Genomic DNA, 57,671 nt, shown 5'->3' on the forward strand with positions numbered 1-57,671 from the left:
ATAAAGTCGGAACTTATCTGGATATCCGGACGCGCTTCACGCAGCTTACGAATGGTGGATTTGTACTCCAGCACCGTATGCGGACGCCCCATCAGGTTCAGTACGCGATCAGAGCCGCACTGAATCGGCAAATGCAGGAAGCTCACCAGCTCCGGCGTATCGCGGTAAACGTCGATAATATCGTCGGTGAATTCCATTGGATGGCTGGTGGTAAAGCGAATACGGTCGATACCGTCAATCGCAGCCACCAGGCGCAGCAGTTCAGCAAAGCTGCCGGTGGTGCCGTCGTAGTTCTCACCACGCCAGGCGTTCACGTTCTGACCCAGCAGGTTCACTTCGCGTACGCCCTGTGCGGCAAGCTGCGCGATTTCAAACAGAATATCGTCTGCCGGGCGGCTCACTTCCTCACCACGGGTATAAGGCACCACGCAATAAGTGCAGTATTTGTTGCAGCCTTCCATGATTGAGACGAACGCGGTCGGGCCATCCGCACGCGGCTCGGGCAGACGGTCAAATTTTTCGATCTCCGGGAAGCTGACATCAACGACCGGACTACGATCGCCGCGCACCTTGTTGATCATTTCCGGCAGGCGGTGCAGGGTCTGGGGGCCAAAGACAATATCCACATAGGGGGCTCTCTGACGAATCAGCTTACCTTCCTGCGACGCGACGCAGCCACCCACACCGATGATCAGGTCTGGATTTTTTCGTTTGAGAAGTTTCCAGCGACCTAAAACGTGAAAGACTTTTTCCTGCGCTTTTTCACGAATTGAGCAGGTATTCAGCAGCAGCACATCGGCTTCTTTCGCATTTTCAGTCAGCTGGTATCCGTGGGTGGTATCCAGCAGATCGGCCATCTTGGATGAATCGTATTCGTTCATCTGACAGCCCCAGGTTTTTATATGGAGTTTTTTAGTCATCGACTTGCTCAGCTCAGGATTGCAAGCCGTGTATTGTAATGCTTTGGTGGGGTTGTGGCCAGTATGAAGGTTATGCGTCTCAGGACTGCAAAAATCCGGTAAACTTAAGGGATTCTCCAATAAGGAAAAGTGACCATGACACTCCAACACACCGAAATTGCCGTTGTCGGCGGCGGTATGGTCGGCGGCGCGCTGGCGCTGGGGCTGGCGCAGCAGGGATTTGAGGTAACGGTTATTGAGCAGGCGGCACCTGCTGAGTTTGACCCGACGGCAAAGCCGGATGTCCGCATTTCCGCCATCAGCGCGGCCTCTGTTGATTTGCTTCGCGGGCTGGGCGTCTGGGAGGCGGTGCTCGATATGCGGGCTCACCCTTACAGTCGCCTTGAAACCTGGGAATGGGAAAATGCCCACGTCGCGTTTGATGCCGCCGAGCTGAAGCTGCCGCGTCTGGGCTATATGGTGGAAAACAACGTCCTCCAGCGGGCGCTCTGGCAGGCGCTGGAGGCGCATCCGAAGGTGACGCTGTGTGTTCCTGCGTCGCTGAAGGCGCTGCATCCTCACAATAGCGGCTACACGCTGACGCTCGACAGCGGCGATGAACTGGCTGTGAAGCTGGTCATTGGGGCTGACGGTGCTCACTCGCAGGTCAGACAGATGGCGGGCATCGGTGTTCATGCCTGGCAGTATGAGCAGTCCTGTATGCTGATCACCGTTCAGTGTGAAAATGCGCCGGGAGAGAGTACCTGGCAGCACTTTACCCCAAATGGTCCGCATGCCTTTTTACCGCTGTTCGATAACTGGGCGTCGCTGGTGTGGTACGACAAACCGGCGCGCATTCGCCAGCTACAGGGGCTTTCAATGGAGCAGTTGCAGCGTGAAATTCTGCAACACTTCCCGGCCCGTCTGGGACATATCACGCCGGTTGCCGCAGGGGCGTTTCCTCTTACACGTCGCCATGCGCTGCAGTATGCCCGTGAAGGGTTGGCGCTGGTGGGCGATGCGGCGCACACCATTCATCCTCTGGCGGGGCAGGGCGTGAACCTCGGGTATCGTGACGTTGACGCTTTACTGGATGTGCTGGGCAATGCACGTGCGCATGCGGAGGCCTGGTCAAGCCATCACGTACTCAAGCGCTACCAGACGCGACGTATGGCGGATAACTTCATCATGCAGTCTGGGATGGATCTGTTCTATGCCGGTTTCAGCAATGATCTGGCCCCGGTGCGTATTCTGCGAAACATTGGATTGATGGCGGCGGAACGCGCCGGCGGGTTGAAGCGTCAGGCGCTCAAATACGCTCTCGGACTCTAATCCTTTTACCCTCTCCCCGTGGGAGAGGGCCAGGGTGAGGGCATCAGGCCGCACAATTCTGTACAAAAACAAAAAAGCCCGCAGAGCGGGCTTGTTTGTTTTAAGTGGCTGGGGTGCAGGGATTCGAACCCCGGAATGCTGGTATCAGAAACCAGAGCCTTACCGCTTGGCGACACCCCAATTGCGTTAAACGTACTGCTTAACGACTTTTAAATTGGCTGGGGTACGAGGATTCGAACCTCGGAATGCCGGAATCAGAATCCGGTGCCTTACCGCTTGGCGATACCCCAACAATTTTTTATTACCGAAACAGATCGATAATCTTAATATGGTGGCTACGACGGGATTCGAACCTGTGACCCCATCATTATGAGTGATGTGCTCTAACCAACTGAGCTACGTAGCCAGTACTGCGTTCTTCGATGGCTGGGGTACCTGGATTCGAACCAGGGAATGCCGGTATCAAAAACCGGTGCCTTACCGCTTGGCGATACCCCAATACCGCGGAGAACCGCATGATCGAAGAAATATGGCTGGGGTACCTGGATTCGAACCAGGGAATGCCGGTATCAAAAACCGGTGCCTTACCGCTTGGCGATACCCCATCCGTGCAACGCTTACCTGGGAATGGTGCGGGAGGCGAGACTTGAACTCGCACACCTTGCGGCGCCAGAACCTAAATCTGGTGCGTCTACCAATTTCGCCACTCCCGCAAAAAAGATGGTGGCTACGACGGGATTCGAACCTGTGACCCCATCATTATGAGTGATGTGCTCTAACCAACTGAGCTACGTAGCCATCTTTTTTTCGCGTTACCTTATCGGCGTTGCGGGGCGCATTATGCGTATAGACCCTTGCAGCGTCAACACCTTTTTCAACGAAAATGGCCGGAATGTGACTGTTTGGTTAGGTTGCGAACAGCGTGACCGAATATTCGGCAATTATTGGTTATTAATCGATTTTAGACGGTGAAATGTAAGGCAAATAAAAACAGGCCCCGCAGGGCCTGATGTTCAAATACGTGTTTATTTATAGGCAGACTGGTGAACGCCTACTGCACGTCCTGATGGATCGTTCATCGCTTTGAAAGATTCATCCCATTCAATGGCTTTCGCTGAAGAGCAGGCCACTGATGGACCGCCTGGCACACACTCAGCAGCACTCGGTACCGGGAACAGCTCTTCGAAGATCTCACGGTACAGATACGCTTCTTTAGAGCCTGGCGTGTTGTACGGGAAGCGGAAGCTTGCTGTTTCCAGTTGTTGGTCTGAAACCTGTTTCGCCGCCACCTCTTTCAGGGTGTCGATCCAGCTGTAGCCAACGCCATCCGAGAACTGCTCTTTCTGACGCCATGCCACGCTCGCCGGCAGGTAGGATTCAAAACATTCACGCAGGATATGTTTTTCCATTTTACCGTTGCCGCACATTTTGTCCTGCGGGTTAATGCGCATGGCCACGTCGAGGAATTTTTTATCCAGGAACGGAACGCGCGCTTCAACACCCCATGCGGACATCGCTTTGTTAGCACGTGCGCAGTCAAACATGTGCAGCGCCTGCAGTTTACGTACGGTCTCTTCATGCAGCTCTTTCGCGTTCGGCGCCTTATGGAAGTACAGGTAGCCGCCAAACACTTCATCAGAGCCTTCGCCTGACAACACCATCTTGATGCCCATTGCTTTAATCTTACGGGACATCAGGTACATAGGGGTGGAAGCGCGAATAGTCGTCACATCATAGGTTTCAATGTGATAGATCACGTCGCGGATCGCATCCAGACCTTCCTGCACGGTGAAATGAATTTCATGGTGCACGGTGCCGAGGTGGTTCGCCACGTCCTGCGCGGCTTTCAGATCCGGTGCACCTTCCAGCCCGACGGCAAAGGAGTGCAGCTGCGGCCACCAGGCTTCTGAACGCTCCTGATCTTCAACACGACGCGCCGCAAATTTCTTAGTGATGGCTGAAATAACGGAGGAGTCCAGCCCGCCGGAGAGCAGCACACCGTAAGGCACGTCTGACATCAGGTGGCTTTTAACGGAATCTTCCAGCGCCTGACGCAGCTCGGCTTTGTCAGTCACGTTGTCTTTTACCGCATCATAGTCAAACCAGTCGCGCTGGTAGTACTGACGGATTTCACCATCTTTGCTCCACAGGTAACTACCTGCCGGGAACTCTTTAATGGTGCGGCATACCGGCACCAGCGCTTTCATTTCAGACGCAACATAGAAGTTGCCGTGTTCATCATGGCCCATATACAGTGGAATGATACCAATGTGGTCGCGGCCGATCAGATAAGCGTCTTTTTCGCTGTCGTACAGGGCGAATGCAAACATACCCTGCAGGTCGTCCAGGAACTCAGGGCCTTTCTCCTGATACAGCGCCAGAATGACTTCACAGTCAGAGCCGGTCTGGAAGGCGTAGCGATCGCCATACTCGGCACGCAGCGCCTGATGGTTATAGATTTCACCGTTTACAGCCAGCGCGTGTGTTTTTTTCTCGTTATACAGCGGCTGTGCACCGGCGTTGACGTCCACAATCGACAGACGTTCATGAGCCAGAATTGCTTTGTCACTGGCGTAAATACCGGACCAGTCCGGGCCGCGATGGCGCATCAGGCGGGACAGCTCGAGTGCTTTTTTACGCAGTTCGCCCGCGTCAGTTTTAATATCCAGTACGCCAAAAATTGAACACATAACCTTCTCCGTTAACCCTGTTGCTTTGTAATGTTGCTTGCTTATGAAAATGCCGCAAAGGAGAAGAGCGCGCAAGGGTTTTACCGGGTTAAACGAAAATAGTGCAATGGTGATTGCGGAATGTTGAAAAAAGAGTATGCCATGAACAGTTTTATTGATGATTATGCAATGAACTGGCGTTTTTGTTAGATGTGATTTTATTGGGCGGGGCTATAAATGAAAAACCACGCCCTGAGGCGTGGTTCTGAATCAGATAATGTCAATTTCGTCGACGGAGGGGTAGATCCAGCTCGGCCGGAACGGCATCGAATCAATGTCATCAAGTTGAGAGACACCGGAGAGCACCAGAATGGTCTCCAGACCCGCCTGGAAACCGGCCAGAATATCGGTGCGCAGGTTATCACCGACAATCACCGTCTCTTCAGAGTGGGCCTGCATCGTGTTCAGCGCGGCACGAATGATCCACGGGCTCGGTTTACCGACCACAAACGGCTTACGACCGGAGATTTTTACGATACCGGCGCACAGTGCGCCGCAGGCCGGATAGAAACCACGGCCGTGCGTATCCGGGTTGGTGGCGATAAAGCGCGCGCCGCTGGCGACAAAGTAGGCGGCCTTATGCATCATCTCCCAGTTAAACGAGCGCGTTTCGCCGACGATCACAAAGTCCGGGTTCACATCGGTAATGGTAAAGCCTGCTTTATACAGCTCGTGGATCAGCGCACCTTCACCGACCACGTAGGCTTTTTTCCCTTCCTGACGCTTCAAAAAATCTGCCGTCGCCATTGCGGAGGTATAAAACACGCTGTCCGGTACGTTGATGCCCGCCGTAGCAAAACGGTTCGCCAGATCCTGACCGGTTTGGGAAGGGTAGTTCGTGAGAAGAACCAGCGGCATTCCTTTGTCGATGATGCGGTGTAGAAACTCCGCAGCACCTGGCACGGCGACGTTGTCGTGCATCAGCACGCCGTCAATATCACAAATTACATTCTTAATGGTCATGAACAATCCGACATCAAAAAAAGAAGGCGTTACTATAAGTCCCGATTAGCTTTCCAGCAAATGCTGCAACAGGATCCCGTTGAGCATGGCGCGTTTGACCAGCGCAAACGCGCCAATCGCAGAGCGGTGATCCAGCGTCGAACGCACGACCGGTAAATTCTGACGAAACGCTTTCAACGCCTGGGTGTTAATGCAGCCTTCAATCGCGGGCAGTAACACTTTTTCCGCCTCGACGATTTCACCTGCAATCACCACTTTTTGTGGATTAAAAAGGTTGATGGCAATGGCAATGGTTTTGCCGAGGTGGCGCCCGACCTGTTCGATCACTTCGCAGGCCAGCGCATCGCCTTTATTGGCGGCTTTGCAGATGGCGCCGATTTTACAATCATCCAGCGTCACGCGGCTCTGGTAGCCTTGTTCCAGCAGATGACGGACGCGATGCTCAATGGCCGCGTTGGCGGCAACCGTTTCAAGACAGCCAAAATTACCGCAGTGGCAGCGCTCGCCAAGCGGTTCCACCTGGATATGACCAATCTCGCCCACATTGCCGTTACGGCCAATAAAGATACGTCCGTTGGAGATAATGCCCGCCCCGGTACCGCGGTGCACACGCACCAGAATAGAGTCTTCACAGTCCTGACTCGCACCAAAGTAGTGCTCGGCCAGCGCCAGCGAGCGGATGTCGTGACCCACAAAGCAGGTCACCTTAAAGCGCTTTTCCAGCGCCTCCACCAGCGCCCAGTTCTCGACCGGGATATGTGGCATATAACGAATGACACCGCTTTCCGGATCAACCAGCCCGGGCAGGATCACCGAAATGGCGATGAGCTCGCGGATCTTGCGCTGACAGCTTTCGATAAAGTGCGCGATGGTATTGAGCAGCGCGTGCTCCAGTGTCTCCTGGGTGCGCTCCGGAAGAGGGTAGTGCTCTTCGGCAATGGCTTTACTGCTCAGATCGTAAAGCGTCAGGGTGGTGTCATGGCGACCAAGACGAACGCCAATGGCCTGAAAATTGCGGGTTTCGGTGATGATGGAAATTGCGCGGCGGCCCCCGGTGGAGGCCTGCTGATCGACTTCTTTGATCAGGCCGCGCTCAATAAGCTGACGTGTAATTTTTGTCACGCTGGCGGGAGCAAGCTGGCTTTGTTCGGCTATCTGAATACGTGAGATTGGCCCGTGTTGGTCAATCAGGCGATAAACCGCCGCGCTGTTAAGCTGTTTAACGAGATCGACATTACCGATTTGAGCTTGTCCGCCTGGTGTCATACTTTTACTTACTCAGTGACGACCTCGTTACCATTAACGATGGTCTTAATAATTTTATAATCGTGTGTGAATGCCGTCAGGTTTGCAACCATGCCTGGTGCAATTCTGCCGAGCTGTTTATCCACGCCGATGGCACGCGCAGGATAAAGGGTTGCCATGCGCAGCACTTCTTCAAGCGCAATGCCGCAATGCTCGACCAGGTTACGCACGCCTTCAATCATGGTCAGGGAGGAGCCGCTCAACGTACCGTTTTCATCCACACACAGTCCGTTGCGGTAGTATATTGTTTTACCGGCAAAAATGAACTGCTCAATATTTGCACCTGCCGGTGCGGTGGCATCCGTCACCAGGCAAAGCTTGTCACCTTTCAGCCGCTTGGCGTTGCGAATGTTGGTGTAATCGACGTGTAAACCGTCCGCGATGATGCCGCAGTAAACGTCTGGCTCATCCAGAATCGCCCCGACCAGCCCCGGTTCACGACCCGTGATATACGGCATGGCGTTATACAGGTGTGTCGCAAAGGTAATACCCGCACGGAAACCGGCTTTTGCCTCTTTCAGCGTGGCGTTTGAATGGCCCGCTGACACGACAATCCCGGCGGCGGCCAGTTTGCTGATCACGTCAGTACCGGTCATTTCAGGTGCCAGCGTCACTTTGGTGATCACATCCGCATTGGCACACATATAGTCAACCAGTTCGGCATCAGGCTTACGCACATAATCCGGATTATGCGTGCCTTTCTTAACCATATTCAGCCATGGCCCTTCAAGGTGCAGACCCAGAGCCTGATTTGGGTGTTTCGCCAGGTATTCACGCATAACGCGGATACCCTGTTTCATCAGCTCATCGCTGCTGGTGATGAGGGTTGGCAGATAGCTGGTGCAGCCCGATTTCTCGTTCGCTTTCTGCATGATTTCCAGCGTTTCGACGGTGACGGCGTCTGCGGTGTCGTTAAACTGCACACCGCCGCAGCCGTTCAGCTGTACGTCGATAAAACCGGGGGAGATTACTGCTCCATTGAGTGAGCGCTGTTCAATCTCCGGCGGCAGCTCTGCCAGCGGACAAACACGTTCAATCAGGCCATTGGCGATAACAATCGCATGGTCATCCAGAATTTCATGGCCGGTATAAATCCGACCGTGGGTTAAAGCGTACATAACGACCCCCGGTTAAAAAAAGCGGCCGCCTCTTCATGAAGAGGCGGTTATTCAATTACAGACCTTTGATGTTCTCAGCTTCTAACTCGTTGAAGTATTTCAGCGTCTTCACCTTCAGTTCCATCGTGGACGGTTCGTCACAGACGATGACGGATTTTGGATGCAGCTGCAGGCAGCTGATGGTCCACATGTGGTTTACGTTGCCTTCAACGGCAGCCTGGAGCGCCTGCGCCTTCACGCTGCCCAGGACCAGAATCATCACTTCTTCGGCATCCAGCAGCGTGCCGACACCGACGGTCAGGGCATATTTAGGAACCTGGTTCACATCGCCATCAAAGAAGCGGGAGTTTGCCACGCGCGTGTCATGGGTCAGCGTTTTAATACGGGTACGGGACGCCAGTGACGACGCGGGTTCGTTAAACGCGATATGACCATCGTTACCCACACCGCCCATAAACAGGTGGATTTTACCGTAAGAACGGATTTTTTCTTCATACTGACGGCATTCTGCGTCAATATCAGGCGCGTTTCCATTCAGCAGGTTAATGTTTTCAGCTGGAATATCAACGTGATCAAAGAAATTACGGTGCATGAAGCTATGGTAGCTTTCCGGGTGATCCTTCGGTAAGCCGACATATTCATCCATGTTGAAGGTGACAACGTGTTTGAAGCTAACCTGGCCTGCTTTGTGCATCTCTACCAGTGCTTTATATGCGGTCAGCGGTGTGCCGCCGGTAGGGAGGCCAAGTACGAAAGGACGATCGGCGGTTGGTTTGAAGGCGTTGATACGGTTAACGATATGGCGAGCGGCCCATTTACCGACTTGTTCAGCAGTTGCCAGGGGAATCAGTCTCATTGTTCACCTCAAGAGTTTAAGTAGAAGAGTGGGCGGATGGGTATCGGGACCTGATACTTAAGCGTAACCTGGAACCTTTCAGGCCGGATCAATCCGTCTTGATTTTTCGAATGATAAAATAAGTTTTCGATGTTAGCCAGTGAAAGGGAGGGTGATAAACGATATTTGGTGACAAAAATCACAAAAAGTACGCTTTTAATTTGCGATACGAATTAATTTTTCACACACTCACAATGCCAGTGAATCATCAACTGTATTTCTAGTTCGTGACACAATAAAAAACATAGTTAATGCACGAGCCTTAATAAGGGTCTCGTAGGGGGAATAGGATGAATATTTTAGGTTTTTTCCAGCGCCTCGGTAGGGCTTTGCAGCTCCCTATCGCCGTGCTACCGGTTGCAGCACTGCTGTTGCGATTCGGGCAACCCGATCTTCTTAACGTGCCGTTTATCGCGCAAGCGGGTGGTGCGATATTTGACAACCTGGCGCTGATTTTCGCCATCGGCGTGGCGTCCAGCTGGTCTAAAGACAGCGCGGGTGCCGCGGCGCTGGCAGGGGCAGTCGGTTATTTCATCCTGACCAAAGCGATGGTAACCATCAACCCTGAAATCAACATGGGTGTTCTGGCGGGTATTATTACCGGTCTGGTCGGCGGTGCAGTGTACAACCGTTGGGCGGGTATCAAACTGCCAGATTTCCTGAGCTTCTTTGGCGGAAAACGCTTTGTCCCGATTGCGACAGGCTTTTTCTGTCTGATTCTGGCCGCTATCTTTGGTTATGTCTGGCCGCCGGTACAGCATGCCATTCATGCAGGCGGTGAGTGGATCGTGTCTGCGGGCGCAATGGGGGCAGGTATCTTCGGTTTCATCAACCGTCTGCTGATCCCAACCGGCCTGCATCAGGTTCTGAACACCATCGCATGGTTCCAGATTGGTGAGTTCACCAACGCGGCAGGTACCGTATTCCACGGTGATATCAACCGCTTCTACGCGGGTGACGGCACTGCGGGCATGTTTATGTCCGGTTTCTTCCCAATCATGATGTTTGGTCTGCCGGGCGCTGCACTGGCAATGTATCTGGCCGCGCCAAAAGCGCGTCGCCCAATGGTTGGCGGCATGCTGCTCTCTGTTGCGGTAACGGCGTTCCTGACCGGTGTTACTGAGCCACTGGAATTCCTGTTCATGTTCCTGGCTCCGCTGCTGTACCTCATGCACGCGGTGCTTACCGGTATCAGCCTGTTTGTGGCCACTCTGCTGGGTATTCACGCGGGCTTCTCCTTCTCAGCCGGTGCGATCGACTACGTGTTGATGTACAACCTGCCGGCAGCCAGCAAAAACGTCTGGATGCTGGTTGTGATGGGCCTGGTGTTCTTCGTCGTCTACTTCCTCCTGTTCAGCGCGGTTATTCGTATGTTTAACCTCAAAACGCCGGGCCGCGAAGATACAAAAGATGACGTCGTAACCAGTGAAGCAAACAGCAATACCGAAGAAGGGTTGACCCAGCTGGCAACCAGCTATATCGCCGCGGTAGGCGGTACCGACAACCTGAAAGCCATTGATGCCTGTATTACCCGTCTGCGTCTGACCGTTGGCGACTCTGCGCGCGTAAGCGATGCCATGTGCAAACGCCTGGGCGCGTCTGGTGTGGTGAAACTGAACAAACAAACCATCCAGGTTATTGTGGGTGCGAAAGCCGAATCTATCGGCGATGAAATGAAAAAAGTGGTTGCCCGTGGACCGGTTGCTGCTGCCTCAACGGATAGCGCGCCTGTGGCTGATGCTCCGGTTGCTAAACCGCAGGCTGTACCAAACGCCGCTACTATCGCCGCGCTGGTTTCACCGGTTACGGGTGAGGTGGTCGCGCTTGAGCAGGTACCTGACGAAGCGTTTGCCAGCAAAGCGGTCGGTGACGGTGTTGCGGTGAAACCAACGGAGAAAACCGTTGTGTCTCCTGCGGCGGGCACCATCGTGAAAATCTTTAACACCAACCACGCGTTCTGCCTCGAAACCGAAAAAGGCGCGGAGATCGTGGTTCATATGGGTATTGATACCGTTGCGCTGAACGGCCAGGGCTTTACTCGCCTGGTAGAAGAGGGCGCAGAAGTGGTTGCAGGTCAGCCGATTCTGGAAATGGATCTGGACTTCCTGAACGCCAATGCCCGTTCGATGATAAGCCCGGTGGTATGCAGCAACATCGACGATTTCAGCGGCCTGGTGCTTCAGGCAAAAGGTCAGGTGGTTGCGGGGCAAACGCCACTGTATGAGATTAAAGGCAAGTAATCGCTCCTGAGTAGAGTCATGCCTTAAGCGGCGGGGGAGATCCTCCGCCGCTTTTTTTTGCAGCAAATGCCCCCATTATTTTCTTCCGGGACGTTTTAAGGGTTGTCACTACGTCCGGCTTATAAGATCATATGCCGTTATACGTTGTTTACGCTTTGAGGAATCCACGATGAGTGAGGCAGAAGCCCGCCCGAGTAACTTTATTCGTCAGATCATCGATGAAGATCTGGCCAGTGGTAAGCACACCACGGTGCATACGCGTTTCCCGCCGGAGCCTAATGGCTACCTGCACATTGGTCACGCCAAATCGATCTGCCTGAACTTTGGTATCGCACAGGATTACCAGGGGCAGTGCAACCTGCGTTTCGATGACACCAACCCAGTAAAAGAAGACATCGAATACGTTGAGTCCATTAAGAACGACGTGCAATGGCTGGGCTTCAACTGGTCTGGCGATATCTGCTACTCCTCTGACTATTTCGATCAGCTGTATGCCTATGCCGTTGAGCTGATCAATAAAGGTCTGGCCTATGTTGACGAGCTCTCTGCAGATGAAATCCGTGAATACCGCGGCACGCTGACGGCACCGGGTAAAAACAGCCCGTTCCGCGATCGCAGCGTGGAAGAGAACCTGGCGCTGTTTGAAAAAATGCGTGCTGGTGGTTTCGAGGAAGGTAAAGCGTGCCTGCGTGCCAAAATCGATATGGCATCACCGTTTATCGTGATGCGCGACCCGGTGCTTTACCGCATTAAATTCGCTGAACATCACCAGACCGGTAACAAGTGGTGCATCTACCCGATGTACGACTTCACCCACTGCATCAGCGATGCGCTGGAAGGCATCACCCACTCGCTGTGTACGCTGGAATTCCAGGACAACCGTCGTCTGTACGACTGGGTGCTGGATAACATCACGATTCCGGTGCATCCGCGTCAGTACGAGTTCTCTCGTCTGAATCTGGAATACACCGTGATGTCCAAGCGTAAGCTGAACCTGCTGGTGACCGATAAGCACGTTGAAGGCTGGGACGACCCACGTATGCCGACCATCTCTGGTCTGCGCCGTCGTGGCTACACCGCGGCGTCAATCCGTGAGTTCTGCAAACGCATTGGTGTGACCAAGCAGGATAACACCATTGAGATGGCGTCTCTGGAATCCTGCATTCGTGAAGATCTGAACGAAAACGCGCCGCGCGCGATGGCCGTTATCGACCCGGTAAAACTGGTTATCGAAAACTATCCGCAGGGTGCGAGCGAAATGGTCTCGATGCCTAACCATCCGAACAAACCGGAGATGGGCAGCCGTGACGTACCGTTCAGCGGTAAAATCTGGATCGATCGTGCTGACTTCCGCGAAGAAGCGAACAAACAGTACAAGCGACTGGTGCTCGGTAAAGAGGTGCGTCTGCGTAACGCCTATGTGATCAAGGCTGAGCGCGTAGAAAAAGATGCGGAAGGCAACATCACCACGATCTTCTGCACATACGATGCCGAGACCCTGAGCAAAGATCCAGCGGACGGTCGTAAGGTGAAAGGCGTGATCCACTGGGTCAGTGCATCACACGCGTTGCCGGTAGAGATTCGTCTGTACGATCGTCTGTTCAGCGTGCCTAACCCAGGCGCAGCAGAAGACTTCCTGGCGACCATTAACCCGGAATCGCTGGTCATCAAACAGGGTTACGCTGAGCCATCCCTGAAAGCGGCTGAGGCGGGTAAAGCGTTCCAGTTTGAACGTGAAGGTTACTTCTGCCTGGACAGCCGTCACAGCACCGCTGAAAAACCGGTATTTAACCGTACGGTCGGTCTGCGTGATACCTGGACGAAAATCGGCGAATAATAACGCTGCGCTGGTCAATGAGAAACAAACGCCGCGTAATGCGGCGTTTTTTTATAGAGTGATCATGCCTTTAAAGCGGTAGCCAAATAGCGTTTATTAAAATAACAGGTCAATGTGGTGCTACTTATTTTTTTTTAAAAAAAGTTTATCCCCTTTCAAAATTCTGATGCACCGTAAAAAGAATATCATTTAACGCGTTACTTATTGAAAATCGGCCTTTTCCCCCGCCAGTACTGGCATCCCGTTAAATGTTACAAAGCACTACCAATTATGTGCTCTTCGTCATAATCCTGAGTTTTAGCCACCGAAAAGCATTGATAATTCGCGTCGCGAAAAATAACCTAAAGACGGTAGTTATTCGAGGGTATTTCCGACTACCCCTGACCATCAGGTCTTTTATATTTTTCGCCGTTTTAGGCGTTTTAATTCGTCAAAGAGGAATAATCTATGCGTACGTTCAGTGGCAAACGTAGTGCGCTGGCGCTGGCTATTGCCGGTGTGACAGCAATGTCAGGCCTGGTGGTGACGCCAGACGCTAAAGCAGCAGGCTTCATCGATGATTCAACCCTCACGGGCGGTATTTATTACTGGCAGCGTGAACGTGATCGTAAAGATGTCACGGAAGATAAATATAAAACGAACCTTTCTCACTCTACCTGGAACGCCAATCTGGATTTCCAGTCTGGTTACGCTGCCGATATGTTCGGCCTGGATATTGCCGCCTTCACGGCAATTGAAATGGCGGAAAATGGTGACAGCGGCCACCCGAACGAAATTGCCTTCTCCTCCAGTAATAAAGCGTATAAAGAAGACTGGTCTGGAGATAAAAGCGGTATCAGCCTGTATAAAGCTGCCGCGAAATTTAAATACGGCCCGGTATGGGCGCGCGGTGGTTATATTCAGCCAACCGGTCAAACCCTGTTAGCACCGCACTGGAGCTTTATGCCAGGTACCTATCAGGGGGCAGAAGCGGGCGCCAATTTTGATTACGGTGACGCAGGTGCGTTGAGCTTCTCGTATATGTGGACCAACGAGTATAAAGCGCCATGGCATATCGAAATGGACAAGTTCTACCAGAACGATAAAAAGACCAAAGTGGATTATCTTCACTCGCTGGGCGCGAAGTACGACTTTAAAAATGATTTAGTGCTTGAAGCGGCATTTGGTCAGGCGGAAGGTTATATCGATCAGTATTTTGCTAAGGCCAGTTATAAATTTGACATCGCGGGTAGCCCGCTGAGTACCAGCTACCAGTTCTACGGTACGCGAGATAAAGTCAGTGATGGTGGCGTGAATGATATTTATGACGGCACGGCGTGGTTGCAGGCGCTGACCTTCGGCTACAAAGTCGGTCAGGTAGATTTGCGTCTTGAAGGAACGTGGGTAAAAGCGGAAGGGCAGCAGGGCTACTTCCTGCAGCGTATGACCCCAACCTATGCATCTTCAAACGGTCGTCTGGATATCTGGTGGGATAACCGTTCCGACTTCAACGCCGATGGCGAAAAAGCAGTCTTCTTCGGCGCAATGTATGATCTGAAAAACTGGAACCTGCCAGGCTGGGCGGTGGGGGCATCTTACGCCTACGCATGGGATGCGAAGCCTGCTGATATGGCAACGCCAGACGCATACTACGATCCAAACTATCGTCTCAAAGAATCCGCTTACAGCCTGGATGCGATCTACACCCTGCAGGATGGTCGCGCCAAAGGTACTATGTTCAAACTGCACTTTACACAATACGACAACCACTCCGATATCCCGAGCTACGCCGGCGGTTACGGCAACATCTTCCAGGATGAACGCGACGTGAAATTCATGGTTATCGCACCGTTCACCATCTTCTGATGACTCGTCCGGCGGGGAAATTCCCGCCGGACCGGAGACTACATATGAAAAAGATTGTAATCGTCGCGTTGCTGGCATCGGGACTGGTGGCTTGTGCGCAGAATCAGGCCCCGAAAGAGGACTCCCGTCTGAAAGAAGCCTACAGCGCGTGTATCAATACGGCGGAAGGTTCGCCGGAGAAGATCGAAGCCTGTCAGAGCGTGCTGAATGTGCTGAAAAAAGAGAAAGCGCATGAACAGTTCGCAACCCAGGAGAATATTCGTGTAATGGATTATCAGGCCTGTATCCAGGCGCGTAAAACCGGTAACGATCAGGAAGTCGCGAAGCGTTGCGATCAGATCTGGAAAGAGATTCGCAGCAACAACAGCCATTAACCCGCTGTTATCATGCCCGGTAGCGCTGCGCTGCCGGGCTTTTTTTTGCCAGACCGCAGGCAAAAAAAAAGCCAACCTTGCGGCTGGCTCAGAGTATGAAACGTGTTTATTTCGCGTCGTGCGCGTGATCGTCTTCGCGGCAATCACCTTCAGCGCAGTGACCATACAGGTACAGGCTGTGGTTCGTCAGGCGGATACCGTGACGTGCGGCGATTTCACGCTGGCGAGATTCAATGGAATCATCGCTGAATTCAATGACCTTGCCGCAATCCAGGCAGATCAGGTGATCGTGGTGATGCTGTTGAGTCAGTTCGAATACAGATTTACCGCCTTCGAAATTATGACGGGTGACAATGCCCGCGTCATCAAACTGGTTCAGCACACGATAGACGGTTGCCAGCCCAATCTCTTCGCCCATGTCGATAAGACGCTTATAAAGGTCTTCCGCACTGACATGGTGATTGTCTGGACCCTGAAGCACTTCAAGGATTTTTAACCGAGGAAGCGTAACTTTCAGGCCAGCCTTCTTTAATGCGGTATTGTTGTCAGTCATGCGGAATCTGTCCTGTTGCTAAACGATTCACTTCTGTAGGAAGTGACAGAAATTGCACCCGGGATAATGCGTCTCATTATAGAACTGCCATGGCTAAATGAAAACTGCAAGTCTCAGGTAAAGTATGCTTATAAAAACGTGGTATCACCAACAAACTTGCATTGTGAAAGCCACGTTTTATCAGGGGGTCATTGTACAGGTCTGGGCGAAAAAGTTAAAAGATTGTAGCAATTAATTTAATCGGTTTGACCTGGTTTATGGGCGCAACCACCGTTGCGCCGCAAGAATCATCAGGCGTTGAGAATATCGTCCAGGTGCAGCTCTTCACGGATCTGCTTAACCCATTTTTCAACGCGCTCGGCGGTCAGTTCTGGCTGACGATCTTCGTCAATCGCCAGACCCACGAAGTGATCGTCGTCTGCCAGACCTTTAGACGCTTCGAAGTGGTAACCAGCGGTAGGCCAGTGACCTACAATAACGGCACCGTTTGGCTCAATAATGTCGCGGATGGTGCCCAGCGCATCACAGAAGTACTCTGCATAGTCTTCCTGGTCGCCGCAGCCAAACAGGGCAACCAGCTTGCCGTTGAAATCCACCTCTTCCAGCGTTGGGAAGAAATCATCCCAGTCACACTGGGCTTCACCGTAATACCAGGTCGGAATACCCAGCAGCAGGATGTCATAGCCTTCGAGATCTTCTTTGCTGCTCTTGGCGATGTCGTGCACATCGGCAACGTCTTTACCGAGCTGTTTCTGAATGTTTTTTGCGATATTTTCGGTATTGCCGGTATCACTGCCGAAGAAAATGCCGATAATTGCCATGAGTAAAATAACCTCTTGATACTTAATGGTATGGTGGCGCAATTTGTCCACGGATAAAGGCAATAATAGCAGAACAGGCAACCCTGCGGAAACAGCTATCGCGCAGGACTGCACTCTGTGCTACATGAAAAGGGTAATAAAGGGATTTTTCGGACTTATGCCTTACTGCGCATGGTCTCGAGTTGGGTGAGTAACATCTCTTCGATCAGCTCGCTGCGGCTGATATTACGCGCGTCAGCCAGTTCGTTTAGCGCATCGACAGCGTCGGCGTTGAGCTTCAGTTCGACACGCTTAAGCCCACGATTTTTATCGCGTTTAAGCTGGTTGCGTTTATTAATACGCAGCTGTTCGTCGCGCGAAAGCGGATTCGTTTTTGGTCGTCCCGGTCGACGCTCATTCGCGAACAGATCTAGTGTCGTACGGTCCGTTTGTTCTTTGGCCATGATTCTGAGACTTCGGGGGAAACACGCCGCCCTGCTAATGCCTGGGCGATAAGCGCGCCATCATACATCACCAAAAACGGCACGCCAACGACTGGAAGCCCGCAGCCTTCCAGTCGCTCTCTTTTTAATCAATTTGCCGTATCAGTCAGATAGCGGCGAATGGCGCGTAAGACGGCGTCTGGTTTTTCCGCATGAACCCAATGTCCGGCGCCAGCTATGACATGAGCGCGTGCCTGCGGGAATTGCGCCAGCAGGGTATCGCGACAGTCGTCGGTAACGTAGGGCGAATTGCCGCCACGAATGAAGAGGGTAGGGTGCGGCCATGCCGGTACGGTTTCCCAACCAACGATGTTATCGTACTGCTCCCACAGCACCGGCACGTTGAACCGCCACTGGCCGTCAACGAACGATTTCAGCAGAAACTGGATAACCCCTTCTTCATCCAGATGCTCACGCATAACGACGGCTGCCTGTTGGCGCGTCGAGACGCCAGCGTTGGTTACCGCGTTGATGGCGGCGAAAATCTCATCATGGCGACGGACGTTGTAATCCACCGGGGCGACATCTATGACCACCAGGCCACTTATTCTTTCTGGTGCCAGAGCCGTCAGGGCCATGACCGCTTTGCCGCCCATTGAATGCCCGATCAACGTCACTTTCTCGAGATTGTTGGCATCCAGCGTATCCAGCAGATCCTGCGCCATGGCCGCATAGGTCATCTCTTCTGAACGCCCGGAAAGGCCATGATTTCGCATATCCACCTGCAAAATATCGTGATCGGTAACCAGATCGCGCGCCAGCACGCCCAGGTTATCCAGGCTGCCAAACAGCCCGTGAACCAGTACGATGGGAGGATTCGTGTTCGGCGATTGTGCAGATTGCGCTCGGGTATTCAATTTCATGGCAAAGTTCTTTTTTTAGGTGTGACAGGTTAGGGTATTATGTTGACCATTCTGCCGCCCGGCTGCAAGGTTCCAGTTTAATCTGACTTTTGCCGCCAACCTGGTTTGACGCTATCCGCTGTTGGGATTTGACTTTATAATCTCAACGACTTGTATTCAGATAAGATATCGCACTGGATTAAGATGAAAACAATCGAAGTTGATGACGAACTCTATCAGTTTATTGCCAGCCAAACGCGGCATATCGGGGAGAGCGCGTCCGACATTTTACGGCGTATGCTTAAAATTTCCGCCGCCTCACCGTCTGCTACCCCAGCCACTAAAGATGTCGTGTCTCAGCCGAGTGTTGTTGCACAAGCAAAACCTGCCGCCGTGCAGGTGAAAGACAAAGTACGTGCGATGCGCGAGCTGCTGCTGTCTGATGAATATGCAGAGCAGAAAAAAGCGGTCAACCGCTTCATGCTGGTGCTGTCTACACTTTATTCACTGGATAACAAGGCGTTTGCTGAAGCGACTGAGTCGCTGCACGGTCGCACGCGCGTCTATTTCGCGGGCGACGAGCAGACGCTGCTGCAAAATGGCAACCAGACCAAACCTAAACATGTCCCTGGCACACCGTACTGGGTCATCACCAATACCAATACGGGCCGCAAGTGCAGCATGGTTGAACACATCATGCAGTCCATGCAGTTCCCGGCGGAATTGATTGAAAAGGTTTGCGGTACAATTTAACCCTTGCATCAGAAGGACCCGGTAATGGCAAATCACAGCCGTGCAGGCCAACCTGCACAACAAAGCGATTTGATTAACGTCGCTCAGCTGACCGCGCAGTATTATGTGCTGAAACCGGTCGTGGGCAACGCAGAACACGCAGTGAAGTTTGGGACATCAGGCCATCGCGGTAGCGCGGCACGCCATAGCTTTAACGAACCGCACATTCTGGCCATTGCTCAGGCCATCGCGGAAGAGCGCGCCAAAAACGGTGTTACCGGTCCGTGCTACGTGGGGAAAGATACTCACGCCCTGTCTGAACCGGCATTCATTTCCGTGCTGGAAGTTCTGGCGGCGAACGGCGTTGATGTAATTGTGCAGGAAAATAACGGTTTCACCCCAACGCCTGCCGTCTCTAACGCTATCCTTGTGCACAACAAAAAAGGTGGCCCACAGGCTGACGGTATCGTTATCACGCCTTCTCACAACCCGCCGGAAGACGGTGGTATCAAATATAACCCACCTAACGGTGGCCCGGCAGATACCAACGTCACTAAAGTGGTGGAAGACCGCGCCAACGCGTTACTGGCTGACGGCTTGAAAGGCGTTAAGCGTATTTCTCTGGATGCGGCCATGGCGTCCGGCCACGTGAAAGAGCAGGACCTGGTGCAGCCATTCGTGGAAGGGCTGGCGGATATCGTTGATATGGCGGCTATCCAGAAAGCCGGCCTGAAGCTGGGTGTGGATCCGCTGGGCGGCTCTGGTATTGAATACTGGAAACGCATTGCAGAGCACTACAAGCTGGATCTGACCATCGTTAACGATCACGTCGATCAGACCTTCCGCTTTATGCACCTTGATAAAGACGGCGCGATCCGTATGGACTGCTCCTCCGAGTGCGCGATGGCAGGTCTGCTGGCACTGCGTGACAAATTCGATCTGGCCTTCGCCAACGACCCGGATTATGACCGCCACGGTATCGTTACCCCGGCCGGGCTGATGAACCCAAACCACTACCTGGCTGTGGCAATCAACTACCTGTTCCAGCACCGCCCGCAGTGGGGCAAAGAGGTGGCTGTGGGTAAAACGCTGGTTTCTTCAGCCATGATCGACCGCGTGGTCGACGCGCTGGGTCGCAAGCTGGTGGAAGTGCCGGTGGGTTTTAAATGGTTTGTTGACGGTCTGCATGACGGCAGCTTCGGCTTTGGTGGTGAAGAGAGCGCAGGGGCATCCTTCCTGCGTTTCGACGGCACACCATGGTCAACCGACAAAGACGGTATCATCATGTGTCTGCTGGCGGCGGAGATCACCGCGGTCACCGGCAAGAACCCGCAGGAACACTACGACGAGCTGGCGGCGCGCTTTGGTGCACCGAGCTACAACCGTATCCAGGCAAGCGCGACCTCCGCACAGAAAGCAGCCCTGTCTAAACTCTCTCCGGAGATGGTCAGTGCCAGCACGCTGGCCGGTGATCCGATTACGGCACGTCTGACGGCAGCGCCGGGTAACGGTGCCTCTATCGGTGGTCTGAAAGTGATGACCGAAAATGGCTGGTTCGCCGCGCGTCCATCCGGTACGGAAGATGCGTACAAAATCTATTGTGAAAGCTTCCTCGGCGCTGAGCATCGCCAGCAGATTGAGAAAGAAGCGGTAGAGATTGTCAGCGAAGTACTGAAAAACGCGTAAGTGGTGTTCGGTGCGGGCTGATGCCCTCACCCCGGCCCTCTCCCACAGGGAGAGGGTGAAAACACTAAAAACGGCAGCCCCTGGGTTGCCGTTTTGCTTTTACCTAACTATGTTTATTCTTCAATTCAAACCGCGGTGAGACCAGCCCGTACAGCGTCCAGCCCATAAAGGTCACCATCGCACCATAAAGCATCGCCTCCTGGCCGGATGAGTAGAGCGCATAGAAGCTGTAAATCGCCCCAATCAGCGCCACAATATTGGCCGCCCGTGCTTTACGGGGATCGACTTTCGCCACCTTCTGAATGATCACCAGCGCCGCCATCGACAGAATATATGGAATGATATTTGTCACCACCGCCAGGTTGACCAGCACGTTGAACTGGCTGTTCAGGGATGGGCTAATGGTCATCAGCGATAACCCGCTCTGGAAGATGACAATGGCCAGCATGCCCTGCACCGGCGCATCGGCTTTGGTCACCCGGGAGAAGATTTTCGGGAAGTAACCTTCGTCAGCCGAAGATTTAAACACCTGCGCGATGGTGAACTGCCAGCCGAGGAGTGAACCGCAACAGGACATGACCATCAGCCCCATGATCACTTTCCCGACTTCCGGGGTGAACATCTGCGCGAAGGCCAGCCCAAACGGCGCCGTGGAGTTAGCCAAATCCATGTTCGGTACGATACCGGCAATAACATTAGTGGAGACGATATAGATCACCGCCGCGCCCAGCGTTCCGCCAAGAACGGCAATCGGGACGTTCTTTTCCGGGTTCTCTACCACTTCCGCGTTTGCACAGGCAGATTCCAGACCGAGGAATGCCCATAACGTCATGGCGATAGAGGACCCCACAGCGGAAAAGAACGGCACATGGTGCGGGTTCCAGGAGTTCGCGTACAGGGTCGGACTGAACCAGAACCAGCCGATGATGCACAGCCCGACAACCGGGATAATCACGCCCCAGACGGTGATGCTACTTAACTGACCCGTGATGCGCGCGCCGCCAAAGTTGGCCACGGTGCAGATCCACAGCACGCCGATGGTGGCCAAACCAATTTGCACCGGGCTGAGCGTGGCACCAAACAGCTCCGTACCGTAACCCACGGCGGAGATGGCAATCGCCACGTTGGCGATCAGCAGCGACACGCCATAGGTGTAGTTAGCCATAAAGTTGCCAGATTTGCCGAAGGCGTATTCGGCGTAGCCGCCCATCCCGCCTGACTTGCGGCTGAACATTCCGCATTTGGCAAATGCCCATGCCAGCGCCATGGAGCCGACCGCGGTTACCAGCCAGGAGATAATCGAAATAGTACCCACCTCGGCAAGTTTGGTGGGCAGCATAATAATCCCTGACCCCATCATGTTGACCATGGTGAGGATGGTCAGCTGCACCACGCCCATCTTGTTGGACTTACTCATAATTTTTCTCCTTTCAGCAGCGCGGGCTGAGCGGCGTGTTGTTTGATGACGTTACAGCGAACCTGTTTGCGTCCGTCACACTCCTCAACGTACACACCCTGTAGTTCCGGTGCGAAGCCCGGTAAAAGGTTGATACCCTCTTCCAGCGCGGCAAAGTAGCGCAGGACGGAGCCTCCCCAGACTTCACCCGGAACCACGCACAGCACGCCTGGTGGGTAAGGCAGGGCGCCTTCGGCGGCAATGCGGCCTTCCGCATCACGCAGGGAGACCAGTTCAACCTCACCACGCAGATACGCATAGTTTGCGTCCTGCGGGTTCATCATCACGCGAGGGAAGTGAGACTTGCGGAACATCTCTTTTTGCAGCTGTTTCACGTTATGGCGGGCGTACAGTTCATGCATCTCCTGGCATATCTGGCGCAGGGTATAACCGGCGTAGCGTTCCGGGTATTGCTTACAGATAGACGGAAGCACCTCTTTTAATGGCGCATCGGTCTGAAGCAGTTTTTCGAAACGCACCAGCTGTGCCACCAGCTGCTGCAGCTTGCCCATATCTTCTGCAGGGGTCAGCAGGAACAGGATCGAGTTGAGATCGCATTTCTCCGGCACGATGCTGTTTTCACGCAGGAAGTTAGCCAGGATGGTGGCGGGCACGCCGAAATCCTCATACTCGCCGGTACGGGCGTTGATGCCCGGCGTGGTCAACAGCAGTTTGCACGGGTCGATAAAGTATTGATGCTCGGCATACCCTTCAAAAGCGTGCCAGTTTTCACCCGGCACAAAGTGGAAGAAGCGCAGGTCGGTGGCAATTTCAGCCGTGTCCCAGCTTTCCCACGGACGGCCATCTACCAGCTCCGGCACGAACGGGCGAATAAACTGGCAGTTCTCCAGGATCAGCTTGCGTGCTTCAATGCCGGTAACCACGCAGTCCATCCACATATTGCGGCCACTCTGCCCCTCGTGCATGCGGGCGTTGATATCCAGTGCGGCAAACAGGGGGTAGAACGGGCTGGTGGAGGCGTGCATCATAAAGGCGTTATTCAGGCGCTTGTGCGGGACATAGCGCGGTTGGCCTTTAATATGGCGGTCTTTCTTGTGAATTTGCGAGGTCTGCGAAAAACCCGCCTGCTGTTTATGGACTGACTGCGTAACCAGGATCCCCGGATCGTTTTCGTTCAGCTCCAGCAGCAGCGGAGAGCAGTCGGCCATCATCGGAATAAATTGTTCGTAGCCCACCCAGGCAGAATCAAACAGGATGTAGTCGCACAGGTGACCAATTTTATCGACGACCTGCCGGGCGTTATAAATGGTGCCATCGTAGGTGCCCAGCTGGATCACCGCCAGACGGAACGGACGTTCGTCACGCGCACGACCCGGCGCCACTTCCGATACCAGCTCGCGCAGGTAGCTCTCCTCAAAGCAGTGGGCATCAATGCCACCAATAAAGCCGTACGGGTTGCGCGCCGTTTCCAGATAGACCGGCGTGGCACCCGCCTGAAGCAGGGCTCCGTGGTGGTTGGATTTATGGTTATTACGATCGAACAGCACCAGGTCGCCGGGGGTGAGCAGGGCGTTTAGCACCACTTTGTTGGATGATGAGGTACCGTTCAGCACAAAGTAGGTTTTATCCGCATTAAACACTTTCGCCGCGTGTTGCTGGGCAATGCACGGCGCGCCTTCATGAATCAGCAGATCCCCCATGGCCACGTCGGCGTTGCACAGATCGGAGCGGAAAAGCGTTTCGCCGAAGAAATCGACAAATTGATTACCGGCAGGATGACGACGGAAAAATTGCCCACCCTGATGCCCCGGACAATCGAATGCGCTGTTGCCCTGATTCACGTAGTCGACCAGTGCGCGGAAAAACGGGGGGCGTAGCTGGGTTTCGTACTTCTGCGCAGCCGCTTCCAGTTGACGTCCGTAAAAGTCGTTACTGGTCTCTGAACACTCAAACACACCGTGGATGCGCGATAAATATTCAGCCGGAATGAACTCTTCTTTATGTGTCGCAATAAATACGGGAATACCAAACCCGGTAGCTTCTATTTCTTCCAGAGTGCCACTGGAAATATCGCTCACGGCCAGAACAATGGCGGCGACGTCAATATAATCAGAGGTGCTGACATCTACCAGTTCACGGTGAGTGGTAAAGCAATCAGGGCATGCACGGCTGGCTGCAATTTTTAAACTTTTCATCTTTCTCTCTTTATTTAAGGCAATATTCGTCCCTCGATTTCTCGCTAGAAAGAAATCGATAATGTCCGGAAAAAAAAGCAAAGTGTGGCCGCTGATAAAAAAATCAGTAAGTTGCTTTTTAATGAATGAGATTCAGTCCGCCCGGCTGCGGATAAGTCTGAATTAAATTGAATGAACGCACGCCTTCACAGGCAACAGACTGTAAAATAGAGTTTTTTCAGGTTAACCTGCAAGCGGGTGCGCCAGAAGTCGAAGGACTACCGGGCATTAAAGAGATGGAAGTCAAAGCAGTTTCGGTGGGCAAACATCATGATATGTGTTGTCCGCCTTATATGGGGCATCAAGCGATTATTGTTTTCCATGTTTCATTTTCCTTTCAGTAATTGAAAGCATGGTCATTTTATCCAGGAAAAAGCGATTAACTGTGAATTAGATCACCCTTAACCGATCAAATCAGAAATAATTATTCGTTTTCGATGAATATCGCAGATCAAAACACTGGTTTGTTGATGATGCGTTAACGGATTGTATTGTTTCTGTTTTGAATGAGCGAAAATAAGCCTAAATTATCGCTTATGGCTTATTTAAATGGAATTATGTGGGTGGGTTTGTTTTTATTGGAAATAAAATTGAATAGTTATTCAAAGCATAAACCGATAACCGATACCGGTTTCAGTTAATAAATGGCGAGGACGTGCGGGGTCGGTTTCAAGTTTCTGGCGCAGGTGGCCCATATATATGCGTAAATAGTGACTATGTTCCACGGCGTTGGGTCCCCACACCTGAGCCAGCAGCTGACGTTGGGTCAGCACCTTACCGTGGTTGTTGAGCAAAACCGCAAGCAGGCGGAACTCTATCGGCGTGAGATGGATCTCCTCTTCACCGCGCACAATACGTCGCGAAGCGAGATCAACGTGCACATCACCGAAAGTGTACGTTGGGTCGGCAGGCGTGGCGGCACCGTGGCGACGCAGCGCCACACGAAGGCGAGCCTGTAACTCACCAATCCCAAAAGGCTTAATAAGATAGTCGTCCGCCCCGGCATCCAGCGCGGCGATTTTATCTGACTCTTCGGTGCGTGCGGAGAGCACCAGAATGGGCATCTGGCTCCACTGGCGCACCTCGCGAATAAAATCGATACCGTCGCCATCCGGCAAACCGAGATCGAGGATCACCAGGTCCGGCTTGCGGGTAGCGGCTTCAATCAACCCGCGCTGGAGCGTACCGGCATCATGAACGCGCAGACCGTCACCTTCCAGCGCAGCGCGCAGAAACCGGCTAATGGCGAGTTCATCTTCTACAATCAGGACGTTGATCACAAATCCTCTGGTAATTCATCAAGTTCTGGCGGGGTGTCCAGAGGAAGTGTAACACAAAAACGTGCACCTCCTTCCGGGCGGTTCTCCGCCGAAATGGTGCCGCCATGGACGTCAATAATGGCCTGGCAGATCGCCAGACCCAGCCCAACCCCCGGAATGGCAGACTCTTTATTGCCCCGTGAGAATTTTTCGAATATCGCTTTTTCCTGCCCGGCAGGAATACCGGGTCCGGTGTCCCAGACGTCGAGCCGCAGGGTGTGATCTTCCACCGAAGCATTCACCCCAATTTGCGCGTGTGCTCCGGCATATTTACCCGCATTTTCCAGCAGATTAATTAACACCCGCTCAAACAGCGGGCCATCAACGTGAATTAATGTCAGGGGATCGGGCATGTTCAGGGCGATATGCCGTCCGCCGAGACCGGGCTCCAGCATTTTCAGCGCGCTTCCTACCACTTCCTCAAGCGTGAGCCACTCTTTTTTGAGGTTGAACCCGCCAGACTGTATCCGCGCCATATCGAGCAGGTTATTCACCAGCCGCGTGGTGTTCAGCACGTGCTGGCGGATCTCGCTGGCCTGCAGGGCGTGTTTTGAACATTCCGCCGCCAGATCCAGGGTCAGAATTTCCGACTGGCCAAACAGCACGGTGAGAGGCGTGCGAAGATCGTGTGAGAGCGCTGCCAGCAGCGAGTTGCGAATGCTTTCGCGCTCGCTTGCCAGCCGGGCCTGTTCTTCGCTGGCAGTCAGCGCCAGCCGCTCCAGGGCGCTGGCAACCAGCAACGTAAAGGTCTCGAGCAGCCTCTGCTGCTCGGGGATCATCAGCTGGCGCAGATTAGAAGGCTCGACGATGACCAGCCCCTGATTTTTATCCGCGCTGCGCAGCGGCAGGATCTGATACGGCACGCCGGGGAGGGTGTCTGTCCCTGCGCCTGCCGGTAACCCTTTATCGAAGCTCCAGCGTGCAATGGCCTCATCCCACGGCGTCATGCCCGTGGCCGACGTCAGCGGGCGCAGCTTACCGTGCTCATCCGGGAGTAAAATCAGGTTGCTGGCGTTAAATGTCGAGCGGATAAACTGCTCGCTGGTCTGGACGATATCCAGCGGCGTGCGGCCTACCGCCAGCGATTTAGACATCTCGTATAAATGTCGGGTGCGCTGTTCGCGATAGCGGGCGATACGCGCCTGATAGCGAACGCCTGCCGTCAGATTCCCGATCACCAGCCCGACGGTGAGCATGACGGCAAACGTGAGGACGTACTGTACGTCCGAGACGGCAAGCGTTCCGCGCGGGTCGATAAAGAAGAGATCGAAGCTGATGACGTTAATCACCGTCGCCAGGACTGACGGCCAGCGCCCGTAGAAGAGCGCCACCACCACCACGCCGAGCAGGTAGATCATCACCAGGTTGGCGGCATCAAACGCAATCAGCCACTGGCTGGCAATAAAGGTAATCAGGGCGCAAAGCACGACGGCGATAAGGCAACCGCGAAGCTGGATGCGCCATTTATCGGTGAACGTGCGGCTGTCTGGCGCGCGGTTGGGTAACGGCGTGGGTTTGTCATCCAGCGCCACGACCACCAGATCCAGGTCGGGTGCACGCCGGGCCAGTTTGTCGGCAAACGATTCGCGGCTAAACCAGCGCCGGTGCTGGCGACGGCCAATGACAATTTTGCCCAGGTTGTGCTCACGCGCGTAGCGCAGAATGGCTTTATCTTCCTGCGGATCGGAGAGGGTCGCGGTTTCCGCCCCCAGCTCCTGCGCCAGGCGCAGCGCACTCAGGATCGCGCGACGCTGGTTTTCTGGCAGGGCGTGAAGCTGCGGCGTTTCGACATACACCGCGTGCCAGACGCTGCCAAATTTCGCAGCCAGCCGGGCGGCGGTACGGACAAGCTTTTCATTGCCGCTACCGTGACCAATGCACAGCAGGATGGCATCCCGCGTATGCCAGACGCGTTCCTGTCCTTGCAGATCGCGCCAGGCACGCATCTGGTCATCCACGCGATCGGCGGTGCGGCGCAGGGCCAGTTCGCGCAGGGCGATCAGGTTGCCTTTACGAAAGAAGTGTTCGATAGCGCGTTCGGCCTGGCCTGCAATATAGACTTTCCCTTCATGCAGGCGCTGGCGCAGATCGTCTGGCGGCAGGTCCACCAGCACTACTTCATCAGCGGAGTCAAAGAACGGATCCGGCACCGTTTCGCGCACCTGAATGCCGGTCACGCCGCTGACCACGTCGTTCAGGCTTTCAAGATGCTGAACATTCACCGTAGTGAAGACGTCAATCCCGGCTTCAAGTAACTCTTCTACGTCCTGCCAGCGTTTGGGGTGGCGCGAGCCTGGCGCATTGCTGTGCGCCAGTTCGTCCATCAGAATAAGGGCGGGGCGGCGGGCGAGGGCGGCATCGAGATCAAACTCCGTCACCAGCCTGCCACGATGGCTGATACGGCGTGGAGGCTGCGTGGCCAGCCCCTTTAACAACGCCGCGGTCTCTTTACGGCCGTGGGTTTCCACCACGCCGATCAGAATATCGAGCCCCTGGGCCCGAAGCCGCTGAGCTTCTGTCAGCATGGCGAAGGTTTTCCCGACGCCCGCGCACGCGCCGAAGAAAATTTTCAGCTTGCCGCGATGGGCTTCAGCTGTCTGTTCGAGCAGCCTGTCAGGATCCGGGCGCAAGGGCTCGTCGGTCATTTAGTTATTCCTTAGCGCGTCCAGCGCCAGATTCAGCTCAACAATATTTACTACCGGCATGCCAATGAAACTGACCAGCGGCTTTTGCGTGTGCGCTGCCACCAGCTGGCTGACCTGCTCGACGCTCAGATGACGGGCCGCGGCGACGCGCGGTATCTGCCAGGCCACCGCTTCAGGCGTCAGGCTGTAGTCCAGCCCACTGGCGGAGGCGGTCACCAGTTCCACTGGAATCTCCCGGCTGGCCTGCGGGTTGGCGCTGCGCAGGGCCGCCACACGCTCAGCGATGGCTTTGTCCAGTTCAGGATTACTGCCCGCCAGGTTGCTCCCGCCGGATGCCATCGGATTATACGGGCTATCGGCGGTAGCGGAAGGGCGTCCCTGAAAGTACCGGGCGTCCGTAAAGTTTTGACCAATCAGGCGGGAGCCGCGGTTTTCACCCTGCTGTATGATCAGTGAGCCATTGGCCTGATCCTTGAACCACCACTGGCCCAGCGCGGTGGTCAGCAGCGGGTAAAGCCCACCTGTAATGAGAGACAGCAGAATAAACAGAAGTATAGCGGGACGTAACATCGTCATTTGATTCACCTTTTAAACCAGCCCGAACAGCGTTAACAGCAGGTCGATAGCTTTAATCCCGATAAAGGGCACCAGCAGCCCGCCCAGCCCGTAAATCCACAGGTTACGGCGCAGCATGGCAGCAGCCGTCAGCGGTTTATAGCTCACCCCTTTCAGCGCCAGCGGGATCAGGAAGACAATAATCAGGGCGTTGAAAATCACCGCACTGAGAATGGCCGAAGACGGGGAGTGCAGATGCATCACGTTCAGCGCGTTTAGCTGCGGATAGGTGGCCGCGAACGCTGCGGGAATAATGGCGAAATACTTCGCCACGTCATTGGCGATACTGAACGTGGTCAATGACCCGCGCGTCATCAGCATCTGTTTACCGATATGCACCACTTCAATCAGCTTGGTCGGGTTAGAGTCAAGGTCGACCATGTTGCCCGCCTCTTTTGCTGCCTGGGTACCGGAGTTCATCGCCACCGCCACGTCGGCCTGTGCGAGGGCAGGGGCGTCGTTGGTGCCGTCACCGGTCATCGCGACCAGACGACCTTCCGCCTGGTACTGACGGATCAACGCCAGCTTGGCTTCCGGTGTGGCTTCCGAGAGGAAATCATCCACGCCCGCTTCTGCGGCAATCGCGGCGGCAGTCAACCGGTTATCCCCGGTGATCATCACCGTTTTGATCCCCATTTTACGCAACTGGGCGAAACGCTCTTTAATGCCGCCTTTGACGATGTCCTTCAGCGCAATCACCCCCAGCACATTCGCCCCTTCGGCTACGACCAGCGGTGTGGCCCCCTGGCGGGCAACGCTCTCAACCAGATTGTCCACTTCCGGTGGAAAATGGCCGTTGTTGGCTTCAATGTGGCGACGAATGGCATCAACGGAACCTTTACGGATCATGCGCTCCTGAATGTTGATACCGCTCATTCGGGTTTGTGCCGTGAAGGGGACAAAAGTGGCGTGCAGGCTCTGCACATCACGCTGGCGCAGATTAAAGCGCTGTTTCGCCAGAATAACGATGCTGCGGCCTTCCGGCGTTTCATCGGCAAGAGACGAGAGCTGGGCGGCATCGGCCAGCGTTTTTTCATCCACGCCCGGGGCAGGTAAAAACTCGGAGGCCTGGCGGTTGCCGAGGGTGATGGTCCCGGTTTTATCCAGCAGCAGCACATCCACGTCACCGGCGGCCTCTACGGCGCGTCCGCTGGTGGCGATAACGTTCGCGCCCAGCATGCGGCTCATACCCGCCACGCCAATAGCGGAGAGCAGGCCGCCGATGGTGGTTGGGATCAGGCAGACCAGCAGCGCCACCAGCACGGTGATGCTGACCGCGGTGCCCGCGTAGCTGGAGAAGGGCCACAGCGTGGCGGTAGCCAACAGGAAGACGATGGTCAGCGCCACCAGCAGAATGGTGAGGGCAATTTCGTTGGGTGTTTTACGACGCTGCGCGCCCTCAACCATGGCGATCATCCGGTCGAGGAAGGTTTCGCCTGGGTTGACGCTGCACTGGATCACCAGCCAGTCGGAGAGAATACGCGTCCCGCCCGTGACCGAGGCGAAGTCACCGCCAGATTCACGAATGACCGGCGCAGATTCCCCGGTAATGGCGCTCTCGTCTACCGAAGCGCCCCCTTCAATGACTTCGCCATCACAGGGGATGATGTCACCGGCTTCCACCAGCACCACATCGCCTTTACGCAGCTCATCTGCCGGCACGTGGTCCATCTGCGCGCCGTATTTTGGCTCACGTAATTTACGTGCGAAGGCGGTCTTTTTTACCCCTTTCAGGCTGTTGGCCTGCGCTTTACTGCGGCCTTCCGCCAGCGCCTCGGCAAAGTTGGCAAACAGCACGGTAAACCACAGCCACAGGCTGATGGCTCCGGTGAACATCGCGTTGCCCGGGAGGTGACCCGTTCCCATGGCAATCGCCAGGACGGTAGTCAGCACGCTGCCTGCCCAGACGATAAACATCACCGGGTTGTGCCACTGTACGCGCGGGCTCAGCTTTTTCACCGCATCCATGAGGGCCTGACGAACTAACGACGGTTCGAACAGGGCCAGTTGTTTACGACTCATGACAATTCTCCGCAAAATCAGCGTAAAGAGAGGGTTTCCGCGACCGGGCCTAACGCGAGGGCGGGGATAAAGGTCAGGGCGCCTACCAGCAACACGGTGCCGGTCAGCAGGCCAATAAACAGCGCACCGTGTGTCGGTAATGTACCGGTGGTGGTCGGTTGGATTTTTTTATTCACCAGCGATCCGGCGATGGCCATCACCGGCACAATCACGCCGAAGCGGCCGACAAACATGCAGAAAGCCAGCAGACAGTTCCAGAAAGGCGAGTTGGCACTTAAGCCTGCAAAGGCGCTGCCGTTGTTGTTCGCCGCAGACGAGACGGCGTAGAGCACTTCACTAAAACCATGGATACCCGGGTTAAAGATGCCGCTGCGGCCGGCTTCGGTCATCAGTGCCAGCGCGGTACCGAGCAGCACGAGGGCAGGCGTGACCAGAATGGCCAGCGCGGTTAATTTCATTTCCCGGACGTCGATTTTTTTGCCCAGGTATTCCGGGGTACGGCCAATCATCAGACCGGCGATAAACACCGCCAGCAGCACAAACAGCAGCATGCCGTAAAGACCAGAGCCCACGCCGCCAAACACCACTTCGCCAATCTGCATCAGCCACATTGGGATCATGCCACCCAGTGCCGTAAAGGAGTCATGCATGGCGTTAACCGCCCCGCACGAGGCTGCGGTGGTAACCACGGCAAACAAACTGCTGGACAGGATGCCAAAGCGACTCTCTTTCCCTTCCATGTTGATTGCGCTGTCAGCGCCCAGCGTCAGGAAATGCGGATTACCTTTCCATTCCGCCCACATCACCAGCGCGACGCAGACCACGAAGATCAGAGACATGGTCCACAGAAGGGTGCGTCCCTGACGGCGGTCGTTGACCACATCGCCAAAGGCAAAACAGAGCGCGGCGGGGATCAGGAAGATCGCCAGCATTTCGACAAAGTTGGTCAGCGCTGTTGGGTTTTCAAACGGATGCGACGAGTTGGCGTTGAAGAAGCCACCGCCGTTAGTCCCGAGCATCTTAATGGCTTCCTGCGACGCCACCGGCCCCATAGGCAAAAGCTGTTTTGCCCCTTCCAGAGAAGTATACGGCGCGTAGGGCAGCAGGTTTTGCAGGGTACCTTGCTGAATAAAGAACAGCGCGATAATGAGGGCAACAGGGAGCAGTATCCACAGCGTGATGCGTGTCAGATCGACCCATGCGTTGCCCAGCGTGCTGATATTTTGACGCGCAAAGGCACGCGTGAGCGCGAAGATCACCGCAATACCGGTGGCAGCAGAGAGGAAGTTTTGCACGGTTAACCCGGCCATCTGGCTAAAGTAGCTCAGCGTGGTTTCCCCGGCATAGGACTGCCAGTTGGTGTTAGTGACAAAGCTGACTGCCGTGTTCAGCGCCAGATGCCAGGACAGACCCGGCAACTGCTGTGGATTGAGCGGTAAGCTCCCCTGCAGCATCAGCATGCTGAAGAGGACGATGAGGCCGACAATATTCAGCAGCAGGATCGCCATCAGATACTGGCGCCAGTTCATTTCCCCCTCCCGAATGCCCAGAACGCGCCAGATCCCTTTTTCAACGCGACCTGCCACCGGCAGCGCCACGTTGTTAATCATCCTTGCCAGCACTGTTCCCAGCGGTCTTGCCAGCAGGAACAACACCCCTAAAAAACTGGCAATAAGCAAAAACGCCTGAGCAGCCATCAGAATGCCTCCGCATTAATCAGGGCATAAACCAGATAACCCAATAACAGGAATACCAGCACGATGCCGGCAATAAGGCCTGCACTCACAATCCACCTCCGGGTGACATTTGTATTTGTGCTAACGGTAGGATTTATGGCGCAAAGATTTCGCAAAAATCAGGACGAGGGGTGTAAAAAAAGTATAAAAATGGCAAAGCCCACAATTTAACTATTGATAAGTAAATCGTTAACTTTTTTGTAACTTAATTACGGTGTGAATGTAAATTTTGGCTAAACGGCTAAAAATAAGTGGTCGGATGAGTAGTAAAATTACAAACAAAGCGATATTATTTTATCCAGGTCACAGTTTTTGAATTTTCCGGAGTCAGTTTCCGGCCAACTACAGGGGAGAAAAATATGGATCTTTATAAAGAGTATCCGGCTCATATCGTGTTCATGCGTCGCGCTTTCGCCGTAGTGGCTGGCGTGCTGGCCCTGCCGGTGATGTTGTTCTGGAAAGATCGCGCACGTTTTTACAGCTATCTGCACCGCGTCTGGGCAAAAACCAGCGAGAAGCCGGTATGGATGGATCAGGCCGAAAAAGCGACCTGTGATTTCTACTGATAAAAAAGACTACACACAGCAATAAACAAACCGCCTACAGCAATGTGGCGGTTTTTTTTGTCCCTCCGGATTCGCGGTTCGTTGGGTGGTTTTCAGGCATATCTTCTTATTCTGAGTCATCAACAGCCACTACCTTATTTCATCCTGTCTACACTTCATGGCAAAGTAGTTCAATGCGTGCCTTTTTCGTTTTACGGCATGCCCTTACGGACATAATGGACAATTGCCTGGAGTTTTATGCCCACCCATCTGGTTTGGTTTCGCGCGGATCTGCGCCTGCATGACAACATCGCCCTGGCGGCAGCCTGTCGCTCTGAACACGCCCGCGTGCTGGCGCTGTTTATCGCTACTCCTGGACAGTGGCAGCAGCATGATATGGCCCCCCGACAAGCCGCTTATCTCTGTTCGCATCTGAATGCCCTGCAACGTTCGCTGGCGGAAAAAGGCATTCCGTTGATTTACAAAGAGGTCAGCGATTTTACCGCTCAGCTCAGCGCGGTACAGGAGGTATGTCAGCAGAACGACGTCACGCATCTTTTTTACAACTACCAGTACGAATTCAATGAACAGCAGCGCGATCGCGAGCTTGAGCGCATCCTCGGGGATGTAGAGTGTCAGGGATTTGATGACAGCGTCATGCTGGCGCCGGGCAGCGTAATGACCGGCAATCGCGAGATGTATAAGGTCTTTACGCCGTTTAAAAATGCATTTATCAAACGGCTGAAACAGGCGTTGCCGGAGTGTGTTGCCGCGCCGTCCGCACGAGGGGAGTGTGTAAACGACCTGCCTGAACTGACGTTTGACTATCCGCAACAGGCGTATGAGCACTCTTTATTCCCGGCTGATGAAAAAGCGGCAATCGCGCAGCTGCGCCAGTTCTGCAAAACGGGGGCGGCCGCTTACGAGGCACGCCGGGATTTCCCCGCCATTGAAGGTACCAGCCGGTTGTCGGCCTGTTTAGCGCTGGGCGTGCTTTCTCCGCGCCAGTGTTTACACCGTCTTCTGGCAGAGCAGCCCCAGGCGCTGGAGGGGAGCGCTGGCTCGGTATGGCTTAACGAGCTTATCTGGCGCGAATTCTACCGTCATCTGATGACGTATCATCCTGAATTATGTAAACATCGTCCTTTCATTCGCTGGACTGAAAATGTGCAGTGGCAGCAAAACGAGATGCTGCTGCAGGCCTGGCAAAAGGGTGAAACCGGCTACCCGATTGTGGACGCCGCGATGCGCCAGCTGAATGAAACCGGATGGATGCACAACCGCCTGCGGATGATTACCGCCAGCTTCCTGGTGAAAGATCTGCTTATCGACTGGCGTGTCGGGGAGCGGTATTTTATTTCTCAGCTGATCGATGGCGATCTCGCGGCGAATAACGGCGGCTGGCAATGGGCGGCCTCGACCGGAACCGATGCGGCACCTTACTTCCGGATTTTTAATCCCACCACGCAGGGACAAAAATTTGATGCGGACGGGACGTTTATCCGCCACTGGTTGCCTGCGCTGAAAGCGGTTCCCGCTAAGGCGATCCACGACCCGTGGGCATGGGCGGACAAACAGGGCGTAACGCTCGATTATCCTCGTCCGATTGTTGAACATAAACAGGCACGCGTCGCCACGCTGGCGGCGTACGAAGCGGCCCGCAAAGCGTAAGAGAGTCATGATGAAAAATACCGAACTGGAAAGTCTGATCAACGAAAAACTGAACAGCAGTGCCTTCAGCGACTACGGCCCGAACGGGTTACAGGTTGAAGGGCGCGACACGGTGCAAAAAATTATCACCGGTGTGACCGCCAGTCAGGCGTTGCTGGATGAAGCCGTGCGTCAGGAGGCCGATGCGGTCATCGTCCATCACGGCTATTTCTGGAAGAACGAATCACCGATCGTTCGCGGCATGAAGCGCAACCGACTGAAAACGTTGCTGGCGAATGATATCAACCTCTATGGCTATCACCTGCCGCTGGACGCTCATCCCGAGCTTGGCAACAACGTCCAGCTCGCGCAGCTGTTAGGGATCACCGTGATGGGTGAAATTGAGCCGCTGGTACCGTGGGGCGAGCTGTCGATGCCGGTACCGGGTCTTGAGCTGGCCTCCTGGATTGAAGCTCGTCTGGGCCGCCGTCCGCTGTGGAGCGGCGATACCGGCCCGGATACGGTGAAGCGTGTCGCCTGGTGCACCGGTGGCGGTCAGGGCTTTATCGATAGCGCCGCGCGTTTTGGTGTTGATGCCTTTATTACCGGGGAAGTCTCCGAGCAGACCATCCATTCAGCCCGTGAACAGGGGCTGCATTTTTACGCGGCAGGTCACCACGCCACCGAGCGCGGCGGCATTCGCGCCCTGAGCGAATGGCTGACCGAAAATACCGATCTGGATGTCACCTTTATTGATATCCCTAACCCGGCCTGATGAGAGGTACCTGAGTGCAGCGAGCGCGTTGTTATCTTCTGGGGGAAACGGCGGTGGTGCTGGAGCTGGAGCCGCCCGTCACCCTTGCTACCCAAAAGCGTATCTGGCGGTTAACGCAGCGTCTGGTGGATGTGCCGGAGGTGGTTGAAGCGATCCCGGGGATGAATAACATCACCGTGGTGCTGCGTAATCCGCATATGCTGGCACTGGATGCCATTGAACGTTTACAGCGCTGGTGGGAGGAGAGCGAAGCGCTGGAGCCGGAATCCCGCACGATTGAGATCCCGGTGGTGTATGGGGGCACAGGGGGACCCGATCTTGGCGTGGTGGCTGAACACAGTGGGCTAACCGAAAAACAGGTCGTTGAGCTGCACGCCTCTGTTGATTATGTGGTCTGGTTTTTGGGATTCCAGCCGGGCTTCCCGTATCTGGGCGGACTCCCTTCGGCACTGCATACGCCACGTCGCGCTGAGCCGCGCCTGAGCGTGCCGGCGGGTACCGTCGCGATTGGCGGCGAACAGACGGGCATTTATCCGCTGGCGTCGCCGGGGGGCTGGCAGCTTATCGGACACACGTCGATGCCGTTATTTGAACCGGGCCTGGACTCGCCGGTCCTCCTGCGTCCTGGCGACACCCTTCGCTTTATTCCGCAGAAGGAGGGGGTATGTTAACGCTTATTCGCGCCGGGCTTTACACCTCTGTTCAGGATGCGGGTCGCTTTGGCATGCGCCAGTCTGGCGTGAGCTACTGTGGCGCGCTGGACAGGCCAGCACTGGAGATTGCCAATGTGCTGGTGGGCAATCCCGGCAATACGGCTGCGCTCGAAATTACGCTGGGGCAGTGTGTCATTGAATTTAGTCAGGAGACCTGGTTTGCGTTAACCGGCGCCGGGTGCGATGCCACGCTTGATGGCAAAGCGGTCTGGACCGGCTGGCGGCTGCGGGCAAAAGCCGGACAGCGTTTAACGCTTAAGCGTCCTCAGCATGGGGTTCGCAGTTATCTTGCCGTTGCCGGTGGGATTGACGTGCCGGAGGTGCTGGGCTCATCCAGTACCGATCAGAAAGCCGGAATTGGCGGCCACGAAGGACGTTTGTTGCGCGATGGCGATCGTCTGGCGATAAAACCGTCAACGCGGCACTTTTCAACCGCGCAGGGTGTAAAACAGCTCCTGTGGGGAAACCAGATCCGCGCCCTGCCGGGGCCGGAGTATCAGGAATTTGATGAGGTGTCTCAGGAGACTTTCTGGCGCTCGCCGTGGAAGATTAGCCCGCAGAGTAACCGCATGGGGTATCGTCTTCAGGGGCAGCCGCTGACCCGTACGACGGACCGCGAGCTGCTTTCACACGGTCTGTTGCCCGGCGTCATTCAGGTACCGGGTAACGGTCAACCGATTGTGTTGATGAACGATGCACAGACCACGGGCGGTTACCCGCGCATCGCCTGCATTATTGAGGCCGATCGCTACCATCTGGCGCAAATCCCGCTCGGACAGCCGATTCACTTCGTGCAATGCTCCCTGGAGGAGGCGCTGAAGGCGCGGCAGGACCAGCAGCGTTATCTGGAACAACTGGCGTGGAGGCTTGATGGTAAAGATTGATTTAAACGCCGATCTGGGCGAGGGCGGCAGCGCCGACGCTGAACTGATGACCCTGGTCACCTCGGTGAATATCGCCTGCGGTTTTCACGCGGGTGATGCCCAAACGATGCTGGTGAGCGTGCGCAATGCCATCAAAAACGGCGTAGCGATAGGGGCGCATCCGAGCTTCCCTGACCGGGAGAATTTTGGTCGCACGGCGATGGATCTCCCGCCCGAGACGGTCTACGCCCAGACGCTTTACCAGATTGGCGCGCTCGAGGCGATTGTGCGTTCGCAGCAGGGCGCGCTGCGCCACGTGAAGCCGCACGGCATGCTCTATAATCAGGCGGCGAACGACCCCGCGCTGGCTGAGGCCATCGCCCGGGCGGTGTTCGATTGCAACCTACAACTGATCCTGGTTGGCCTGGCGGGGAGCGAGCTGATTCGCGCCGGTCAGCGTCTGGGGTTAACCACCCGCCAGGAAGTGTTTGCCGACCGAGGCTATCAGCCCGACGGAACCCTGGTTCCCCGTTCCCGGCCCAACGCGCTGATCACCGATGAGTCTCTGGCGCTGGCGCAGACCCTTCAGATGGTGCGCGAGGGAACAGTAACAACGGTTGAAGGTAATACGGCCAGCGTTCAGGCTGACACAGTATGCTTACACGGTGATGGCGAGCACGCGCTGCAGTTTGCCCGCCGCTTACGGGCGGCGTTTGCAGAGCAGGGGATCCTCGTCAGCGCCTGAAAATCATAAGGATAAAGAGATGCCAGAAGGCCCGGAGATCCGCCGCGCTGCGGATAGCCTCGAGGCGGCGATAAAAGGCAAACCCCTGACGGACGTCTGGTTTGCTTTTCCTCAACTGAAGCCGTTTGAAGCACCGCTGGTGGGACAAACGGTGACCCACATCGAAACGCGGGGAAAGGCGTTACTCACGCATTTTTCTCATAACCTGACGTTATACAGCCACAACCAGCTTTATGGCGTCTGGCGGGTGGTTAACGCCAACGAGCAGCCGCAAACCACCCGTGTGCTGCGCGTCAGGCTGCAAACCGCGGATAAAGCGATTTTGCTCTATAGCGCGTCTGATATCGAAATGTTAACGCCGGAGCAACTGCTTACGCACCCGTTCTTACAGCGGGTCGGGCCGGACGTGCTGGATATGCGTCTGACGGCGAACGATGTCAAAGCCCGCCTGTTATCCCCTAAATTCCGCAACCGGCAATTTTCCGGGCTACTGCTCGATCAGGCGTTCCTGGCCGGATTAGGCAATTACCTTCGCGTCGAAATTCTCTGGGAGGCCGGGCTGGCACCACAGCATAAAGCGTCGCAGTTGAGGGATGATCAGCTGGAAGTGCTCTCTCACGCGCTGCTGGATATTCCGCGGCTATCGTACAACACCCGCGGCGTGGTAGATGACAACAAGCATCACGGGGCGCTATTCCGCTTTAAGGTGTTTCATCGGGCGGGGAAGAGGTGCGAGCGGTGCGGTGGGGTGATTGAGAAGACAACGCTCTCTTCACGACCGTTTTACTGGTGTCCCGGGTGCCAGAGGTAAAAAGTAAAACGGTAACCCTCAGGTTACCGTTTTTTAATGTTTTCACCCTCTCCCGGTGGGAGAGGGCCGGGGTGAGGGCATCAGGCCGCACCCACGTCTTTTAGCGCTTAAGATCAGACTTAAAATCACGCTGCTCGTAGCCGGTATACAGCTGACGAGGACGGGCGATTTTCATGCCTTCGCTGTGCATTTCGTTCCAGTGCGCAATCCAGCCCACGGTACGCGCCATGGCGAAAATCACGGTGAACATGGATGACGGAATGCCCATCGCTTTCAGAATAATGCCAGAGTAGAAGTCTACGTTCGGGTAGAGTTTCTTCTCGATGAAGTACGGGTCGTTCAGCGCGATGTGTTCCAGCTCCATCGCCACTTCCAGCAGATCGTCTTTGGTGCCCAGCTCTTTCAGCACTTCGTGGCAGGTTTCACGCATCACGGTTGCACGTGGGTCGTAGTTTTTGTACACACGGTGACCGAAGCCCATCAGACGGAAGGAGTCATTCTTGTCTTTCGCGCGGCGCACGAATTCAGGAATGTGCTCAACGGTGCTGATCTCTTCCAGCATCTTCAGTGCAGCTTCGTTCGCGCCGCCGTGCGCCGGTCCCCACAGGGAGGCGATGCCCGCAGCGATACAGGCGAACGGGTTCGCACCTGAAGAGCCTGCGGTACGGACGGTGGAGGTAGAGGCGTTCTGTTCATGGTCAGCGTGCAGGATCAGAATACGGTCCATCGCGCGTTCCAGCACCGGGTTCACTTCGTACTCTTCGCACGGCGTGGAGAACATCATGCGCAGGAAGTTACCGGCATAGGAGAGGTCGTTACGTGGATACACGAACGGCTGACCGATGGAGTATTTGTAACACATCGCTGCCATGGTTGGCATTTTGGACAGCAGGCGGAACGCTGCGATATCGCGGTGGCGTGGGTTATTCACGTCAAGGGAGTCGTGGTAGAACGCCGCCAGCGCACCGGTAATCCCGCACATCACCGCCATCGGGTGAGAGTCACGACGGAACGCATGGAACAGACGGGTAATCTGCTCATGGATCATGGTGTGACGGGTGACGGTGGTTTTGAATTCATCATACTGAGCCTGCGTCGGCTTTTCGCCGTTCAGCAGGATGTAGCACACTTCCAGATAGTTGGATTCGGTGGCTAACTGATCGATGGGGAAGCCGCGATGGAGCAGGATACCTTCGTCACCGTCAATGTAGGTGATTTTGGATTCGCAAGATGCGGTAGAGGTAAATCCAGGGTCAAAGGTGAACACTCCTTTGGAACCCAGCGTACGGATATCAATAACATCCTGACCGAGCGTGCCTTTTAGCACATCCAGTTCAATAGCATCACCACCGTTGAGGGTGAGTTTTGCCTTTGTATCAGCCATTTACGGTCTCCTTAGCGCCTTATGCTTAAGACTGCGCTTTACCGGATTTGCTTTCAGCTGTTAATCACCGTTACCAGATTGTTATTTGGCTTACCGCTCAGCTCACGAGGACAAACCAGGGTACAGAGCTATGGCGCCTTGCAGGTAAACGAATGAAATATCAGTGAAACAACAGCAAATCAGCGTTTTTGCAGTCCGAATTTTTCAAACCTGTATATCACTAATAACTGTCCTGATAACTTCGGTCAATACCATCACACTGTTACATAACTATTTGTCAGGTGAAAGAGAGACCTCATAACTTTTGCGCATTATATGCCTTTTCTGATGACGTTTGTAACAATATTGTTTAACATTTGTCAAATCAGATGATTAAAAATTAAAAAGATGTTGTTATCGTGACCCTGATCACTGTTCCAGAGAAAACCCGACAAACTGTATGTAGGTTAATTGTAATGATTTTGTGAACGGCCTATACTGCCGCCAGGTCTCCGGAACACCCTGCAATCCCGAGCCACCCAGCGTTGTAACGTGTCGTTTTAGCATTTGGAAGCAATGTTTTGCATGACGCGCAGTTATAGAAAAGGAACGCTGTCTGACCCGCATCGCAGTCCGGAGGAAGGAAACAATAAGAACAGCATGTGGGCGTTATTCATGATAAGAAATGTGAAAAAACAAAGACCTGTCAATCTGGATCTCAAAACGATCCGGTTCCCCGTAACAGCAATAGCGTCCATTCTGCACCGTGTATCGGGTGTGATTACGTTTGTGGCGGTAGGCATTCTGCTGTGGTTACTGGGCACCAGCCTCTCTTCTCCTGAAGGATTCCTCCAGGCCTCTGCCATCATGAACAGCTTCTTCGTGAAATTCATCATGTGGGGCATTCTGACCGCGCTGGCGTACCACGTTGTGGTGGGTATTCGCCATATGCTGATGGACTTTGGTTACCTGGAAGAGACTTTCGAAGCCGGGAAACGTTCCGCTAACATTTCATTTGTGATTACAGTCGTGCTTTCACTTCTCGCAGGAGTTCTCGTATGGTAAGCAACGCCTCCGCATTAGGACGCAACGGCGTACATGACTTCATTCTGGTCCGTGCTACCGCCATCGTTCTCACCCTCTACATCATCTATATGATCGGTTTCTTCGCGACCAGCGGCACGCTGACGTGGGAAATCTGGAGTGGGTTCTTCGGATCTGCCTTCACCAAAGTGTTCACCCTGCTGGCGCTGTTCTCCATTCTTATTCATGCCTGGATTGGCATGTGGCAGGTGTTGACCGATTACGTTAAACCGCTGGCGATTCGCCTTCCTCTGCAACTGGCCATTGTCGTTGCACTGGTGGTTTACGTTATTTATGGATTCGTTGTGGTGTGGGGTGTGTAATGAAACTGCCAGTCAGAGAATTTGATGCTGTTGTGATTGGTGCGGGTGGCGCAGGTATGCGCGCCGCGCTGCAAATTTCCCAGAGCGGCCAGACCTGTGCGCTGCTCTCTAAAGTATTCCCGACCCGTTCCCACACGGTATCTGCGCAGGGCGGTATTACCGTTGCGCTGGGTAACTCCCATGAAGATAACTGGGAATGGCACATGTACGACACGGTAAAAGGGTCCGACTACATCGGCGACCAGGATGCCATCGAATATATGTGTAAGACTGGCCCGGAAGCGATTCTGGAGCTGGATCATATGGGTCTGCCGTTCTCCCGTCTGGAAAATGGCACCATCTATCAACGTCCGTTTGGCGGCCAGTCGAAAAACTTCGGCGGCGAGCAGGCGGCACGTACCGCGGCAGCGGCTGACCGTACCGGTCACGCGCTACTGCATACTCTGTATCAGCAGAACCTGAAAAACCACACTACTATCTTCTCCGAGTGGTATGCGCTGGATCTGGTGAAAAACGCCGATGGCGCGATTGTTGGTTGTACCGCGCTGTGCATTGAAACTGGTGAAGTGGTCTACTTCAAAGCGCGCGCAACCGTGCTGGCGACCGGCGGTGCAGGGCGTATTTACCAGTCCACCACTAACGCCCACATCAATACCGGTGACGGCGTTGGGATGGCTATCCGCGCTGGCGTTCCGGTGCAGGATATGGAGATGTGGCAGTTCCACCCAACCGGTATCGCCGGTGCGGGTGTTCTGGTGACAGAAGGCTGCCGTGGTGAAGGCGGTTACCTGCTGAACAAACACGGCGAACGTTTCATGGAACGCTATGCCCCGAATGCGAAAGACCTGGCGGGTCGTGACGTGGTGGCGCGTTCCATCATGATCGAAATCCGTGAAGGTCGCGGCTGTGATGGCCCATGGGGTCCACACGCCAAGCTGAAACTCGACCACTTGGGTAAAGAGGTACTGGAATCCCGTCTGCCGGGCATTCTGGAGCTGTCCCGTACCTTCGCCCACGTCGACCCGGTGAAAGAGCCGATTCCGGTTATCCCTACTTGCCACTACATGATGGGCGGTATTCCGACCAAAGTGACCGGTCAGGCATTGACCGTGAACGAGCAGGGCGAAGATGTGGTCATCCCAGGACTGTTCGCGGTAGGCGAAATTGCCTGTGTGTCCGTACACGGTGCCAACCGTCTGGGGGGGAACTCCCTGCTGGACCTGGTGGTGTTTGGCCGTGCGGTGGGTCTGCACCTGCAGGAATCCATTGCCGAACAGGGCGCGCTGCGTGACGCCACTGACGACGAAATTGATGCATCGCTTGAGCGTCTGAACCGCTGGAACGGTAACCGTAACGGTGAAGATCCGGTGGAAATCCGCAAAGCGCTGCAGGAATGTATGCAGCACAACTTCTCGGTATTCCGTGAAGGTGACACGATGGCGAAAGGTCTTGAGCAGCTGAAAGCGATCCGCGAGCGCCTGAAAAACGCCCGTCTGGATGATACTTCCAGCGAGTTCAACACCCAGCGCGTTGAGTGTCTGGAGCTGGATAACCTGATGGAAACCGCGTTCGCAACCGCGATGTCGGCCAACTTCCGTACCGAAAGCCGTGGCGCGCATAGCCGCTTCGACTTCCCGGATCGTGACGATGAAAACTGGCTGTGCCATTCCCTGTATCTGCCAGAGTCGGAAACCATGACGCGCCGTCAGGTGAACATGGAACCGAAACTGCGTCCGGCGTTCCCGCCGAAGATTCGTACTTACTAATGCGGAGACAGGACAATGAAACTCGAATTCTCAGTTTATCGTTATAACCCGGATGTAGATGACGCTCCGCGCATGCAGGATTACACGCTGGAAGCGGAAGAAGGTCGTGACATGATGCTGCTGGATGCGTTAATCCAGCTGAAAGAAAAAGATCCGACACTGTCGTTCCGTCGCTCCTGCCGTGAAGGGGTGTGTGGCTCTGACGGCGTCAACATGAACGGCAAAAATGGTCTGGCCTGCATCACGCCAATTTCCGCGTTGCAGCGCCCGGGCCAGAAAATTGTTATCCGTCCTCTGCCAGGCCTGCCGGTCGTGCGTGATTTGGTGGTAGACATGGGGCAATTCTATGCACAATATGAGAAGATTAAACCTTACTTATTGAATAATGGGCAAAATCCACCCGCTCGTGAGCATTTACAGTCTCCTGAGCAGCGTGAAAAACTCGACGGCTTGTATGAGTGTATTCTCTGTGCATGTTGTTCAACGTCGTGCCCGTCGTTCTGGTGGAACCCGGACAAGTTCATCGGCCCGGCCGGTCTGCTGGCTGCCTATCGCTTCCTGATCGATAGCCGCGACACCGAAACCGATAGTCGTCTGGAAGGTTTAAGTGACGCTTTCAGCGTATTCCGCTGCCATAGCATCATGAACTGCGTCAGTGTGTGTCCGAAGGGGCTGAACCCGACGCGCGCCATCGGCCATATTAAGTCGATGCTGCTGCAGCGCAGTGCGTAAGTAAGTAGTGAGAGGGGGCGCTGTTCCCCCTCACCCTAACCCTCTCCCAAAGGGAGAGGGGATAGATTGCAGAAACCTTTAAAAACTGCCCTGAAGTCTAGACAGTTTCTAAAGGTTCCTTCGCGGGCCAAAGTAAAAGAGCTCGCAGGTGAACCCCGGCACGTACACGCGGTGTGCGTGGTAGTTTCTACGGCGAAAGTAAGCATAAAAATGCTTAAGGGATCACGATGCAGAACGGCGCAATGAAAGCCTGGCTGGACTCTTCTTACCTCTCTGGTGCCAACCAGAGCTGGATAGAACAGCTCTATGAAGACTTCTTAACCGATCCTGACTCAGTGGACGCAAACTGGCGTTCCATGTTCCAGCAGTTGCCTGGCACGGGAGTCAAACCGGATCAATTCCATTCCAAAACACGTGATTATTTCCGTCGTCTGGCGAAGGATGCCTCACGTTACTCTTCTGCGATTTCCGACCCTGACACCAACGCGAAGCAGGTTAAAGTCCTGCAGCTTATTAACGCTTATCGCTTCCGCGGTCACCAGCATGCGAATCTCGATCCGCTGGGACTGTGGAAACAAGACCGTGTGGCGGATCTCGATCCGGCGTATCACGATCTGACCGAGGCCGATTTCCAGGAAAGCTTTAACGTAGGTTCTTTTGCCATCGGTAAAGACACGATGAAGCTGGGCGATCTGATCGACGCCCTCAAGCAAACCTACTGCGGCTCCATCGGCGCGGAATACATGCATATCACTTCTACCGAAGAGAAACGCTGGATCCAGCAGCGTATCGAATCCGTAGCGGGCCACGCGACCTTCTCGGCTGACGAGAAAAAACGCTTCCTGAACGAACTGACCGCAGCGGAAGGGCTTGAGCGCTATCTGGGCGCGAAGTTCCCGGGCGCAAAACGCTTCTCGCTGGAAGGCGGCGATGCGTTAGTGCCAATGCTGAAAGAGCTGATTCGTCATGCAGGCAAGAGCGGTACCCGTGAAGTGGTACTGGGCATGGCGCACCGTGGTCGTCTGAACGTGCTGGTCAACGTGCTGGGTAAAAAACCGCAGGACCTGTTCGACGAATTCGCGGGCAAACATAAAGAACATCTCGGCACCGGTGACGTGAAGTACCACATGGGCTTCTCGTCTGATATCGAAACCGAAGGCGGTCTGGTTCACCTGGCGCTGGCGTTTAACCCGTCGCATCTGGAGATCGTCAGCCCGGTAGTTATCGGTTCCGTGCGTGCGCGTCTGGATCGTCTGGACGAGCCAAGCAGCAACAAAGTGCTGCCAATCACCATTCACGGTGATGCGGCGGTCACAGGGCAGGGCGTGGTTCAGGAAACCCTGAACATGTCCAAAGCGCGTGGTTATGAAGTGGGCGGTACCGTTCGTATCGTCATCAACAACCAGGTGGGCTTCACAACGTCTAACCCGCTGGATGCGCGTTCAACCCCTTACTGCACCGACATCGGCAAGATGGTACAGGCGCCAATCTTCCACGTGAACGCGGATGACCCGGAAGCGGTCGCCTTCGTGACCCGTCTGGCGCTGGACTTCCGTAACACCTTCAAACGCGATGTGTTCATCGACCTGTTCTGCTACCGCCGTCACGGCCACAACGAAGCCGACGAGCCAAGTGCAACCCAGCCGTTGATGTACCAGAAAATCAAAAAACACCCGACGCCGCGCAAAATCTACGCTGACAAGCTGGAAAGCGAAAAAGTGGCGACGCTGGAAGATGCGACCGAAATGGTCAACCTCTACCGCGACGCGCTGGATGCGGGTGAGTGCGTGGTGAAAGAGCTGCGTCCGATGAACATGCACTCCTTTACCTGGTCGCCGTACCTCAACCACGAGTGGGATGAGAGTTACCCGAACAAGGTCGAGATGAAGCGCCTGCAGGAGCTGGCTAAACGCATCAGCACCGTGCCAGACGCCATCGAGATGCAGTCTCGCGTGGCAAAAATTTATGCTGACCGTCAGTCTATGGCGGCAGGTGAGAAGCTGTTCGACTGGGGCGGTGCAGAAACGCTGGCTTACGCGACGCTGGTTGACGAAGGTATTCCTGTTCGTCTGTCCGGTGAAGATGCGGGCCGTGGCACCTTCTTCCACCGCCACGCGGTAGTTCACAACCAGTCTAACGGTTCAACCTACACCCCGCTGCAGCACGTGCACAACGGTCAGGGCCAGTTCAAGGTCTGGGACTCCGTGCTCTCTGAAGAAGCGGTGCTGGCCTTCGAATACGGTTACGCTACCGCAGAGCCGCGTACGCTGACCATCTGGGAAGCGCAGTTCGGTGACTTCGCCAACGGTGCTCAGGTGGTTATCGACCAGTTCATCTCTTCTGGCGAACAGAAATGGGGCCGTATGTGTGGCCTGGTGATGCTCCTGCCACATGGTTATGAAGGCCAGGGTCCTGAGCACTCCTCCGCGCGCCTGGAACGTTATCTGCAGCTCTGCGCTGAGCAGAATATGCAGGTTTGCGTACCGTCCACCCCGGCTCAGGTTTACCACATGCTGCGTCGTCAGGCGCTGCGCGGTATGCGCCGTCCGCTGGTGGTCATGTCACCAAAATCCCTGCTGCGTCACCCACTGGCGGTGTCCAGCCTGGATGAGCTGGCGAATGGCACCTTCCTGCCTGCCATCGGTGAGATTGATGAACTGGATCCGCAGGCTGTGAAGCGTGTGGTGATGTGTTCTGGTAAGGTTTATTACGACCTGCTGGAACAGCGCCGTAAGAACGATCAGAAAGATGTCGCCATCGTGCGTATCGAACAGCTTTATCCATTCCCGCACCAGGCGGTGCAGGAAGCGCTGAAACCGTACGCTCACGTACATGATTTTGTCTGGTGCCAGGAAGAGCCGCTCAACCAGGGCGCATGGTACTGCAGCCAGCATCATTTCCGTGAAGTGATTCCATTTGGGTCTGCTCTGCGTTATGCAGGTCGCCCGGCCTCCGCCTCTCCGGCGGTAGGGTATATGTCCGTTCACCAGAAGCAGCAACAAGATCTGGTCAATGACGCGCTGAACGTCGATTAATTAAAGGATACATAATGAGTAGCGTAGATATTCTTGTTCCCGACCTGCCTGAATCTGTAGCAGATGCGACCGTCGCTACCTGGCATAAAAAACCAGGCGATGCCGTTAAGCGCGATGAAGTGCTGGTAGAAATCGAAACTGACAAAGTGGTACTGGAAGTACCGGCTTCGGCGGATGGCGTTCTGGACGCGGTGCTGGAAGACGAAGGCACCACCGTAACCTCTCGCCAGATCCTGGGTCGCCTGCGTGAAGGCAACAGCGCGGGCAAAGAGTCCAGCGCGAAGTCTGAAGAGAAAGCCTCTACGCCGGCTCAGCGCCAGCAGGCTTCTCTGGAAGAACAGACCAACGACGCGCTCAGCCCGGCGATCCGTCGCCTGCTGGCTGAACACAGCCTTGACCCGGCAGCCATCAAAGGTACCGGTGTAGGCGGTCGTCTGACCCGTGAAGACATCGACAAACACCTGGCGAAAGCGCCTGCTCAGGCAGAAGCGAAAGCCCCTGTGGCAGCCCCAGCAGCACAGCCTGCTCTGGGTGCGCGCAGTGAAAAACGCGTGCCAATGACTCGCCTGCGTAAGCGTGTGGCAGAGCGTCTGCTGGAAGCGAAAAACTCCACCGCGATGCTGACCACCTTCAACGAAGTGAACATGAAGCCAATCATGGACCTGCGTAAGCAGTACGGTGACGCGTTTGAAAAACGTCACGGTATCCGTCTGGGCTTTATGTCCTTCTACGTGAAAGCGGTTGTTGAAGCGCTGAAACGCTACCCGGAAGTGAACGCGTCCATTGATGGTGATGACGTGGTTTACCACAACTATTTCGACGTCAGCATGGCGGTGTCTACGCCACGTGGTCTGGTGACTCCGGTTCTGCGTGATGTGGATACCCTGGGTATGGCCGACATCGAGAAAAATATTAAAGAGCTGGCCGTGAAAGGCCGCGACGGCAAGCTGACCGTAGACGACCTGACCGGCGGTAACTTCACCATTACCAACGGTGGCGTATTTGGCTCGCTGATGTCTACCCCGATCATCAACCCGCCGCAGAGCGCGATCCTGGGTATGCACGCCATTAAAGATCGTCCGATGGCGGTAGACGGTAAAGTGGAGATCCTGCCAATGATGTATCTGGCGCTCTCTTACGATCACCGTCTGATCGACGGCCGCGAGTCCGTGGGCTTCCTGGTAGCGATTAAAGAGCTGCTGGAAGATCCAACGCGTCTGCTGCTGGACGTCTAGTCCCTTTTAGCATCACCTGCCCTGTAGGCCGGATACGCCTTGCACCGGCCTGCAGGTTTGAAGATAACGATTACCCTGAAGGATGGATAGAACACATGAACTTACATGAATATCAGGCCAAACAGCTGTTTGCCCGGTATGGCTTACCGGCTCCGGTGGGTTATGCCTGTACTACCCCGCGTGAAGCAGAAGAAGCCGCATCTAAAATCGGTTCCGGCCCGTGGGTAGTTAAATGTCAGGTTCACGCTGGTGGCCGTGGTAAAGCGGGCGGTGTGAAGGTTGTTAAGAGCAAAGAAGAAATTCGTGCGTTTGCTGAACATTGGCTCGGCAAGCGTCTGGTCACTTACCAGACAGATGCGAACGGCCAGCCAGTCAACCAGATCCTGGTTGAAGCGGCAACCGACATCGCGAAAGAGCTGTATCTGGGCGCGGTGGTAGACCGTAGCTCGCGTCGCGTGGTGTTCATGGCGTCTACCGAAGGCGGCGTGGAAATCGAAAAAGTGGCAGAAGAGACGCCACACCTGATCCATAAAGTGGCTATCGATCCACTGGCAGGTCCAATGCCTTACCAGGGCCGTGAGCTGGCGTTCAAACTGGGTCTGGAAGGCAAGCTGGTTCAGCAGTTCACCAAGATCTTCATGGGTCTGGCGACCATCTTCCTGGAGCGCGATCTGGCGCTGATCGAGATCAACCCGCTGGTGATCACCACTCAGGGCGATCTGATCTGCCTCGATGGCAAACTGGGTGCTGACGGCAATGCCCTGTTCCGCCAGCCGGATCTGCGCGAAATGCGTGACCAGTCTCAGGAAGACCCGCGTGAAGCACAGGCTGCTCAGTGGGAACTGAACTACGTGGCGCTGGATGGCAACATCGGCTGCATGGTTAACGGTGCGGGCCTGGCGATGGGCACCATGGACATCGTTAAGCTGCACGGCGGCGAGCCAGCGAACTTCCTCGACGTAGGCGGTGGCGCAACCAAAGAGCGCGTAACCGAAGCGTTCAAAATCATTCTCTCTGACGACAACGTGAAAGCCGTTCTGGTGAACATCTTCGGCGGTATCGTACGTTGCGACCTGATCGCAGACGGCATCATCGGCGCGGTAGAAGAAGTGGGCGTTAACGTTCCGGTTGTTGTGCGTCTTGAAGGTAACAACGCTGAACTCGGCGCGAAAAAACTGGCTGACAGCGGCCTGAATATTATTGCAGCGAAAAGTCTGACGGATGCAGCTCAGCAGGTTGTTGCCGCAGTGGAGGGGAAATAATGTCAGTTTTAATCAATAAAGATACCAAGGTTATCTGCCAGGGCTTCACCGGTAGCCAGGGGACTTTCCACTCCGAGCAGGCGATTGCCTACGGTACGCAGATGGTTGGCGGCGTAACACCAGGTAAAGGTGGCACCACGCACCTGGGCCTGCCGGTGTTTAACACCGTGCGTGAAGCCGTAGAAGCGACGGGCGCAACCGCGACCGTTATCTACGTTCCGGCACCGTTCTGCAAAGACTCCATTCTGGAAGCAATCGACGCAGGCATCAAACTGATCATCACCATCACTGAAGGTATCCCGACGCTGGATATGCTGACCGTGAAAGTGAAGCTGGACGAAGCGGGCGTGCGCATGATCGGCCCGAACTGCCCGGGCGTGATCACCCCAGGCGAATGCAAAATCGGCATCATGCCAGGTCACATTCACAAGCCGGGTAAAGTGGGCATCGTTTCCCGTTCCGGTACGCTGACCTATGAAGCGGTTAAGCAGACCACCGACTACGGCTTCGGCCAGTCCACCTGTGTGGGCATCGGCGGTGACCCAATCCCAGGCTCTAACTTCATCGACATCCTGAAGCTGTTCCAGGAAGATCCACAGACCGAAGCGATCGTCATGATCGGTGAGATCGGTGGTAGCGCGGAAGAAGAAGCGGCTGCTTACATCAAAGAACACGTAACCAAGCCAGTAGTCGGTTACATCGCGGGTGTGACCGCGCCGAAAGGTAAGCGTATGGGTCACGCAGGCGCGATTATCGCCGGTGGTAAAGGTACGGCTGATGAGAAATTCGCAGCGCTGGAAGCCGCAGGCGTGAAGACCGTTCGCAGCCTGGCGGATATCGGCGAAGCACTGAAATCCATCATTAAGTAAGTCCTCTCTGCGCCCTGAAAGGGGCGCGTTGAAATAAAAAATGTCCGTTTCGACATGGTTGGCCGCTGTAAAGCGGCCTTTTTTATTGCCTGCGTTTCGCCACGAGGGTGAATTTGTAATCGTCGGTATTGAACACGTTGCGGCTGTATTCGAAAACCCGGCCATCTTTCAGGAAACCGCGGGAGACTTTTTCCAGGATCGGTTTTGCCGGATCGAGCGCCAGCGCGGCAATCGCCTCTTCTGAGGGCATGACCGGCACCAGCTCCTGTTCACTGCGATCGATGACCAGCTTTTTGATCTGTTCAACGTAGTGGTATTTCGACTTTTCCATCACTTCCCAGGTGAGGTCGGGGAACATCGCCAGCGGCATCCAGGTTTCTTCCAGGTTTACCGGCTTCTGCTTGATGAAGCGTACGCGCTTGACGTGCCAGACCTTATCATCCTCGCCAATTGCCAGCGTAGCCGCGAGTCTTGTATCGGCTTTTACCACTTCAAAAATTTTAACGTCGCTGTGCGTATCAACGTTGCGATCCGCCAGTTTTTCGTAAAAGCCGGTGAGCTGGTAAATGTCGTAATTGACCCGCTCCTCTTTTACATATGAACCACTGCCCTGGATGCTTTCGATGATCTGTTCGTCGGCAAGCAGTTTCAGGGCCTGCCGGACGGTGACGCGGCTGACGCTAAACGCCTCCTGAAGGCTGGATTCCGTTGGTAGCGCGTCACCCGGTTTTAATTCTCCGGCGTTAATTTTTTCGCGGAAGACATCCGCTATCTGCCGGTATCGCGGTTTATTGCCCATTTTATTGCGCCTGATTAATACCTTTTCTGAGAATTATGCATTCAACTAATGATTTGTAAATAATACAACTTAAATACAAATGTTGATGTTAGTGAAAATGATCACATAAATGTATTATCCGCTCTGCCACAATCCTCCGCAGACTATAACCATGCAACTGTGAGGATCTCTATGAACCTGACGACCCTGACCGATCCGCGTGCTGTCTGCGTTCAGGCGCAGTTTACCCGCCGTGATGAGGCAATACGTCAGCTCGCGATGCGGCTGGAGGCGCTGGGCAAAATCACTGACGCCGAGGCTTTTCTGGTGGACGTTTTTCAACGGGAATCGCTTGGCCCAACCGCGCTGGGTGAGGGGCTGGCTGTCCCCCATGGCAAATCGGCCACGGTAAAAGAGGCGGCATTTGCCGTCGCAACGCTGTGCGAGCCGCTGGAATGGGAAGGGGTGGACGGGCCGGAAGAGGTCACGCTCATTTTCCTGCTCGCGATCCCTCCGGCGGAAGCCGGATCAACGCATATTGAGGTGTTAACGGCGCTCACGTCTCGCCTGGCGGATGACGATCTCAGGGCCCGCGTAATGGCGGCGACCACGGCAGAAGGTGTGCTGACCGCGCTGGACGCCGCACCCGGGGAGCAGGCCGACGCCATCCAGGAGAGTGCCACGACTATTGTCTGCGTTACCGCCTGCCCGGCCGGGATTGCCCACACCTATATGGCGGCGGAGTACCTGGAAAAAGCGGGACGCAGGATGGGCGTCAACGTGGTGGTGGAAAAGCAGGGGGCGAACGGCATTGAGGGGCGCCTCACCTCGCAGCAACTGCAGGAGGCCAGAGCATGTATCTTTGCCGCAGAAGTGGCGATCAAAGAGAGTGAACGCTTTGCGGGGATCCCCACCGTTTCCGTACCCGTTGCGGAGCCACTACGTCATGCTGAAGCGTTAATAGAACGCGCGCTGGCGTTAAAGCCTGCCGATGCTGCGCGTCATGCGCCCGTCGATACTGAAACAAAAAAGAGTGTCAAAACCGAGCTCAAGCAGGCGCTCCTGAGCGGCATCTCCTTTGCGGTGCCGTTGATTGTTGCTGGCGGTACGGTACTGGCCGTGTCGGTATTGCTGGCGCAAATTCTGGGGCTGCAGCACTTATTCGATCAGGAAAATTCGTGGCTGTGGATGTACCGCAAGCTTGGCGGCGGCATGCTCGGCATGCTGATGGTTCCCGTTCTGGCGGCGTATACCGCTTACTCACTGGCGGATAAACCGGCGCTGACGCCGGGTTTCGCTGCTGGTCTGGCTGCCAATATGATTGGTTCCGGTTTTCTGGGTGCCATCGCAGGCGGGCTGATTGCGGGCTACCTGATGCGCTGGGTGAAAAATCACATTCGCCTCAGTAGCCGCTTCAACGGCTTCTTAACCTTTTATCTTTATCCGGTTATTGGCGTACTGGGCGCAGGCAGCCTGATGCTGTTTGTGATCGGCGAACCGGTGGCCTGGATAAACAACGCGCTCACCGCCTGGCTTAATGGTCTATCTGGCGCGAATGCGCTGCTCCTGGGCGCGATCCTTGGCTTTATGTGTTCGTTCGATTTGGGCGGGCCGGTCAACAAAGCCTCCTACGCGTTCTGCCTCGGGGCGATGGCCAACGGGGTGTATGGCCCCTATGCAATTTTCGCCTCCGTCAAGATGGTCTCGGCCTTTACCGTGACGGCGTCAACGATGCTGGCGCCGAGATTGTTTAAACCGTTTGAAATTGAAACCGGCAAATCAACGTGGCTGCTTGGCCTCGCGGGCATTACCGAAGGGGCAATACCGATGGCGATTGAAGATCCCCTCCGCGTCATTGGCTCATTTGTGCTGGGCTCCATGGTGACAGGGGCGATTGTTGGCGCGATAGGGATCGGCCTGTCCACGCCGGGCGCAGGCATTTTCTCGCTCTTTTTACTTCATGATGCAGGGCTGAGCGGTGTGGTTGCAGCGGCAGGCTGGTTTGGCGCGGCGCTGGTGGGGACCGCTATCTCCACATTTATTCTGCTGCTCTGGCGACGTCAGGCGGTCAAAACGGGCAAATACATCACTGAAGACGCCATACCGTAAAACGCACAACACAGGAAACGAAGATGAAAGCTGTATCTCGCGTTCATATCACGCCGCATATGCACTGGGACCGTGAGTGGTACTTCACCACCGAAGAGTCGCGTATTCTTCTGGTCAATAATATGGAAGAGATCCTGACCCGTCTGGAGCAGGACGAGGCCTATAAATATTACGTTCTCGACGGACAGACGGCAGTGCTGGAGGATTACTTTGCCGTCAAGCCCGAAAATCGCTCGCGGGTGAAGGTGCTTGTCGAGCGCGGAAAACTGATTATCGGCCCGTGGTATACCCAGACCGATACCACGATCGTCAGCGGCGAGTCGATTGTCCGCAACCTGATGTACGGTATTCGCGACTGTATGGCGTTCGGCGAGCCGATGATGATCGGTTATCTGCCGGATTCGTTTGGTATGTCAGGCCAGCTTCCGCATATTTATAACGGGTTTGGCATTACCCGCACGATGTTCTGGCGCGGCTGTTCTGAACGACACGGTACCGATAAAACCGAATTTCTCTGGCAGAGCCAGGACGGCAGTGAAGTGACGGCACAGGTGCTGCCGCTGGGCTATGCGATTGGTAAGTACTTACCTGAGGATGAGGCCGGGCTACGAAAACGGCTCGACAGTTATTTCGAGGTCCTGGAAAACGCCTCTGTCACCAAAGAGATTTTGCTGCCCAACGGCCACGACCAGATGCCGCTGCAGCAGAACCTTTTTGCGGTGATGGAGAAGCTTCGTGAAATCTATCCGCAACGTCAGTTTGTGATGAGCCGCTTCGAGGAGGTGTTTGACCATATTGAGGCGCGGCGCGATGAACTGGCGACGCTGAAAGGGGAGTTTATCGACGGGAAATACATGCGCGTGCACCGGACAATCGGCTCCACGCGCATGGATATTAAAATCGCCCATGCGCGTATCGAGAATAAAATCGTCAACGTGCTTGAGCCGCTGGCGACGCTTGCCTGGACTCTCGGCTTCGACTATCACCACGGTCTGCTGGAGAAAATGTGGAAAGAGATCCTCAAGAATCACGCCCATGACAGCATCGGCTGCTGCTGCAGCGACAAGGTGCATCGCGAGATTGTCTCCCGCTTTGAGCTGGCGGAGGACATGGCAGACAACCTGGTGCGCTTCTATATGCGCAAGATTGTCGACAACATGCCGCAATCCGACGCCGATAAGCTGGTGATGTTCAACCTGATGCCCTGGCCGCGTGAAGAGGTGATGAACACCACGATTCGGCTGCGCGCCAGCCAGTTTCGTCTGCGTGATGAGAAAGGCAACGAGATCCCGTATTTCATTCGCAGCGCGCGCGAACTCGACCCTGGTCTCATTGACCGGCAGATTGTCCATTACGGCAACTACGAACCGTTTATGGAGTTTGATATCCAGCTCAGCCAGATCCTGCCGTCGATGGGCTACCGTACGCTGTTTATTGAACCGCACGTAGCCGGAAAGGTGCTCTCTCCGGCGCAAAACACCGGTGCCTTACTGGAAAATGCCTTCTGGCAGATTGATATAAACGACGACGGTACGCTGCGTCTGCGCGACAAAGAAACCGGGCTGATTTACGACCGGGTACTGGAGATAGAAGAGAGTTCGGATGATGGCGATGAGTACGACTACTCGCCTTCACGGGAAGAGTGGAGACTCACTTCAGCACAGGGCGAGCATCAGGTTGACGTCATACACGAAGCCTGGCAGAGCAGGGCGGTGATCCGCCACCGTATTGCTGTACCGGCAAACCTCTCTGAACGCGCAGCACGTCAGCGAAAGGGTTCTCTTGAGGTGGCATTTGACATTACGCTCAGCCACAACAGCAGACGTATTGATGTGGCGGTGCGTCTGGATAACCAGGCGGATGACCACCGCGTTCGGGTGCTGATCCTCACACCGTTTACGACTCAGCATGTGCTTGCGGATACGCAGTTTGGCACCATGACTCGCCCCGTGCAGGATGCTGCGATGCAACGCTGGCAGGAAGAGGGCTGGAAAGAAGCGCCCGTTCCTGTCTGGAATTTGCTCAACTATGCCGTGCTGCAGGAAAAGCGAAACGGGCTTGCGCTGTTTACAGAAGGACTACGTGAATTTGAAGTGGTGGGCGATACCAAAAAAGCCTTTGCGCTGACTCTGCTGCGCGGCGTGGGGTTACTCGGAAAAGAAGATTTGCTGTTGCGCCCTGGCAGACCTTCGGGGATCAAGATGCCCGTCCCGGATTCCCAGATGCGTGGTCCGTTAACCTGCCGTTTTAGCCTGTTCAGTTTCAGTGGCACCCCTGAAAGCTCGGGCGTCACGCAGCAGGCTAAGGCGTGGTTAACGCCGGTGCAGTGCTATAACAAGATCCCCTGGGATGCGATGAAATTAAACCGTGCGTCGTTCACCACGCCGGAAAGTTACAGTCTGCTGGCGCTTTCCCCGACGGGATGCGTGCTCAGCGCGCTCAAAAAAGCGGAAGATCGGGATGAACTTATTCTTCGCCTGTTCAACCCTTCGGAGTCCAGCGTCTGCGAGACGACGTTATCCGTTAACCCGGCGTTGAAACGGTGCGGCGAAACGGACCTGAATGAACGGTTACTGGATGATCGTGAAGAGCAGGGGATTACCGGCACGTTCAGACCGGGGCAGTCACGAACCTTTAGCATTCTTCTTGCCTGAAAAACGAAAAAAGGCTGCCAGGTGCAGCCTTTTTTCATTAAATAGTCACGCTACGGTGTTAACTTATAGAGCGTGAAAAGTAAATTAAATGTAATTTCGAAGGGTTGCAGTCAAACTCTGGAAAAATAACCTGGCCCGACTACGCTTTAAGGATTGCCCCGCGTCGAAAAGGTGTTTTTCTTTTGCGTTAATTAAAATCACTTCTGTTTATATTTTTTCCCTTCTTCGATAACCAATCACAGCTTTGCATGCACATATCGTTAACATGGTTTTTACCATTCTTACCGCGTTTAAACATAGTTAACATCGGTCGTTGTTTTTGATTTAAATCAAAGTTTAATCCTTGGAAAAAGGTGCTTAAAAGCGCTAAATTGTCCCCGATCAAAATGGTCGAAAAGTGGTAATTTTGCTATAAATTGATCGCCGTCGAAAAACGTAAATATGATTCAATAAAAACCTGTTTATTGTAAGGGTTTTGCAGCGTATTATATTTGCGGGACCAATTTGAGTTTTTTATTAACGTATTTGTAACCTTTCATCACTGCTTTTTCATTCTGTAGAGAATAGGCAACGAAGAAGGGGAGCAGATAACTTTGTATTGGGGCATGCGTGTGGATCCTTTTCTTGGGGTTCACTCTCGGAGTCTTCATGCGATGAGCAAGGAGTCATAATGTTATACGTAGTCGAACTGTCGCGCTTACAGTTTGCCTTGACCGCGATGTACCACTTCCTGTTTGTGCCGCTGACGCTCGGTATGGCGTTCCTGCTGGCCATCATGGAAACGGTATACGTTCTGTCCGGCAAACAGATTTATAAAGATATGACCAAGTTCTGGGGCAAGTTGTTTGGTATCAACTTCGCACTGGGCGTGGCTACCGGTTTGACCATGGAGTTCCAGTTCGGGACTAACTGGTCATATTATTCCCACTATGTAGGGGATATCTTCGGTGCGCCGCTGGCCATTGAAGGTCTGATGGCCTTCTTCCTCGAATCCACCTTTGTAGGTCTGTTCTTCTTCGGCTGGGACCGTCTGGGCAAAGTCCAGCATATGGCGGTGACCTGGCTGGTGGCATTAGGGTCTAACCTGTCCGCGCTGTGGATCCTGGTGGCAAACGGCTGGATGCAGAACCCGATTGCGTCTGATTTCAACTTCGAAACCATGCGTATGGAGATGGTCAGCTTTGCCGAGCTGGTCCTGAACCCGGTTGCTCAGGTTAAATTCGTCCACACCGTGGCCTCTGGCTATGTGTGCGGCGCGATGTTCATTCTGGGCATCAGCTCCTACTATATGCTGCGTGGTCGTGACTTCGCCTTCGCTAAACGTTCCTTTGCTATCGCTGCAAGCTTCGGTATGGCTGCCATCCTCTCCGTTATCGTGCTGGGTGATGAATCCGGTTATGAAATGGGTGACGTACAGAAAACCAAGCTCGCCGCAATCGAAGCTGAATGGGAAACCCAACCGGCCCCGGCTGCCTTTACCCTGTTCGGTATTCCGGACCAGGACGCCCAGGAAAACCGCTTCGCCATTCAAATTCCTTATGCGCTGGGTATCATCGCCACCCGTTCTGTTGACAAACAGGTGACGGGTCTGAAAGAGCTGATGGAGCAGCACGAAGGCCGTATCCGTAACGGTATGAAAGCCTACGCTCTGCTGGAACAGCTGCGTGCCGGTTCTACCGACCAGGCCGTTCGTGACCAGTTCAACGACGTGAAGAAAGA

General features: G+C 54.7%; 46 protein-coding genes and 7 tRNA genes (2 of these 53 running past the window's edge). 25 read left to right on the forward strand and 28 right to left on the reverse strand.

From position 1 onward, the window contains the following. On the reverse strand, nt 1–920 hold the 5' portion of the coding sequence (miaB, locus tag ACMWKA_RS00560) for a tRNA (N6-isopentenyl adenosine(37)-C2)-methylthiotransferase MiaB (protein WP_013097574.1). Its footprint begins 505 nt before the window's first position; 920 of the gene's 1,425 nt are visible here — the first part of the coding sequence; the start codon lies at nt 918–920; its stop codon lies beyond the left edge, outside the window. A gap of 135 nt (nt 921–1,055) precedes the next feature. Here miaB and ubiF point away from each other — a divergent pair, with 135 nt between their 5' ends. Then, complete coding sequence (ubiF, locus tag ACMWKA_RS00565; protein ID WP_058680561.1) at nt 1,056–2,231, forward strand: 3-demethoxyubiquinol 3-hydroxylase; 1,176 nt, start codon at nt 1,056–1,058, stop codon at nt 2,229–2,231. A 105-nt stretch (nt 2,232–2,336) separates the two neighbouring features. Here the strand turns inward: ubiF and ACMWKA_RS00570 are convergent. The 12 genes from ACMWKA_RS00570 to nagB form a co-directional block, all read right to left on the reverse strand. After that, nucleotides 2,337–2,411 (reverse strand) — tRNA-Gln (locus ACMWKA_RS00570). A gap of 35 nt (nt 2,412–2,446) precedes the next feature. After that, a tRNA-Gln gene (locus ACMWKA_RS00575) sits at nt 2,447–2,521 on the reverse strand. Nucleotides 2,522–2,560: 39 nt separating this feature from the next. Then, nucleotides 2,561–2,637: transfer RNA gene (locus ACMWKA_RS00580), tRNA-Met, on the reverse strand. 17 nt (nt 2,638–2,654) lie between these two features. Further along, a tRNA-Gln gene (locus tag ACMWKA_RS00585) sits at nt 2,655–2,729 on the reverse strand. Nucleotides 2,730–2,761: 32 nt separating this feature from the next. Further along, nucleotides 2,762–2,836: transfer RNA gene (locus ACMWKA_RS00590), tRNA-Gln, on the reverse strand. Nucleotides 2,837–2,859: 23 nt separating this feature from the next. After that, nucleotides 2,860–2,944, reverse strand: a tRNA-Leu gene (locus tag ACMWKA_RS00595). A gap of 8 nt (nt 2,945–2,952) precedes the next feature. After that, a tRNA-Met gene (locus ACMWKA_RS00600) sits at nt 2,953–3,029 on the reverse strand. A gap of 227 nt (nt 3,030–3,256) precedes the next feature. Then, nucleotides 3,257–4,921: an asparagine synthase B gene (gene asnB / locus ACMWKA_RS00605; protein ID WP_013097572.1), complete on the reverse strand. Its 1,665-nt coding sequence runs from the start codon at nt 4,919–4,921 to the stop codon at nt 3,257–3,259. 249 nt (nt 4,922–5,170) lie between these two features. Further along, complete coding sequence (gene nagD, locus ACMWKA_RS00610) at nt 5,171–5,923, reverse strand: ribonucleotide monophosphatase NagD (protein WP_414759901.1); 753 nt, start codon at nt 5,921–5,923, stop codon at nt 5,171–5,173. A gap of 45 nt (nt 5,924–5,968) precedes the next feature. Continuing rightward, a complete protein-coding gene (gene nagC / locus ACMWKA_RS00615; protein ID WP_013097570.1) occupies nt 5,969–7,189 on the reverse strand; it encodes a DNA-binding transcriptional regulator NagC in 1,221 nt (406 codons plus the stop codon). An 8-nt stretch (nt 7,190–7,197) separates the two neighbouring features. Beyond that, nucleotides 7,198–8,346, reverse strand: coding sequence for an N-acetylglucosamine-6-phosphate deacetylase (gene nagA, locus ACMWKA_RS00620; protein WP_020684945.1), 1,149 nt, complete (start codon nt 8,344–8,346; stop codon nt 7,198–7,200). A gap of 55 nt (nt 8,347–8,401) precedes the next feature. Continuing rightward, nucleotides 8,402–9,202: a glucosamine-6-phosphate deaminase gene (gene nagB / locus ACMWKA_RS00625; protein WP_013097568.1), complete on the reverse strand. Its 801-nt coding sequence runs from the start codon at nt 9,200–9,202 to the stop codon at nt 8,402–8,404. A gap of 329 nt (nt 9,203–9,531) precedes the next feature. On the opposite strand from nagB, the gene nagE reads away from it, so the two are divergent. The 4 genes from nagE (at nt 9,532) to chiQ (ending at nt 15,537) form a co-directional block, all read left to right on the forward strand. After that, the gene (nagE, locus tag ACMWKA_RS00630; RefSeq protein ID WP_020684946.1) at nt 9,532–11,481 is read left to right on the forward strand and encodes a PTS N-acetyl glucosamine transporter subunit IIABC; all 1,950 of its coding nucleotides are present in this window, start codon (nt 9,532–9,534) and stop codon (nt 11,479–11,481) included. 169 nt (nt 11,482–11,650) lie between these two features. Next, entirely contained in the window at nt 11,651–13,318 is a 1,668-nt protein-coding gene (gene glnS / locus ACMWKA_RS00635) for a glutamine--tRNA ligase (RefSeq protein WP_414759902.1), read from the forward strand. A 447-nt stretch (nt 13,319–13,765) separates the two neighbouring features. Then, entirely contained in the window at nt 13,766–15,163 is a 1,398-nt protein-coding gene (chiP, locus tag ACMWKA_RS00640) for a chitoporin ChiP (protein ID WP_038418907.1), read from the forward strand. A 44-nt stretch (nt 15,164–15,207) separates the two neighbouring features. Next, nucleotides 15,208–15,537, forward strand: a complete 330-nt coding sequence (chiQ, locus tag ACMWKA_RS00645) for a ChiQ/YbfN family lipoprotein (RefSeq protein WP_013097564.1) — start codon at nt 15,208–15,210, stop codon at nt 15,535–15,537. A 106-nt stretch (nt 15,538–15,643) separates the two neighbouring features. Here chiQ and fur read toward each other — a convergent pair whose 3' ends face one another. The 4 genes from fur to ybfF all read right to left on the reverse strand — a co-directional run bounded on the left by fur (nt 15,644) and on the right by ybfF (nt 18,256). Continuing rightward, nucleotides 15,644–16,090: a ferric iron uptake transcriptional regulator gene (fur, locus tag ACMWKA_RS00650; protein ID WP_010428651.1), complete on the reverse strand. Its 447-nt coding sequence runs from the start codon at nt 16,088–16,090 to the stop codon at nt 15,644–15,646. 290 nt (nt 16,091–16,380) lie between these two features. Continuing rightward, on the reverse strand, nt 16,381–16,911 hold the full coding sequence (gene fldA / locus ACMWKA_RS00655; protein ID WP_008501067.1) for a flavodoxin FldA: 531 nt from the start codon (nt 16,909–16,911) through the stop codon (nt 16,381–16,383). Between the two features lie 155 nt (nt 16,912–17,066). Then, nucleotides 17,067–17,354: a LexA regulated protein gene (gene ybfE / locus ACMWKA_RS00660; protein WP_013097563.1), complete on the reverse strand. Its 288-nt coding sequence runs from the start codon at nt 17,352–17,354 to the stop codon at nt 17,067–17,069. A 128-nt stretch (nt 17,355–17,482) separates the two neighbouring features. Beyond that, nucleotides 17,483–18,256 (reverse strand): esterase, encoded by a 774-nt coding sequence (gene ybfF / locus ACMWKA_RS00665; RefSeq protein WP_335261904.1) that lies wholly within the window; start codon nt 18,254–18,256, stop codon nt 17,483–17,485. Nucleotides 18,257–18,439: 183 nt separating this feature from the next. Between ybfF and seqA the strand changes: the two genes are divergently transcribed. Both seqA and pgm read left to right on the forward strand, forming a co-directional pair. Then, nucleotides 18,440–18,988, forward strand: a complete 549-nt coding sequence (gene seqA / locus ACMWKA_RS00670) for a replication initiation negative regulator SeqA (RefSeq protein WP_023621116.1) — start codon at nt 18,440–18,442, stop codon at nt 18,986–18,988. A gap of 24 nt (nt 18,989–19,012) precedes the next feature. Then, nucleotides 19,013–20,653 carry a phosphoglucomutase (alpha-D-glucose-1,6-bisphosphate-dependent) gene (gene pgm, locus ACMWKA_RS00675; RefSeq protein ID WP_013097560.1) on the forward strand — a complete coding sequence of 547 codons (1,641 nt, stop codon included), beginning with the start codon at nt 19,013–19,015 and terminating at the stop codon, nt 20,651–20,653. A 103-nt stretch (nt 20,654–20,756) separates the two neighbouring features. On the opposite strand, the gene potE is transcribed toward pgm, so the two are convergent. The 9 genes from potE to kdpF form a co-directional block, all read right to left on the reverse strand. Next, the gene (potE, locus tag ACMWKA_RS00680) at nt 20,757–22,070 is read right to left on the reverse strand and encodes a putrescine-ornithine antiporter (protein WP_013097559.1); all 1,314 of its coding nucleotides are present in this window, start codon (nt 22,068–22,070) and stop codon (nt 20,757–20,759) included. Beyond that, nucleotides 22,067–24,265: an ornithine decarboxylase SpeF gene (gene speF, locus ACMWKA_RS00685; RefSeq protein WP_414759903.1), complete on the reverse strand. Its 2,199-nt coding sequence runs from the start codon at nt 24,263–24,265 to the stop codon at nt 22,067–22,069. Before speF ends, potE begins: the two co-directional genes overlap by 4 nt. A gap of 257 nt (nt 24,266–24,522) precedes the next feature. Then, the gene (gene speFL / locus ACMWKA_RS00690) at nt 24,523–24,627 is read right to left on the reverse strand and encodes a leader peptide SpeFL (RefSeq protein WP_003858645.1); all 105 of its coding nucleotides are present in this window, start codon (nt 24,625–24,627) and stop codon (nt 24,523–24,525) included. Between the two features lie 279 nt (nt 24,628–24,906). Then, a complete protein-coding gene (kdpE, locus tag ACMWKA_RS00695; RefSeq protein WP_013097557.1) occupies nt 24,907–25,584 on the reverse strand; it encodes a two-component system response regulator KdpE in 678 nt (225 codons plus the stop codon). Continuing rightward, nucleotides 25,581–28,268: a two-component system sensor histidine kinase KdpD gene (kdpD, locus tag ACMWKA_RS00700; RefSeq protein WP_414759904.1), complete on the reverse strand. Its 2,688-nt coding sequence runs from the start codon at nt 28,266–28,268 to the stop codon at nt 25,581–25,583. The genes kdpE and kdpD overlap by 4 nt, the downstream gene beginning before the upstream one ends. Further along, nucleotides 28,269–28,844 carry a potassium-transporting ATPase subunit KdpC gene (gene kdpC / locus ACMWKA_RS00705; protein WP_013097555.1) on the reverse strand — a complete coding sequence of 192 codons (576 nt, stop codon included), beginning with the start codon at nt 28,842–28,844 and terminating at the stop codon, nt 28,269–28,271. A gap of 12 nt (nt 28,845–28,856) precedes the next feature. Then, on the reverse strand, nt 28,857–30,905 hold the full coding sequence (gene kdpB, locus ACMWKA_RS00710; RefSeq protein WP_029883015.1) for a potassium-transporting ATPase subunit KdpB: 2,049 nt from the start codon (nt 30,903–30,905) through the stop codon (nt 28,857–28,859). A gap of 17 nt (nt 30,906–30,922) precedes the next feature. Continuing rightward, the gene (gene kdpA, locus ACMWKA_RS00715; RefSeq protein WP_108453330.1) at nt 30,923–32,602 is read right to left on the reverse strand and encodes a potassium-transporting ATPase subunit KdpA; all 1,680 of its coding nucleotides are present in this window, start codon (nt 32,600–32,602) and stop codon (nt 30,923–30,925) included. Continuing rightward, nucleotides 32,602–32,691, reverse strand: coding sequence for a K(+)-transporting ATPase subunit F (gene kdpF, locus ACMWKA_RS00720; protein WP_014069365.1), 90 nt, complete (start codon nt 32,689–32,691; stop codon nt 32,602–32,604). The genes kdpA and kdpF overlap by 1 nt, the downstream gene beginning before the upstream one ends. A gap of 309 nt (nt 32,692–33,000) precedes the next feature. Here kdpF and ACMWKA_RS00725 point away from each other — a divergent pair, with 309 nt between their 5' ends. The 7 genes from ACMWKA_RS00725 to nei all read left to right on the forward strand — a co-directional run bounded on the left by ACMWKA_RS00725 (nt 33,001) and on the right by nei (nt 38,743). Continuing rightward, nucleotides 33,001–33,207, forward strand: a complete 207-nt coding sequence (locus ACMWKA_RS00725) for a YbfA family protein (protein WP_013097552.1) — start codon at nt 33,001–33,003, stop codon at nt 33,205–33,207. Nucleotides 33,208–33,444: 237 nt separating this feature from the next. Then, nucleotides 33,445–34,857 carry a deoxyribodipyrimidine photo-lyase gene (gene phrB / locus ACMWKA_RS00730; protein WP_414759905.1) on the forward strand — a complete coding sequence of 471 codons (1,413 nt, stop codon included), beginning with the start codon at nt 33,445–33,447 and terminating at the stop codon, nt 34,855–34,857. 10 nt (nt 34,858–34,867) lie between these two features. Continuing rightward, complete coding sequence (locus ACMWKA_RS00735) at nt 34,868–35,611, forward strand: type 2 GTP cyclohydrolase I (protein WP_023621132.1); 744 nt, start codon at nt 34,868–34,870, stop codon at nt 35,609–35,611. Between the two features lie 14 nt (nt 35,612–35,625). Continuing rightward, nucleotides 35,626–36,282 carry a 5-oxoprolinase subunit PxpB gene (pxpB, locus tag ACMWKA_RS00740; RefSeq protein ID WP_029883019.1) on the forward strand — a complete coding sequence of 219 codons (657 nt, stop codon included), beginning with the start codon at nt 35,626–35,628 and terminating at the stop codon, nt 36,280–36,282. Next, nucleotides 36,276–37,208 carry a 5-oxoprolinase subunit PxpC gene (gene pxpC / locus ACMWKA_RS00745; RefSeq protein WP_414759906.1) on the forward strand — a complete coding sequence of 311 codons (933 nt, stop codon included), beginning with the start codon at nt 36,276–36,278 and terminating at the stop codon, nt 37,206–37,208. The genes pxpB and pxpC overlap by 7 nt, the downstream gene beginning before the upstream one ends. Next, nucleotides 37,195–37,932 (forward strand): 5-oxoprolinase subunit PxpA, encoded by a 738-nt coding sequence (gene pxpA, locus ACMWKA_RS00750; protein WP_414759907.1) that lies wholly within the window; start codon nt 37,195–37,197, stop codon nt 37,930–37,932. The genes pxpC and pxpA overlap by 14 nt, the downstream gene beginning before the upstream one ends. 19 nt (nt 37,933–37,951) lie before the next feature. After that, on the forward strand, nt 37,952–38,743 hold the full coding sequence (nei, locus tag ACMWKA_RS00755) for an endonuclease VIII (RefSeq protein WP_333038319.1): 792 nt from the start codon (nt 37,952–37,954) through the stop codon (nt 38,741–38,743). A gap of 100 nt (nt 38,744–38,843) precedes the next feature. Here the strand turns inward: nei and ACMWKA_RS00760 are convergent, their stop codons facing one another. Then, nucleotides 38,844–40,127: a citrate synthase gene (locus ACMWKA_RS00760; protein WP_013097545.1), complete on the reverse strand. Its 1,284-nt coding sequence runs from the start codon at nt 40,125–40,127 to the stop codon at nt 38,844–38,846. Between the two features lie 639 nt (nt 40,128–40,766). Between ACMWKA_RS00760 and sdhC the strand changes: the two genes are divergently transcribed. The 8 genes from sdhC to sucD all read left to right on the forward strand — a co-directional run bounded on the left by sdhC (nt 40,767) and on the right by sucD (nt 50,411). After that, nucleotides 40,767–41,171 (forward strand): succinate dehydrogenase cytochrome b556 subunit, encoded by a 405-nt coding sequence (gene sdhC / locus ACMWKA_RS00765; protein WP_044159455.1) that lies wholly within the window; start codon nt 40,767–40,769, stop codon nt 41,169–41,171. Next, nucleotides 41,165–41,512, forward strand: coding sequence for a succinate dehydrogenase membrane anchor subunit (sdhD, locus tag ACMWKA_RS00770; protein ID WP_008501088.1), 348 nt, complete (start codon nt 41,165–41,167; stop codon nt 41,510–41,512). The genes sdhC and sdhD overlap by 7 nt, the downstream gene beginning before the upstream one ends. Continuing rightward, a complete protein-coding gene (gene sdhA / locus ACMWKA_RS00775) occupies nt 41,512–43,278 on the forward strand; it encodes a succinate dehydrogenase flavoprotein subunit (RefSeq protein ID WP_414759908.1) in 1,767 nt (588 codons plus the stop codon). The genes sdhD and sdhA overlap by 1 nt, the downstream gene beginning before the upstream one ends. 15 nt (nt 43,279–43,293) lie before the next feature. Next, nucleotides 43,294–44,010, forward strand: coding sequence for a succinate dehydrogenase iron-sulfur subunit SdhB (sdhB, locus tag ACMWKA_RS00780; protein ID WP_008501090.1), 717 nt, complete (start codon nt 43,294–43,296; stop codon nt 44,008–44,010). 227 nt (nt 44,011–44,237) lie between these two features. Continuing rightward, complete coding sequence (gene sucA, locus ACMWKA_RS00785; protein WP_023622290.1) at nt 44,238–47,045, forward strand: 2-oxoglutarate dehydrogenase E1 component; 2,808 nt, start codon at nt 44,238–44,240, stop codon at nt 47,043–47,045. Between the two features lie 14 nt (nt 47,046–47,059). Further along, on the forward strand, nt 47,060–48,280 hold the full coding sequence (gene odhB / locus ACMWKA_RS00790; protein WP_013097540.1) for a 2-oxoglutarate dehydrogenase complex dihydrolipoyllysine-residue succinyltransferase: 1,221 nt from the start codon (nt 47,060–47,062) through the stop codon (nt 48,278–48,280). A gap of 95 nt (nt 48,281–48,375) precedes the next feature. Next, nucleotides 48,376–49,542, forward strand: coding sequence for an ADP-forming succinate--CoA ligase subunit beta (sucC, locus tag ACMWKA_RS00795; RefSeq protein WP_006809579.1), 1,167 nt, complete (start codon nt 48,376–48,378; stop codon nt 49,540–49,542). Next, a complete protein-coding gene (gene sucD / locus ACMWKA_RS00800; RefSeq protein ID WP_008501094.1) occupies nt 49,542–50,411 on the forward strand; it encodes a succinate--CoA ligase subunit alpha in 870 nt (289 codons plus the stop codon). The genes sucC and sucD overlap by 1 nt, the downstream gene beginning before the upstream one ends. Nucleotides 50,412–50,493: 82 nt before the next feature. Here the strand turns inward: sucD and ACMWKA_RS00805 are convergent, their stop codons facing one another. Continuing rightward, the gene (locus ACMWKA_RS00805) at nt 50,494–51,210 is read right to left on the reverse strand and encodes a GntR family transcriptional regulator (protein WP_013097539.1); all 717 of its coding nucleotides are present in this window, start codon (nt 51,208–51,210) and stop codon (nt 50,494–50,496) included. Between the two features lie 171 nt (nt 51,211–51,381). Between ACMWKA_RS00805 and mngA the strand changes: the two genes are divergently transcribed. The 3 genes from mngA to cydA form a co-directional block, all read left to right on the forward strand. Next, nucleotides 51,382–53,298 (forward strand): PTS 2-O-a-mannosyl-D-glycerate transporter subunit IIABC, encoded by a 1,917-nt coding sequence (gene mngA, locus ACMWKA_RS00810; RefSeq protein ID WP_414759909.1) that lies wholly within the window; start codon nt 51,382–51,384, stop codon nt 53,296–53,298. Nucleotides 53,299–53,321: 23 nt separating this feature from the next. Then, complete coding sequence (mngB, locus tag ACMWKA_RS00815) at nt 53,322–55,952, forward strand: mannosylglycerate hydrolase (RefSeq protein ID WP_414759910.1); 2,631 nt, start codon at nt 53,322–53,324, stop codon at nt 55,950–55,952. Between the two features lie 670 nt (nt 55,953–56,622). Next, nucleotides 56,623–57,671 carry the 5' portion of a cytochrome ubiquinol oxidase subunit I gene (cydA, locus tag ACMWKA_RS00820; RefSeq protein ID WP_414759911.1) on the forward strand. It continues 520 nt past the right edge of the window, so the window shows 1,049 of its 1,569 coding nt (coding positions 1–1,049); it begins with the start codon at nt 56,623–56,625; the stop codon falls past the right edge of the window.

It is taken from the genome of Enterobacter sp. 03-F-07-AD-ECC (genome assembly GCF_047530935.1).
GTDB lineage: Bacteria > Pseudomonadota > Gammaproteobacteria > Enterobacterales > Enterobacteriaceae > Enterobacter > Enterobacter cloacae.

Coding starts and splice junctions, on each gene's coding strand:
- ubiF (WP_058680561.1), top strand. CDS start 1,056: ATGACACTCCAACACACCGAAATTGCCGTTGTCGGCGGCGGTATGGTC.
- asnB (WP_013097572.1), bottom strand. CDS start 4,921: ATGTGTTCAATTTTTGGCGTACTGGATATTAAAACTGACGCGGGCGAA.
- nagD (WP_414759901.1), bottom strand. CDS start 5,923: ATGACCATTAAGAATGTAATTTGTGATATTGACGGCGTGCTGATGCAC.
- nagC (WP_013097570.1), bottom strand. CDS start 7,189: ATGACACCAGGCGGACAAGCTCAAATCGGTAATGTCGATCTCGTTAAA.
- nagA (WP_020684945.1), bottom strand. CDS start 8,346: ATGTACGCTTTAACCCACGGTCGGATTTATACCGGCCATGAAATTCTG.
- nagB (WP_013097568.1), bottom strand. CDS start 9,202: ATGAGACTGATTCCCCTGGCAACTGCTGAACAAGTCGGTAAATGGGCC.
- nagE (WP_020684946.1), top strand. CDS start 9,532: ATGAATATTTTAGGTTTTTTCCAGCGCCTCGGTAGGGCTTTGCAGCTC.
- glnS (WP_414759902.1), top strand. CDS start 11,651: ATGAGTGAGGCAGAAGCCCGCCCGAGTAACTTTATTCGTCAGATCATC.
- chiP (WP_038418907.1), top strand. CDS start 13,766: ATGCGTACGTTCAGTGGCAAACGTAGTGCGCTGGCGCTGGCTATTGCC.
- chiQ (WP_013097564.1), top strand. CDS start 15,208: ATGAAAAAGATTGTAATCGTCGCGTTGCTGGCATCGGGACTGGTGGCT.
- fur (WP_010428651.1), bottom strand. CDS start 16,090: ATGACTGACAACAATACCGCATTAAAGAAGGCTGGCCTGAAAGTTACG.
- fldA (WP_008501067.1), bottom strand. CDS start 16,911: ATGGCAATTATCGGCATTTTCTTCGGCAGTGATACCGGCAATACCGAA.
- ybfE (WP_013097563.1), bottom strand. CDS start 17,354: ATGGCCAAAGAACAAACGGACCGTACGACACTAGATCTGTTCGCGAAT.
- ybfF (WP_335261904.1), bottom strand. CDS start 18,256: ATGAAATTGAATACCCGAGCGCAATCTGCACAATCGCCGAACACGAAT.
- seqA (WP_023621116.1), top strand. CDS start 18,440: ATGAAAACAATCGAAGTTGATGACGAACTCTATCAGTTTATTGCCAGC.
- pgm (WP_013097560.1), top strand. CDS start 19,013: ATGGCAAATCACAGCCGTGCAGGCCAACCTGCACAACAAAGCGATTTG.
- potE (WP_013097559.1), bottom strand. CDS start 22,070: ATGAGTAAGTCCAACAAGATGGGCGTGGTGCAGCTGACCATCCTCACC.
- speF (WP_414759903.1), bottom strand. CDS start 24,265: ATGAAAAGTTTAAAAATTGCAGCCAGCCGTGCATGCCCTGATTGCTTT.
- speFL (WP_003858645.1), bottom strand. CDS start 24,627: ATGGAAAACAATAATCGCTTGATGCCCCATATAAGGCGGACAACACAT.
- kdpD (WP_414759904.1), bottom strand. CDS start 28,268: ATGACCGACGAGCCCTTGCGCCCGGATCCTGACAGGCTGCTCGAACAG.
- kdpC (WP_013097555.1), bottom strand. CDS start 28,844: ATGACGATGTTACGTCCCGCTATACTTCTGTTTATTCTGCTGTCTCTC.
- kdpB (WP_029883015.1), bottom strand. CDS start 30,905: ATGAGTCGTAAACAACTGGCCCTGTTCGAACCGTCGTTAGTTCGTCAG.
- kdpA (WP_108453330.1), bottom strand. CDS start 32,602: ATGGCTGCTCAGGCGTTTTTGCTTATTGCCAGTTTTTTAGGGGTGTTG.
- ACMWKA_RS00725 (WP_013097552.1), top strand. CDS start 33,001: ATGGATCTTTATAAAGAGTATCCGGCTCATATCGTGTTCATGCGTCGC.
- phrB (WP_414759905.1), top strand. CDS start 33,445: ATGCCCACCCATCTGGTTTGGTTTCGCGCGGATCTGCGCCTGCATGAC.
- ACMWKA_RS00735 (WP_023621132.1), top strand. CDS start 34,868: ATGAAAAATACCGAACTGGAAAGTCTGATCAACGAAAAACTGAACAGC.
- pxpC (WP_414759906.1), top strand. CDS start 36,276: ATGTTAACGCTTATTCGCGCCGGGCTTTACACCTCTGTTCAGGATGCG.
- pxpA (WP_414759907.1), top strand. CDS start 37,195: ATGGTAAAGATTGATTTAAACGCCGATCTGGGCGAGGGCGGCAGCGCC.
- nei (WP_333038319.1), top strand. CDS start 37,952: ATGCCAGAAGGCCCGGAGATCCGCCGCGCTGCGGATAGCCTCGAGGCG.
- ACMWKA_RS00760 (WP_013097545.1), bottom strand. CDS start 40,127: ATGGCTGATACAAAGGCAAAACTCACCCTCAACGGTGGTGATGCTATT.
- sdhC (WP_044159455.1), top strand. CDS start 40,767: ATGTGGGCGTTATTCATGATAAGAAATGTGAAAAAACAAAGACCTGTC.
- sdhD (WP_008501088.1), top strand. CDS start 41,165: ATGGTAAGCAACGCCTCCGCATTAGGACGCAACGGCGTACATGACTTC.
- sdhA (WP_414759908.1), top strand. CDS start 41,512: ATGAAACTGCCAGTCAGAGAATTTGATGCTGTTGTGATTGGTGCGGGT.
- sdhB (WP_008501090.1), top strand. CDS start 43,294: ATGAAACTCGAATTCTCAGTTTATCGTTATAACCCGGATGTAGATGAC.
- sucA (WP_023622290.1), top strand. CDS start 44,238: ATGCAGAACGGCGCAATGAAAGCCTGGCTGGACTCTTCTTACCTCTCT.
- odhB (WP_013097540.1), top strand. CDS start 47,060: ATGAGTAGCGTAGATATTCTTGTTCCCGACCTGCCTGAATCTGTAGCA.
- sucC (WP_006809579.1), top strand. CDS start 48,376: ATGAACTTACATGAATATCAGGCCAAACAGCTGTTTGCCCGGTATGGC.
- sucD (WP_008501094.1), top strand. CDS start 49,542: ATGTCAGTTTTAATCAATAAAGATACCAAGGTTATCTGCCAGGGCTTC.
- ACMWKA_RS00805 (WP_013097539.1), bottom strand. CDS start 51,210: ATGGGCAATAAACCGCGATACCGGCAGATAGCGGATGTCTTCCGCGAA.
- mngA (WP_414759909.1), top strand. CDS start 51,382: ATGAACCTGACGACCCTGACCGATCCGCGTGCTGTCTGCGTTCAGGCG.
- mngB (WP_414759910.1), top strand. CDS start 53,322: ATGAAAGCTGTATCTCGCGTTCATATCACGCCGCATATGCACTGGGAC.